At 63.1% G+C, this 48,061-nt stretch carries 39 protein-coding genes, 3 tRNA genes, 2 rRNA genes and 1 pseudogene (2 of these 45 running past the window's edge); 23 read left to right on the forward strand and 22 right to left on the reverse strand.

Annotated features, from left to right (window positions below; genetic code table 11):
• Window positions 1–316: the 5' portion of a DNA topoisomerase (ATP-hydrolyzing) subunit B gene (gene gyrB, locus ACUXVA_RS07660; protein ID WP_265080843.1), read on the reverse strand. It extends 2,126 nt beyond the left edge of the window; only the first 316 of its 2,442 coding nucleotides appear in the window; it begins with the start codon at window positions 314–316; its stop codon lies beyond the left edge, outside the window.
• Between the two features lie 318 nt (window positions 317–634).
• Between gyrB and ACUXVA_RS07665 the strand changes: the two genes are divergently transcribed.
• Window positions 635–970, forward strand: coding sequence for a hypothetical protein (locus ACUXVA_RS07665; RefSeq protein ID WP_445491522.1), 336 nt, complete (start codon window positions 635–637; stop codon window positions 968–970).
• Between the two features lie 146 nt (window positions 971–1,116).
• Window positions 1,117–1,539: a hypothetical protein gene (locus ACUXVA_RS07670; RefSeq protein ID WP_265080841.1), complete on the forward strand. Its 423-nt coding sequence runs from the start codon at window positions 1,117–1,119 to the stop codon at window positions 1,537–1,539.
• Between the two features lie 226 nt (window positions 1,540–1,765).
• Here the strand turns inward: ACUXVA_RS07670 and ACUXVA_RS07675 are convergent, their stop codons facing one another.
• The 4 genes from ACUXVA_RS07675 to dnaA form a co-directional block, all read right to left on the reverse strand.
• Complete coding sequence (locus tag ACUXVA_RS07675; RefSeq protein WP_265080840.1) at window positions 1,766–4,375, reverse strand: hybrid sensor histidine kinase/response regulator; 2,610 nt, start codon at window positions 4,373–4,375, stop codon at window positions 1,766–1,768.
• A 378-nt stretch (window positions 4,376–4,753) separates the two neighbouring features.
• Window positions 4,754–5,896 carry a DNA replication/repair protein RecF gene (gene recF / locus ACUXVA_RS07680; RefSeq protein ID WP_265080839.1) on the reverse strand — a complete coding sequence of 381 codons (1,143 nt, stop codon included), beginning with the start codon at window positions 5,894–5,896 and terminating at the stop codon, window positions 4,754–4,756.
• Window positions 5,897–6,143: 247 nt separating this feature from the next.
• A complete protein-coding gene (dnaN, locus tag ACUXVA_RS07685) occupies window positions 6,144–7,262 on the reverse strand; it encodes a DNA polymerase III subunit beta (protein WP_265080838.1) in 1,119 nt (372 codons plus the stop codon).
• Window positions 7,263–7,626: 364 nt separating this feature from the next.
• Window positions 7,627–9,054 (reverse strand): chromosomal replication initiator protein DnaA, encoded by a 1,428-nt coding sequence (gene dnaA / locus ACUXVA_RS07690; RefSeq protein WP_265080837.1) that lies wholly within the window; start codon window positions 9,052–9,054, stop codon window positions 7,627–7,629.
• Window positions 9,055–9,751: 697 nt separating this feature from the next.
• Between dnaA and ACUXVA_RS07695 the strand changes: the two genes are divergently transcribed.
• Window positions 9,752–9,994 carry a hypothetical protein gene (locus ACUXVA_RS07695; protein ID WP_265080836.1) on the forward strand — a complete coding sequence of 81 codons (243 nt, stop codon included), beginning with the start codon at window positions 9,752–9,754 and terminating at the stop codon, window positions 9,992–9,994.
• A gap of 300 nt (window positions 9,995–10,294) precedes the next feature.
• Here ACUXVA_RS07695 and rpsT read toward each other — a convergent pair whose 3' ends face one another.
• Complete coding sequence (rpsT, locus tag ACUXVA_RS07700; protein ID WP_265080835.1) at window positions 10,295–10,564, reverse strand: 30S ribosomal protein S20; 270 nt, start codon at window positions 10,562–10,564, stop codon at window positions 10,295–10,297.
• A gap of 398 nt (window positions 10,565–10,962) precedes the next feature.
• On the opposite strand from rpsT, the gene ACUXVA_RS07705 reads away from it, so the two are divergent.
• From ACUXVA_RS07705 to ACUXVA_RS07720, 4 genes are all read left to right on the forward strand, one after another.
• Window positions 10,963–11,280 carry a hypothetical protein gene (locus tag ACUXVA_RS07705; RefSeq protein WP_445491527.1) on the forward strand — a complete coding sequence of 106 codons (318 nt, stop codon included), beginning with the start codon at window positions 10,963–10,965 and terminating at the stop codon, window positions 11,278–11,280.
• 212 nt (window positions 11,281–11,492) lie between these two features.
• Window positions 11,493–12,149 carry a peptide-methionine (S)-S-oxide reductase MsrA gene (msrA, locus tag ACUXVA_RS07710; protein ID WP_265080833.1) on the forward strand — a complete coding sequence of 219 codons (657 nt, stop codon included), beginning with the start codon at window positions 11,493–11,495 and terminating at the stop codon, window positions 12,147–12,149.
• Window positions 12,150–12,321: 172 nt separating this feature from the next.
• Window positions 12,322–13,026 (forward strand): polysaccharide biosynthesis/export family protein, encoded by a 705-nt coding sequence (locus ACUXVA_RS07715; protein ID WP_265083884.1) that lies wholly within the window; start codon window positions 12,322–12,324, stop codon window positions 13,024–13,026.
• A gap of 363 nt (window positions 13,027–13,389) precedes the next feature.
• Window positions 13,390–14,388 (forward strand): Bug family tripartite tricarboxylate transporter substrate binding protein, encoded by a 999-nt coding sequence (locus ACUXVA_RS07720; protein ID WP_265080832.1) that lies wholly within the window; start codon window positions 13,390–13,392, stop codon window positions 14,386–14,388.
• A gap of 210 nt (window positions 14,389–14,598) precedes the next feature.
• Here ACUXVA_RS07720 and ACUXVA_RS07725 read toward each other — a convergent pair whose 3' ends face one another.
• Together ACUXVA_RS07725 and ACUXVA_RS07730 are read right to left on the reverse strand one after the other, a co-directional pair.
• A complete protein-coding gene (locus tag ACUXVA_RS07725; RefSeq protein WP_265080831.1) occupies window positions 14,599–15,273 on the reverse strand; it encodes a dienelactone hydrolase family protein in 675 nt (224 codons plus the stop codon).
• Window positions 15,274–15,344: 71 nt separating this feature from the next.
• Window positions 15,345–15,683, reverse strand: a complete 339-nt coding sequence (locus ACUXVA_RS07730; RefSeq protein WP_265080830.1) for a hypothetical protein — start codon at window positions 15,681–15,683, stop codon at window positions 15,345–15,347.
• A gap of 1,001 nt (window positions 15,684–16,684) precedes the next feature.
• Here ACUXVA_RS07730 and ACUXVA_RS07735 point away from each other — a divergent pair.
• Window positions 16,685–17,788, forward strand: coding sequence for an HD-GYP domain-containing protein (locus ACUXVA_RS07735; RefSeq protein WP_265080829.1), 1,104 nt, complete (start codon window positions 16,685–16,687; stop codon window positions 17,786–17,788).
• A 184-nt stretch (window positions 17,789–17,972) separates the two neighbouring features.
• Here ACUXVA_RS07735 and ACUXVA_RS07740 read toward each other — a convergent pair whose 3' ends face one another.
• Window positions 17,973–19,559, reverse strand: a complete 1,587-nt coding sequence (locus ACUXVA_RS07740; RefSeq protein WP_265080828.1) for an AMP-binding protein — start codon at window positions 19,557–19,559, stop codon at window positions 17,973–17,975.
• A gap of 324 nt (window positions 19,560–19,883) precedes the next feature.
• Here ACUXVA_RS07740 and ACUXVA_RS07745 point away from each other — a divergent pair, with 324 nt between their 5' ends.
• Window positions 19,884–20,858, forward strand: a complete 975-nt coding sequence (locus tag ACUXVA_RS07745; protein WP_265080827.1) for a Bug family tripartite tricarboxylate transporter substrate binding protein — start codon at window positions 19,884–19,886, stop codon at window positions 20,856–20,858.
• Between the two features lie 63 nt (window positions 20,859–20,921).
• Here the strand turns inward: ACUXVA_RS07745 and ACUXVA_RS07750 are convergent, their stop codons facing one another.
• From ACUXVA_RS07750 to ACUXVA_RS07790, 9 genes and pseudogenes are all read right to left on the reverse strand, one after another.
• Window positions 20,922–21,311 carry a RidA family protein gene (locus ACUXVA_RS07750; protein WP_265080826.1) on the reverse strand — a complete coding sequence of 130 codons (390 nt, stop codon included), beginning with the start codon at window positions 21,309–21,311 and terminating at the stop codon, window positions 20,922–20,924.
• A gap of 19 nt (window positions 21,312–21,330) precedes the next feature.
• Entirely contained in the window at window positions 21,331–23,673 is a 2,343-nt protein-coding gene (locus tag ACUXVA_RS07755; protein WP_445491536.1) for an acetamidase/formamidase family protein, read from the reverse strand.
• A gap of 126 nt (window positions 23,674–23,799) precedes the next feature.
• Window positions 23,800–25,041 carry an acetamidase/formamidase family protein gene (locus ACUXVA_RS07760; protein ID WP_265080824.1) on the reverse strand — a complete coding sequence of 414 codons (1,242 nt, stop codon included), beginning with the start codon at window positions 25,039–25,041 and terminating at the stop codon, window positions 23,800–23,802.
• Window positions 25,042–25,093: 52 nt separating this feature from the next.
• Window positions 25,094–26,698: an amino acid ABC transporter permease/ATP-binding protein gene (locus ACUXVA_RS07765; RefSeq protein WP_445491538.1), complete on the reverse strand. Its 1,605-nt coding sequence runs from the start codon at window positions 26,696–26,698 to the stop codon at window positions 25,094–25,096.
• Window positions 26,699–26,839: 141 nt separating this feature from the next.
• Window positions 26,840–27,739, reverse strand: coding sequence for an ABC transporter substrate-binding protein (locus tag ACUXVA_RS07770; protein WP_413776415.1), 900 nt, complete (start codon window positions 27,737–27,739; stop codon window positions 26,840–26,842).
• Between the two features lie 219 nt (window positions 27,740–27,958).
• A complete protein-coding gene (locus tag ACUXVA_RS07775; protein WP_265080822.1) occupies window positions 27,959–28,642 on the reverse strand; it encodes a spermidine synthase in 684 nt (227 codons plus the stop codon).
• A 339-nt stretch (window positions 28,643–28,981) separates the two neighbouring features.
• Window positions 28,982–29,605 (reverse strand): hypothetical protein, encoded by a 624-nt coding sequence (locus ACUXVA_RS07780; protein WP_265080821.1) that lies wholly within the window; start codon window positions 29,603–29,605, stop codon window positions 28,982–28,984.
• A gap of 137 nt (window positions 29,606–29,742) precedes the next feature.
• Window positions 29,743–30,378: pseudogene (gene istA, locus ACUXVA_RS07785) on the reverse strand (IS21 family transposase); the annotation flags it as partial.
• A 162-nt stretch (window positions 30,379–30,540) separates the two neighbouring features.
• Window positions 30,541–31,338: a carbohydrate porin gene (locus tag ACUXVA_RS07790; RefSeq protein ID WP_445491541.1), complete on the reverse strand. Its 798-nt coding sequence runs from the start codon at window positions 31,336–31,338 to the stop codon at window positions 30,541–30,543.
• Here ACUXVA_RS07790 and ACUXVA_RS07795 point away from each other — a divergent pair.
• Together ACUXVA_RS07795 and ACUXVA_RS07800 are read left to right on the forward strand one after the other, a co-directional pair.
• Entirely contained in the window at window positions 31,327–31,677 is a 351-nt protein-coding gene (locus ACUXVA_RS07795; RefSeq protein ID WP_445490022.1) for a transposase, read from the forward strand. The two genes, ACUXVA_RS07790 and ACUXVA_RS07795, sit on opposite strands and share 12 nt — an antisense overlap.
• Complete coding sequence (locus ACUXVA_RS07800; RefSeq protein WP_445493231.1) at window positions 31,650–32,474, forward strand: IS3 family transposase; 825 nt, start codon at window positions 31,650–31,652, stop codon at window positions 32,472–32,474. Before ACUXVA_RS07795 ends, ACUXVA_RS07800 begins: the two co-directional genes overlap by 28 nt.
• Here the strand turns inward: ACUXVA_RS07800 and ACUXVA_RS07805 are convergent.
• Both ACUXVA_RS07805 and ACUXVA_RS07810 read right to left on the reverse strand, forming a co-directional pair.
• Window positions 32,458–33,291 carry a carbohydrate porin gene (locus tag ACUXVA_RS07805; protein ID WP_445491543.1) on the reverse strand — a complete coding sequence of 278 codons (834 nt, stop codon included), beginning with the start codon at window positions 33,289–33,291 and terminating at the stop codon, window positions 32,458–32,460. The genes ACUXVA_RS07800 and ACUXVA_RS07805 overlap by 17 nt on opposite strands.
• Before the next feature lie 558 nt (window positions 33,292–33,849).
• Window positions 33,850–33,926, reverse strand: a tRNA-Arg gene (locus ACUXVA_RS07810).
• 334 nt (window positions 33,927–34,260) lie between these two features.
• Here ACUXVA_RS07810 and ACUXVA_RS07815 point away from each other — a divergent pair.
• On the forward strand, window positions 34,261–34,413 hold the full coding sequence (locus tag ACUXVA_RS07815; protein ID WP_265080817.1) for a hypothetical protein: 153 nt from the start codon (window positions 34,261–34,263) through the stop codon (window positions 34,411–34,413).
• A 98-nt stretch (window positions 34,414–34,511) separates the two neighbouring features.
• Here ACUXVA_RS07815 and ACUXVA_RS07820 read toward each other — a convergent pair whose 3' ends face one another.
• Complete coding sequence (locus tag ACUXVA_RS07820) at window positions 34,512–34,967, reverse strand: deoxycytidylate deaminase (protein ID WP_265080816.1); 456 nt, start codon at window positions 34,965–34,967, stop codon at window positions 34,512–34,514.
• A 215-nt stretch (window positions 34,968–35,182) separates the two neighbouring features.
• On the opposite strand from ACUXVA_RS07820, the gene ACUXVA_RS07825 reads away from it, so the two are divergent.
• Genes ACUXVA_RS07825 through ACUXVA_RS07855 form a run of 7 tightly spaced genes read left to right on the forward strand, consistent with a single transcriptional unit; the run spans window position 35,183 to window position 42,094 of the window.
• Complete coding sequence (locus ACUXVA_RS07825; RefSeq protein WP_265080815.1) at window positions 35,183–36,208, forward strand: ABC transporter substrate-binding protein; 1,026 nt, start codon at window positions 35,183–35,185, stop codon at window positions 36,206–36,208.
• 13 nt (window positions 36,209–36,221) lie between these two features.
• Complete coding sequence (locus tag ACUXVA_RS07830; protein ID WP_413776414.1) at window positions 36,222–36,995, forward strand: ABC transporter ATP-binding protein; 774 nt, start codon at window positions 36,222–36,224, stop codon at window positions 36,993–36,995.
• Complete coding sequence (locus tag ACUXVA_RS07835; protein WP_265080814.1) at window positions 36,992–37,840, forward strand: ABC transporter permease; 849 nt, start codon at window positions 36,992–36,994, stop codon at window positions 37,838–37,840. The genes ACUXVA_RS07830 and ACUXVA_RS07835 overlap by 4 nt, the downstream gene beginning before the upstream one ends.
• Before the next feature lie 13 nt (window positions 37,841–37,853).
• Window positions 37,854–39,206: an FAD-dependent oxidoreductase gene (locus tag ACUXVA_RS07840; protein WP_265080813.1), complete on the forward strand. Its 1,353-nt coding sequence runs from the start codon at window positions 37,854–37,856 to the stop codon at window positions 39,204–39,206.
• Window positions 39,207–39,220: 14 nt separating this feature from the next.
• Entirely contained in the window at window positions 39,221–40,366 is a 1,146-nt protein-coding gene (locus ACUXVA_RS07845) for a CaiB/BaiF CoA transferase family protein (RefSeq protein WP_265083881.1), read from the forward strand.
• Window positions 40,366–41,142, forward strand: a complete 777-nt coding sequence (locus ACUXVA_RS07850; protein ID WP_265080812.1) for an enoyl-CoA hydratase-related protein — start codon at window positions 40,366–40,368, stop codon at window positions 41,140–41,142. The genes ACUXVA_RS07845 and ACUXVA_RS07850 overlap by 1 nt, the downstream gene beginning before the upstream one ends.
• 46 nt (window positions 41,143–41,188) lie before the next feature.
• On the forward strand, window positions 41,189–42,094 hold the full coding sequence (locus ACUXVA_RS07855; RefSeq protein ID WP_445491548.1) for a LysR family transcriptional regulator: 906 nt from the start codon (window positions 41,189–41,191) through the stop codon (window positions 42,092–42,094).
• 170 nt (window positions 42,095–42,264) lie between these two features.
• Here ACUXVA_RS07855 and ACUXVA_RS07860 read toward each other — a convergent pair whose 3' ends face one another.
• Entirely contained in the window at window positions 42,265–43,302 is a 1,038-nt protein-coding gene (locus ACUXVA_RS07860) for a polysaccharide deacetylase family protein (protein WP_265080810.1), read from the reverse strand.
• A gap of 1,197 nt (window positions 43,303–44,499) precedes the next feature.
• On the opposite strand from ACUXVA_RS07860, the gene ACUXVA_RS07865 reads away from it, so the two are divergent.
• The 4 genes from ACUXVA_RS07865 to ACUXVA_RS07880 all read left to right on the forward strand — a co-directional run.
• Window positions 44,500–45,986 (forward strand): 16S ribosomal RNA (locus tag ACUXVA_RS07865).
• A 197-nt stretch (window positions 45,987–46,183) separates the two neighbouring features.
• Window positions 46,184–46,260 (forward strand) — tRNA-Ile (locus tag ACUXVA_RS07870).
• 75 nt (window positions 46,261–46,335) lie between these two features.
• Window positions 46,336–46,411 (forward strand) — tRNA-Ala (locus ACUXVA_RS07875).
• A 494-nt stretch (window positions 46,412–46,905) separates the two neighbouring features.
• Window positions 46,906–48,061: ribosomal RNA gene (locus tag ACUXVA_RS07880) — 23S ribosomal RNA — on the forward strand; it runs 1,664 nt beyond the window's last position.
• Together the 16S and 23S rRNA genes with 2 tRNA genes alongside form the textbook arrangement of a ribosomal RNA operon.

Consider the following 48,061-nt stretch of genomic DNA (forward strand, 5'->3'; position numbering starts at 1 on the left):
CGGCCGAGATGCCTTCGCCCTTGTGGATGTCGACGGGAATGCCGCGGCCGTCGTCGCGCACCGTCACCGAGCCGTCGGCATTGAGCACGACTTCCACCGCGGTGGCATGACCCGCCAGCGCCTCGTCGATGGCGTTATCGACGACCTCGTAGACCATGTGATGCAGGCCGGAACCGTCGTCGGTGTCGCCGATATACATGCCGGGCCGTTTGCGCACGGCGTCCAAGCCCTTCAGTACCCGGATCGATTCCGCACCATATTCGATCGGGGCGACGATCTCGGGATTGTCGGCCGGGAGCCGGGCAGGTTCAGTCATGAGAGGCCTTCGAGGATGTATCGAATCAGCGCGGAAAACCGGCTGCTGAATAGGTTATTTGTGCCATGAATCAAGCCATGCGCCTAGCGCAAAGTCGGCCCGCACAAGCTCTTGATTAGATGGGCGTTTTTGACGGTTTTTCAAGGCGTGAAAAGGCCGATTCGGGCGCCGCGGCAAAGCGCGCTCGAAAGCCGTTCCCGCGGCATCCTCGCCGCTCCTTGATGGTGCGAGAGCCGTCTGGATTGAGAAACAGAACGTTCAGCGTTCAGGGATAGTTTGCAGGAGGCAAGATACAGGACAGCCAGGGACACGGACCCGATGGAACATATCGTTCAGCCGACAGGCGTGGCGCTGTATGTGCTGAATCCGATCTTGTTGTCGATCCTGACCTATGCCGTCGGCTTCACCTTTGTCTCGGCCGTCCTTAAAGTACCAAAGCTTCGCAGGGCTTTGATTGTCAGCAGCCTTGCGGTGTTGGCGGCCGTCGTTGTCGATACGGGTTCACCTATCGCAGGGTTCACTACGCCCAGCAGCTGGCCATTGGCCCTCGTTTTACCGGGCGAATTGCGCCGCCGTCGTCGTTGGTTCTGGTTAACTTTCCGTGCGAGCAATTCTGCCTTGATGGGCTGGAAAGCGGCGCTATTCGTGAAGTGATTGGTGTTCGTACGCGGGACTTTCTGGCGGACGCCAATCTCAAGCCGCCATATCCAGCGGTTCGTTACACGGTGACTCGCGCTGCGCCAGGCATTTGTCCGCCCGGTCCCGACAGGAGAGCTGTCACGGAGTGGTGGACGCCGGGCTTGTTCGCCCTGCGGGACAAGGGGCTGTGCCCGGTCGTGGAGCCGGCGGCAGTACCTCGGATTGGCGTCTTCATCGTGCGGGAGTCGATACGCCGCTTGGTGAAAGAGCCGGCAGTTGATTTCCAGCCGGTCTTTCTGACGACTAGTTTTCCTGGACCCGTTAGCTACTACAACGCAACCGAGGTGCAGGTCCGGTCAGAAACCGGCGTCGAAGTGCTAGGACGCGTCGCCGGCTATGAGGCGCCGGGATATCTTGGCTTTCCGCTCATGGTTGGCTGCTTCGAGCGGCCGGACAATATCATTTTCATCATTCCGCCCGGCGAGCCGGGATGTGGCCTCTGGCGCCGTACCGTGCAGGGCAAAACCAGCGGCGATCTTCTCGACTATGGATGGATCTATTCTCAAATTTTCCAACCAGACTAGCCTCGTGACGTGATCCGTCGCGGCCGCGACGTCAAAATCTCACCGGCGCTGCCGAGATCGGCGAAGGCCGCGGGATCGGCGCCGGTCGGGATCGAGATGTGCGACCACCTCATCGAGCAGCAGCAAAGGTGTAATGCCGGTCATTTCGGCGACAAGGTGGCGTGGGTCAGGATCAGCCCGATCAAGAGTGCCGTGGCAAAGCCCGCCTGCAAGCCCCGCGCGGCGCTCAGGACGCCGCGTCGAGGGCGTCGCCCGCCCTGCGCAGGGCCTGCTCCAGCCGATCGAGCAGCGGGCGGAGGACGTCGGGTGCGATGTCGGGCGCCTGTTGCTCGATTGTGCGGGCGATCTGCGCAATTTCGGTCAGGCCGAAGGTCGAGGCGGCGCCCTTCAGCGAATGGGCTTCCATCTCCAGCAGTTCGGGATCGGGGTCATCGACCAGGCAGCGAAACAGTCCGATCCGGCGATCGGCGTCGCGGAAGAAGATCGTCAGCGTCTCCATCAGGCCGTGCTCGCCGATCTCCTCGCCAATCTGCGCCAGCAGGGTGTGATCGACGACGGCAACGTCGGGGGCGGGTGCCAGCGGCGTCGCGCGCACCACCGGCGTCCGGCGCAATGCCCGCAGCACCGCGGCAATCAGTGCCGGCTTGCGCAGCGGCTTGGCGAGAAAATCGGTCATGCCGGCGTCGCGGCACATCTTCATGTCGTCGGCGTAGGCATTGGCGGTCAGCGCGATGATCGGCAGCGTGGCGTATTTGCCGCCGCGGGCACGGATCGCCCGGGTCGCGGCGAGGCCGTCCATGTTCGGCATCCGCACGTCCATGAAGACCATGTCGAAGTCGGTATCGTCGAGCGCGACGGTGGCCTGGATGCCGTCCGCGGCGATGGTGGTTTCCGCCGCGAATTCCTGCAGCATCTTCCTCACCACCATCTGATTGGTGAGATTGTCCTCGGCGATCAGGACGCGCAGCGGATGGCCGAGCATGGCCAGCCGGGTCTGCAGATCGTCGGCTTCGAGGCGATCGTGGCGCTGGTCGGAGACGGTGGCATTGCTCCACGGCAGCGGCAGGCTGAACCGGAACGTGGCGCCTTCGCCGTAGACGGAACTGACGTCGATCTCGCCACCCATCTGTTCGACGATGCGCCGGCTGATCGCCAGGCCGAGGCCGGTGCCGCCGAACCGCCGGTTGATGGAGACGTCCGCCTGCGCGTAGTCGGTGAACAGCCGGTCGATACGGTCGGGCGCAATTCCCGGACCGGTATCGCTGACAAGCCACTCCACCTGTGCCTGTGTGTCGTCGCGCGACGTGCAGGTGACCGTGATCGCGATGCTGCCCTGCTCGGTGAACTTGACGGCATTGGACACCAGGTTGAGCAGCACCTGGCGGATCCGGCCGGCGTCGCCGCATAGCGCGGGCGGGAGATCGGCGTCGATGGTGGTGCGCAGATCGAGGCCCTTGGCCTTGGCGCTGGGCGAGACAATCGAACTCACGGCATCGAGCAGCGCCACAGGGTCAAAATCGGCGGGATCGAGCTCGAGCTGGCCGGCTTCGAGCTTCGAGAGATCGAGAATGTCGTTGAGGATATGCAGCAGGTTGTCGCCGGATTCGCGGATGGTGGCGACGGCGTGGCGCTGATCGGGATCCAGGTTGGTTTCCATCAGCGCGCTGGCCAGGCCGAGCACGCCGTTCATCGGTGTGCGGATCTCGTGGCTCATCATCGCCAGAAAGCGGGATTTGGCCTGGCTTTCCGCCTCGGCCTGCTTGGCGCGCCAGCGCTCGGTGACGTCGCGGCCGACGCCGCGATAGCCGACGAACACGCCGTCGTGGTCGTGCGCCGGCTTTGCCGTCAGCGACCATAGTCGCGGCTCTCCACCGGCCACCACGTGCAGCACGATATCGTGCATCGGCTCACCCCTGGCCATGTGCGTCGTGACGGTGGCGATCGTCGACTTGTCGCCGACGCAAAGCATGGTCAGCGCTTCTGCGAGGCTTGCGCCATGCAGCAGGTTCGGCGGCATCTGCGCGGCTTGTGCGAAGCGCTCCGGCACATGGATCAGCCGGCCATCGGCGTCGGTCTGCCACAGCCAGTCGCTGGCATTCTCCTGGAATTCCTGCAGCAACAGCGAAATGATCTCGGTCTGGCGTTCGAGCTGCAACTGGGCGCGCAGGTTCTGCAGGAACAAATCGCCCTGCGAGGCCAGATTGCGCGACAGGAACGCGCCGTAGAACAGCAGGAATAGCGCAGTGACCAGGTCGGCCTCGCGGTCGGCGATCACCAGCGATCCCGCCGAGGCCAGCACCATGGTCCACAGATAGACCAGCCCGGCCTTCGGCACCGTCGAGAGCGCGAAGGCCCCGCCGGAGATCATTCCGGTCATCAGGCAGGCGATCACCAGCTGATGGGGCGGGGCCGCCGTCGGATAGAGCATCAGCGGCAGCAGCCCCCAGGTCATGCTGAGCATGAAGGCCTGTATCACCATGTTGCGGGCGGCTCGCGCGGACGCCTCCTTGGGCGGCTTGCGGCGGGTGCGGTGCCAGGAGCGCACCGCCAGCGCCGCAGCGAGCAGGATCACCGCCGCCCAGATCGTCAGGAAAACCTGCGACGCCGAGGTCCAGAACACCACCAGGACCAGTGCCGCGTTGAGCACGTTGATGGTCATGGTCATGGGCACCAGGCGCGCGACGCTGTTGACCTGGGCGGCGCGGATTCGGCGCATCTCCTTTTCTGAGATGGCACCGGCATCGGTCAGGTTTGCCGCAGAGCGGCCCTGCGGGACGGGTGTTTTGCCATGGGTTGCCGACGGTTCGGCGGTCGACGTGTTGCTTGTCTGAGTCATCTCGCAACGACCCTCTGGACAGGCGCCGGGTTGACTGCGACTTCGCCCGCCATGATTGCCAACGCCTTGTCGCATTGCACCGGTGCCGACAATTTACACATCACATCGAGACTCATTGAGGCGCGCTGGCGAGATTCCACGGCGGGGCTCGCGATAAATCGAGGGATGCCATCCAACCGTTCCGGTCTTGTCGCCGGAGGCATCGATGATGTGGTCGCGCAGCGATGGCCGCGCCTGATCCTACTTCCGGCGAGCATGGAATGGCCCGTCTCAGCATCATGTTAAATTTGGCTCCCGTAAAAACACGGAGACCGCACCACCTCGTGGGCGGGCGAAGATCGAGGGCCGGGTGAGAGTCTCACCTTCGATGAGGTGAGGCTACGGGGATGGACGCTTGCTGACCCGGCCGTCCGCGACATCGAACAGTTCGCCGGATGTGCCGATATCGGCGAAGGCGGCGGGATCGGCACCGGTCATCCAGACCTGGGCGCCGAGTTTTGTGAGTTCGCCGAACAGCGCGCGGCGGCGGTCGGGATCGAGATGCGCCACGACTTCGTCGAGCAGCAGCAGCGGGGTCATGCCGGTCATCTCGGCGACCAGCGTGGCATGGGTCAGGATCAGCCCGATCAGCAGCGCCTTCTGCTCGCCGGTGGAGGCGTCGCGCGCCGGCATGTTTTTCGGCGCGTAGATGACCTGCAGATCGGTGAGATGCGGGCCGTCGAGCGTGCGGCCGGCCGCCGCATCACGTTGCCGTCCGTCGCGAAGAATCTGCCGGTAGCGATCCTCCACCGCGGTGGCCGGCTCGCTGACCAGCGCGTTCTCCATCCAGCCGTCGAGCATGATCATCGCCGACGGAAACACCGAGGTCTCGAAGCGCGCGCGCAGCATGGCCGCGAGCCGCGTCACCGTCTGGCCGCGCATGGCGGCGACGGCCACCGCCAGCTCCGCGGTCTCGCGCTCGATGGCGTCGAGCCAGTGGCTGTTGGTGTTGCGTTCTTCCAGCAACCGGTTGCGCGACCGCAGGCTGCGCTCCAGCGCCGACACCCGGCCGGAATGATCCTTGTCGATGGCCAGCACCAGCCGGTCGAAGAACCGCCGTCGTTCCGACGCCGCGCCCATGAACAGCTGGTCCATCGCCGGCGTCAGCCACACCATGCGCAGATGGTCGCCGAATGCTGTGGCCGAACTGACCGGCTCGCGGTCGATGCGGCAGCGCCGGCTGGTCGAGCTGCCCTCGCTGGGCGGATCGATGCCGGTGCCCAGCGTTGCGAGGCCGACCTCGCCTTCGACCTCCGCCGAGACAGCCCAGGAGCCGTCGCCCTGGACGTCGGCGACGTCCTCGAGGGTGGCGCGGCGCAAGCCGCGGCCGGGCGACAGAAACGAGATCGCTTCGAGGCAATTGGTCTTGCCGGCGCCATTGGGGCCGACCAGCACCACCATGTCGCCACGGATCTGCAGCGCCGCCGACCGATAATTGCGGAAGTGGGTCAGCGTCAGGCGATGGATGCGGGAGACGGTCATGGGCAATGAGACATATAGGTCCACGACAGCTGCCGCGCTTGTCCCCTCTCCCCCGGGCGCAGCGAAGCTGCGGCTGGCGGGAGAGGGTGGCTCGAACGCGCGGAGCGTGTTCGAGACGGGAGAGGGGGCTCTTCGGAGTTCGCGGCCCTCCCTCTCCCGCCTTCGCTTCGCTCAGGCACCCTCTCCCGCGGCGCAAAGCTTCGCTTTGCTGGGGGAGAGGGGAAGGAAGAAAGCAAAATCAGAGCGATCACACCCGCATGGGCATCAGCACGTAGAGCGCGCCTTTGGAATCCTTGTCCTGCACCAGGGTCGGCGAGCCGGGATCGGCGAGGCGCAGCACCGCCACGTCGCCTTCGATCTGGGCGGCGATGTCGAGCAGGTAGCGCGAGTTGAAGCCGATATCGAGGGCGTCGGAGGCGTACTCGACCTCGAGTTCTTCGGTGGCGCTGCCCGAATCCGGATTGGTCACCGACAGCACCAGCTTGCCGGCGGACAGCGCCAGCTTCACCGCGCGGCCGCGCTCGCTGGAAATGGTCGAGACGCGGTCCACCGCGGCCTCGAAATCCTTCTTGTCGACGATCAGTTCCTTGTCGTTGTTCTGCGGGATCACGCGGCCATAGTCCGGAAACGTGCCGTCGATCAGCTTCGAGGTCAGCACCACATTGCCGAGCGTGAAGCGGATCTTGCCCTGCGACAGTTCGATGCCGACTTCGGCCTCGGCGTCCTCGATCAGGCGCTGCACTTCGCCGACGGTCTTGCGCGGCACGATTACGCCGGGCATGCCGGCAGCACCGGCCGGCAGCGGCAGGTCGACCTGTGCGAGGCGGTGGCCGTCGGTGGCTACGGCGCGCAGAGTGGCCGCGGCGGCGGTGCCGGCGGCGTGCAGATAGATGCCGTTGAGATAATAGCGCGTCTCCTCGGTGGAGATGGCGAACTGGGTGCGGTCGATCAGCCGCTTCACGCCGGCGGCGGGCAGGCTGAAGGAATGCGTCATCTCGCCAGCGGCGAGGTCGGGGAAATCGTTCTCCGGCAGCGTCTGCAACGTGAAGCGCGAGCGGCCGGCGCGGATTGCCATCACGGAGCGGTCGCCGTCGGCTTCCAGCACGATCTGCGAGCCGTCGGGCAGCTTGCGCACGATGTCGTAGAACATGTGCGCCGGCACCGTGGTGGAGCCGGCGGTTCCGACCTCGGCGGCCAGGGTCTCTGTGACTTCGAGGTCGAGGTCAGTGGCCTTCAGCGACAGTTTGGCGTTCTCGGCGCGGATCAGCACGTTGCCGAGAATCGGGATCGTGTTGCGGCGCTCGACCACGCGATGCACGTGGCTCAGCGATTTCAGCAATTGCGCGCGTTCGACGGTGACCTTCATAGCAAACTCGCCCGATCCAGTTCGACATCGTGGGATGGAAGCCGGGCAGCCCGAACAGGCGCCGCGGTGATTGACGCCCGCAAGCTGGCTCAAACGGATTTTGCGCAAACCCGCGGGGGTCCGCAAGGTGGCGTGATTGCAGGCGAAGTGCAAGGGGAGAGGCGGTCGCACTCCCCACGTTTTGGGGAGTAAAGAACGATACATGCGCCGGCGTTGATGGCTCCCCTCCCCCCTCGTGGGGGAGGGTGGCGCGTAGCGCGTAGCGCTGGGAGAGGGGGCCACACGCGACGGCGCTCTTGGCTCCCCCCTCTCCCTGACCCTCCCCCACGAGGGGGGGAGGGGACACTACGGCCTGCGTTTCAGATTATTCCTGCAACTGCCGCTTCAGCGATTCCACCTCGTCCTGCAAAGCGACGTCCTTGCCGACCAGCGCCTCGATTTTTCGCACGGCATGCAGCACGGTCGTGTGGTCGCGGCCGCCGAACCTGCGGCCGATTTCCGGCAGCGAGCGCAGCGTCAGGGTCTTGGCCAGATACATCGCCACCTGGCGCGGGCGCACCACATTGGCGGTGCGGCGCGACGACAGCAGGTCGGAACGGCTGACATTGTACTGGCGGGCGACGACGCGCTGGATGTCCTCGATCTTGATGCGCTTTGGCTCCTGCGGCCGGACCAGATCGCGGACCTCGCGCTCGGCCATTTCCAGCGTCACCGGCGTGGCGTTGAGCTTGCTGTGGGCGAGCAGCCGGTTGACCGCGCCTTCGAGGTCGCGGCCGTTATGAGTGATGGTGCGCGCGAGATAGTCCAGCACCGGCGCCGGCACGTCGAAGGTGGCGTGGTGGGCGCGGGCTGCTGCGACGCGCGACTTCAGGATGCCGAGGCGCAGGTCTTCGCCAAGCGAGCCCATTTCGACCACCAGGCCGCCGGCAAGGCGGGAGCGCACCCGCTCGTCGAGGCTTTCGAGATCCGACGGCGGACGGTCGGCGGCGATCACCACCTGGCGGCCGGCGTCGATCAGCGCGTTGAGCGTGTGGCAGAACTCCGCCTGGGTGGTCTTGCCCTGCAGGAACTGCAGGTCGTCGATCACCAGCACGTCGATGCCGCGCAGCGCTTCCTTGAAGGCCAGCGCGGTCTGCGTCTTCAGCGCAGCGACGAAGCCGTACATGAACTTCTCGGCGGTCAGATACAGCACCTTGCGCTCGGTGCCGGAATTGCCGGCCCAGGTCACCGCCTGCAGCAGATGGGTTTTGCCGAGACCGACGCCGGCATGGATGTAGAGCGGATTGAACATCACGCTGTCGCCGCGGCGGCCTTCCGCGACCTGGCGGGCGGCGGCATGGGCCAGCGTGTTGGAGCGGCCGATCACGAAGCTGCCGAAGGTCAGGCGCGGATCGAGCGGCGAGCCGCCGAGCGCTTCATGGCTGGCCGACACCGGCGCGATCGCGGTGTTGCGCAGTTCCGGAGCGCGGCCGTCGCGGCCCTCGCTGCGGCGCGGCTCGATCGGCGCGGGAGCTTCTTTCGCCGGCGTTGCCACGCGCATTGCCGTGCGCACGGTGACGTCGACACGATGCACCTGCGGCATCTCCGCCTGCCAGCAGCTCAGCACGCGCTCGGCATAATGCGCCTGGATCCAGCTCTTGAGAAACCGCGTCGGCACCGACAGGTGCACGCTTTCGTCGTGCACGCTTTCAAGATCCATCCGCGCGAACCAGCTGGAGTAGACGTCCTCTCCAACGCTCGAGCGCAGCCGACCTTTGACCCGAGACCAGCGATCCTGTTCGATATTTGACATTGTTTGACGACTTTTCCGGTGAGTTGGTATTCGGCACTCGCTGCCGCTGTATGTCCGCGCGGTTGCATGCGCGGCGCGACCTCGGGCGAGACCTCGTCTTCGGGCACAGGCCAGCCGGTCGGCGGAACGCCGCGGGCCGGTCAGTACTGGTGAAAATGAGGCTTTCGCGAGGTCAGCGCGTACTCGAGCGTCCGTCGGGGGCGCGTGCGGTAGGCCGCGCAATGGCGCTGGCGTTGCAGCTGACGTTGCGATTGTCGGCCGCAGCCGATGGCACGTCTTGAAAGGCCGTCGTAGTCCCGTTGCGCATAAAGCCTCCCCCACTCGCTGCGGTCGCACGCAGCAAGCTGTCATTCCAAATCTGTAACAAGGTCAGTCCGCGGCGTCTAAGTGTCAGACGTTAGATGCCGCATCACTTCTATCTTGCCCGCTCTTCAACCCTCTGTTCCTTCACCTTCCGCTGCGGCGAGCCACGTTATCCTGCACGCATTCTCTTTTGTGAGGCGTTCCCATTTGGGAGCCGACAGAGAAATTTCGACACAAAACATCCGTCCCCATATTGCTATGAGTGGCAACCCGACCGAAGCTTGGAAAGCGTCGCTAACCTGCACACCGCCGCTGATCTGCATGTCCGCCCTGGTTCCTCAATCGCGCTGATCTGAAGAACCGTGGGCGCCGCGAACGAGCTAAGAAATACACGATGGCTTATTTCTCGCAACGGATTGATTCTCGTGTGGCGGCAGGAAATCGGCCGCGCATTCCGCAAAATCGCCGGAGGCCGTTGGGGTGTCGAAGCAAGGTTTTGAATCCACGCACTGAATCGAAATGTGAAGGCTCTGTTGCAAGCCGGACGTTCGACAAAAATAAATTCACAAATCGTTTACGTTTGAAGGTAGCCATGGCGCGTTTTCCAACTGCTCTTCCTCGCTATGCCGATAAGTGACTACGCGCGCGCGTTTTTTTCTGTGCGTTGAGTCAGGGTAACCCTCGACAGCGGATTCCGAATCGCGCTGCAGCGCTGTTGCTTTTTTGAAAGCGAGCGCGGGTGGCCATCCGCGACGTTGTCCTCCGTAATTCTACGGTTGTTCCGCGAGTCGCGCACGCGACATTGCTTGACGCGCATTTCACCGCCGACGATTTGGTGTGCGTCATTGAAAACGATGGACACATCACGCGCGCCGACGGCGCATAAAAAAAGCCCGGCTGAGCCGGGCTTTTGCAACGTCGAAATTTCGTGGCCGTTTTACTTTGCGGCGAGCTTGGCGATCTGGTGCACGAGGCGCGACACCTTGCGGCTCGCCAGGTTCTTGTGAACGATGTTGCGCTGCGCAGCCTTCATCAATTCCGGCTCCGCCTTCTTCATCGCCTGCAGCGCCGCTTCGCGGTCGCCGAGCTTGATGGCTTCCTCGACGGTGCGGATCGAACCGCGCATCTGGGTGCGGCGCGACTTGTTGATGATGGTGCGGCGGGCAATCTTGCGCGTCGCCTTCTTGGCGGAGGTCGTATTGGCCATTCTCTCGATCCTTCAGCAGCGACCCGCACGCGGGTGCCGGGCTGATTGACGTCCGCCGTTCAAATGGGCCGACGCTGATGTTGTTTCCGGGGTGTTCCTGAAAATGCTATCCTCGGAGCTAACCAGCTCACGGGGCACGCCGCTCAAAGAACAGCGGCGGCAGGATTTCACCCGCCGCCATTGGCGCTCCTTATAGAGGGCGGGGTTTTGGGCGTCAACGCTTTCCGGGGGGCAAGGCTGTCGTTCCCCGACGCGCCAATTGGCGCGTCCGGGGGCGCGGGCGCAAGCCGGCCTCCGGGCGCCCCGGAACGACCTTCATTTGCCTCTAAGCCGCTGGCGAGGTTGAATTTCTCTTGCCTTGCGGCTAATGCCGGGCGGTATTGACGAGAGGGTGATGCATGATCCGGGGGTTTTTCCGTCTGGTGGGGCTGCTGCTGCTGGCCGGCGGGTTCTTTTTCCTGGTCTATGACGGTGCCCGCTCGATTGCCGACCAGGCGCTGCGGCTGACCCGGCTGGGCGAGTTCTGGAACGACATCCACCAGGCCAGCCAGGCCGCCTTTCGCACCATGGTGGAGGGAGTCTCGCCATGGTTGTGGAACGGCGTGGTGAAAATCATCCTGAACCAGCCGGCCTGGGCGGTCATGGGGGTGTTGGGTATCCTGCTGTTGCTGCTGTTCCGGCCGCGCAAGCCGCTGATCGGCTATTCGCGCAACTGAGCGATCGTCGCACTGGCTCTGCCTGTCATGCCGGCGCCGTGCCGTAACAGACCTGCCGTTTCCCGCGTAAATACCTATATTGCCAATTGAGCTCAGGGCGTCGCCGGCGGGAGTGATCCGGTCCTCCGGCTAGGCGCTGTTGTCCGTCAGATGCGCGCGTTGGTCCAGCGAACCGGATGCCACTTCGCTGGCAAGCGCGCAGGGAGATGATCATGCTGTTCATGCGCAAGACCACCGCATTGCCCACCGCCGCCGAGGCGCTGCCCGGCCGCGCCACGCCGATGGCCACCGCGAAGACGCACTTCGTCAACGGCCGTCCGATCCAGCCGCCCTATCCGGAAGGCCTGGAGCAGGCCGTGTTCGGGCTCGGCTGTTTCTGGGGCGCCGAACGCAAGTTCTGGGAACTCGGCGACGGCATCTACACCACGGCGGTCGGCTATGCCGGCGGCCACACGCCGAACCCGACCTATGAAGAGGCCTGCTCGGGCCGCACCGGCCACACCGAAGCGGTGCTGGTGGTGTTCGATCCCCGCAAGATCTCTTACGAGCAGTTGCTGAAGACGTTCTGGGAGAGCCACAACCCGACCCAGGGCATGCGCCAGGGCAACGACGTCGGCACCCAGTATCGCTCGGCGATCTACACCTTCAGCGATGCGCAGCGCCAGGCCGTCGACGCGTCGAAGGCGGCCTATCAGAAGGCGTTGTCGGCCAAGGGTCTCGGCACCATCACCACCGAGATCGCGCCGGCCGGCGAGTTCTATTTCGCCGAAGACTATCATCAGCAATATCTGGCGAAGAACCCCGCCGGCTATTGCGGCCTCGGCGGCACCGGGGTGTCGTGCCCGATCGGGGCCGGCGTCAGCGCCTGAGATCGCGCGCAGCGTCTGCCATCTCCAGCCCGCCCGCGGACGCCTCCGCGGGCGGGCTTTTGCTGTCCGCGCACGACCAAACGGTTTTTTAACCATAATCATTCACAACCGAAGCTGTCTCGCAGTGAGGGATGTTGTGGTGTTTTGTGTGCGCGCGTTTCGATTGACCATGATGGCCGCGCTTGCTGCGCTGGCGCTGTCGGGCTGCATGGGCCGATCCGGGCCGGTGGCCTCGGTCCAGCCGCAGAGCGATCTCGACGCCTTGGCTTATGGCACGCCGGCCGCCGCACCGCGGGCCGGTTCCGGCGGCGCCATCGCCGCGCTGCGCTCCGGCTTTGCTTCAACCAATCGCCCGCCGCTTGAGGCCTATGCCGCCGCGCCGGCACGCTATAGCGCGCCCGCGGTCTCCAGCTTTGACGCCAGCTACAAGCTCGACACCGGCGACCGGCTGCGCGTCGTGGTCTACGGCCAGGAGGGTCTGACCAACACCTATGCCATCGACGCCAGCGGCGTCATCGCCATGCCGCTGATCGGCCCGGTGAAGGCACGCGGCAGGACCGCCGCCGGCCTCGCCACCGAGATCTCCGGGCGGCTGCGCAACGGCTTCATCCGCGAACCCTCGGTGGCGGTGGAAATCGAGGCCTACCGGCCGTTCTTTATCCTCGGCGAGGTCGCGGCTCCCGGTCAGTATCCCTACGTGCCCAACATGACGGTGGAGAGCGCGGTGGCCATCGCCGGCGGCTTTTCGCCGCGCGCCAGGCGCGACGAGGTGACGCTCACCCACGCCACCATCGACGGCGCGCTGCGCAGCGTGGTGCCGCTCGGCACCCTGCTCGATCCCGGCGATACCGTGCTGGTCGGCGAACGCTGGTTCTGATCGCGCGTCGCCGCGTCACACGCCGCTGTCATCGCCCGCGAAAGCGGGCGATCCAGTAAACGCAGGCCATGCGGTACTATCACTCACGCCAGTGATTACTGGGTCGCCCGGTCCTGGCGCGCGATTGCGCGCCCGGCCGGGCGATGACAGATGAGAGTGTGGCGCCGGGGATGCCTCTATCCGAACGGCTTCACCGGATGTGTCGCAGGGAATGCCGGACTGCGCCAGATCAGCGCATCCGCATCGCGCCACGCCGCACGCCGTATCAAGAATCGATCCCACGCGATAAGCAGGGAACAAGCGAGGTCAACTCGCGGCGATGTGGCGCGATAGCGTCACACCAAAATTCAGAGGGAGAAGACGATGAGGACCAATCCGTCGAGTCGGGTCGTGCGTGGGGTTGCCGTGGCGGTCGCCATGGTCTGGGGCACGCTGGCGACCGCGTCGGCACAGACGACGGCGGGGTCGTATCCCGAGCGGCGAATCACCTTCGTCGTGCCCTATGCTCCCGGCGGCGCCACCGATGTTGCCGCGCGGTTGCTGGCTAACAAGCTGTCGGATGCCTGGAAGCAGCCCGTCACCGTCGAGAACAAGTCCGGCGCCGGCGGGGTTATCGGCAATGACTATGCCGCCAAGGCGCCGGCCGACGGCTACACCGTGCTGGTTGCCATCACCCAGATCATTCAGGCGCCCAGCCTGGTGTCGAACCTGCCCTACGATGTGTTCAAGGACCTTGCGCCGGTCACGCAAGTGGCGCTGTCGCCGATCGTGCTTGTGGTGCCGGCAGCGCAGCCGATGAAGTCGGTGAAGGATCTGGTCGATCTGGCCAAGGCCAGTCCCGGCAAGCACCCCTACGGGTCCTTCGGCAATGCGACGACGTCGCATCTGTACGGCGAACTGCTGAAGAAGACCGCGGGCATCGAGATGACCCATGTACCCTATCGCGGCGCGTCGCCCTTGCTCAACGATCTGCTCGGCAATCAGGTTACCGCGGCCTTCATCGACTTCACCACCGGCGGCCCGCAGCTGGAGGCCGGCACGATCAGGGCGCTGGCGGTCGGCGGCGAGACGCGCAAACCCAAGCTGCCCAATGTGGCGACGCTTGCCGAACTCGGTCATCCCGGCTTCGAGGCCGAAGGCTGGGTCGGCGTGTTCGTGCCCGCGGCGACGCCGAAGGACATCGTCAACAAGCTGTCCGCCGAACTCGGCCGCATCATCAGGTCGCCGGAAGGCGTGGCCGGATTGCAGGCGGTCAATCTCATCGCGGTCGGGGACTCCGCCGAGTCGTTCCAGAAGACCCTGCGCCGCGATTTCGATCGCTGGGCAGCGGTGGCAAAGACCGCCGGCGTCAAGGGCGAGTAGACAAGGTACCGTGCGGGTCGGCGAACGCATTCTACGCTCACGAAGCACGCACCTGCTTCACCTCTCCCCGCTTGCGGGGAGAGGTCGGATTGCGAGCGCAGCGAGTAATCCGGGTGAGGGGGAGTTAATGAGACGCTCCGGCTGCCCCTCACCCGAAACTTTCGCTTCGCTCAGGTCTCGACCTCTCCCCGCAGGCGGGGAGAGGTGAAGTCACTTCACCAGATGCTTGGCAAAAAACGCCAGGCTGCGCTGCTTCGCGAGTTCGGCGCTGGGCTTGTCGTAGCTGGAGCGTTCGTCGCAGCCGAAGCCGTGCTGCGCGCCGTCATAGACGAAGACTTCTACCTCCGGCCGCTTGGCGCGGATGGTCTCGACGTCCGCCAGCGGAATGCCGTGGTCCTTCTCGCCGAAATGCAGTTGCGTCGGCACGGTCGGTCTGTCGTCGGCGAAGCGCACGATGGCCCCGCCGTAATAGCCGATTGCGGCACTGAGGCCGGTCAGTTTGGTGGCCGCCGCATAGGCCACGCTGCCGCCGAGGCAGAAGCCGATGATGCCCACAGGGCCGACATCCTTCACCGAATCGATGGCCGCCTGGGTGTCCAGCATGAACGCGGCCCAGTCCGGGTTGGCGACGAATTTTCGCGCGATGGCGACTTCCACGGGCGAATAGCCGGAGGTGAAATTGCGCTCGACCCGGTCGAAGATCGCCGGCGCCACGGCCACATAGCCTTGCATGGCGAAGCGATCGCACACCGTGCGGATGTGATGATTGACGCCAAAAATCTCCTGGATCACCACCACCGCGCCCTTCGGCGTCCCGGCCGGCGTGGTGCGATAGGCGCCGAGTTCGAACTTGTCGGCAGCGGTCAGCGCAATGTCTTGTCCCACGGATCATCCATCGGTTGTTGCAAGTGAGGTCTGTTTGCAGGTCGCATCTCGACCGGCAAGACACAAGCGCGCTATTGCGCCAGCCAGTCGCTGCCCCAGTCGCCCTTCCAGCCGGTGAGGCGTCCCTGGCGGAACTGGAGATAGAGGCGGTTGCGGCGTTCGAAGAAGCCGCTGCCGCCATAGGCGCGAATCGCCAGCAGGGTCTCGTCGCCCCGCCGGCCGCGCACATAAGCCAGCGGCGTATCCAGCGCGCGCGCTGCATCAGTCGGCGCCATGCCGAACTGCAGCGGCGTGTTGTTGGACAGCGAGGCGATGAACGGCGCATGCCGCACGATCTGCTGTGCCTGCAAAGCTTGCGGAGCCGCCGCGACGGCCGCCAACAGCAGCGCAGCGCCAATCAGTCGCCTCATGCGAAGTGCCTTTCAGAATTGTGCGGTCATCGGCCGACGCATCGTGCGGCCGTGCCGTGGTGACTGGCATGATAGTCGATCGGCCGTGGCTGACAACATGCGGGCGCCGGGGCTGCGTGCCGTCCGCGCGAGCCCTGTTCCCCGGACGCGATGCACTACGCCGCTTTTGCGGCGTGGTGCTTCGCAGATCAGGGGCCCCGCTTTGCTGAAATCAACGGGATCCCGGATCTGCGCAGCAGCGTTCGCGATGCTGCGCATCGCTGCCACGCCGCAGCGCGTCCGGGAAACGAGAGCGGCGTGTGAACACGATGCAAATTTCTTCATTATCACCATAGACTATTATCCTATCTCAGACTTATAGTCTCATCGTCCTGCTCAACGAGGGGCGCTGTCATGAGGCGTCTTGAGAATGGAGCAGGATGCGGTGTCCCGCGCGCGTGCCTCGCAAGCACGTCCCGGGAGGCTGGGGTCACCGTCCGGGCCCTACTACGGGGGCTCTGCCTTGAGTGGCTGGACGCGGATGGCGAAAGGCGGGCGAAATCCCGCCGGAGTGGCTCCCACAGGGAGTTCACGTGCCAGCCCGGAAGCACGGTCCCCTTGCCATAAACCCCGCGGTGGCGCGCCCGCAGGCGCCGCGACCTGCTTCGCCGTTGCGACGGCGGCGCGGATCGCGCCCCAACCACCACAACCGCGCCTGCCGGCGCGCCGCTCCCCTCATGTCTGGAGGGGAGGACTGCTCGCACCTCGGACGCCATCGGCGCCGCGAGAACGAGAGCACCTGGCTGTTTGACATTCGAATCGGATTTCTCTGCACGCACGCGGCTCTGCCGCGGCTCGGCCCGTCGAACTTTAGTCAAACGCGACTCATTCCAGTCACGTGCGACTCGCCATGACCGGCAACCGGCAAGCGAAACGCAATTTTTAGCAATGCCGCTTAACGTTCGGGAACCTGTTTCCGGGTAGGTATTCCGTTCAGGCTTGTCGCGATCGGTCGAGGACATATGACAGTTTCAGGAACGCAAAGCGCGGCTCGTCGCCGATTGCTTCTGGCATCGGACCGCAGCGATCGCAGCGCCGAACTGGCTGACCTGTTGCAGAGGGTCGGTGACGTCGAGACGATTTCGACCTCGGAAATCCCCGATGCACCGGCCGCACATCTGTCCGGCATCGTCGTCGATATCAATCTGCGCTCGGCGGAAAGCGTGCAGCGCATCCGCAACAAGCTGCAGGGCAAGGCCTATCAGCAGGTGCCGCGGCTGTTCGTGCTGGCCGATGCCCTGCATCACGGGTCGATGCAGGCCTGGGCACTGGGCGCGACCGACACCATCGCGCGGCCTTTCGATGCGCGCGGCGTGTTGCAGCGCGTACGCGCCGCCTTTCCGGATCCGCATGACCAGGATGCCAACGCGACCGCGAGCGGCAAGGCGCTAAGCCGCGGCGTCGAGGCCGCCCATGCGGTGATGGTGCAGATCTTCGAGAAACTGCCGGCCGGCATCCCGCTGACCTTCAGCGACGTGATGAAGGCGGAAAACCAGATCATGCGGGCGATCAAACGCTCGTCGCTGCGCCAGTGGCTGGCGGCGGTCGGGCGCCATCATACCCACACCTATCGCCACTGCCTGTTCGTCACCGGCTTCGCCGTCGCCTTCGCGCAGCATCTCGGCATGCGCGAGGAAGATCAGCGCCGGCTGACCCGCGCCGCACTGATCCACGACGTCGGCAAGGCCTTCATCCCTGTGGCCATTCTCGACAAGCCGGGTGCGTTGACCGCCGAGGAAATGGCCGAGATGCGCAAGCATCCGCGGCTCGGTTTCGACGCGCTGCTGGAGCAGGGCAGTTTCCCGCGCGAGATGCTCGACGTGGTTCTGCACCATCATGAGCAACTCGACGGATCGGGCTATCCCGATGCGCTGCGCGGCGACCAGATCAGCGACATCGTGCGGCTGATGACCATCGTCGACATCTATTCCGCGCTGATCGAGAACCGGCCGTATCGTTTGCCGTTCACCCACATCAAGGCCTTCGCCATGATGGAACAGATGGGCGACAAGCTCGACCAGCAACTGCTGCAGGTGTTCCGTCCGGTGGCGCTGGGGTCGTATTAGCAACGATTGTATCCCGGACGCGGTGCGGCATGGCGATGCGCAGCATCGCATGCTGCTCCGCAGATCCGGGATCCCGGTTTCCAGAACAGCTGGACCCCGGATCAGCAGCGCACTACGGCGCAAGAGCGCCGCGCTGCGCAGCATCCGGGGAACGACGAATGCGCGCCCGCGCCGGGGCCTCGTTTCACACCAGCAGTTTTCGCAACTCCGCCTTGGCCACTTTCTCCAGCGTCGAACGCGGCATCTCGTCGACGAAGCGGATTTCGCGCGGCACCTTGAAGTCGGCCAGCGCGTTGCGGCAGGCGGCCATGACATGGTCGTGCAGGGTCGGCGGCATGTTGCCCACGCCGGCATGCGGGATGATGAAGACCACCGGAACCTCGTCGAGCATCGCATGCTTCATGCCGACCACGGCGGCTTCGCGCACGCCGGGCACAGCGATGACGACCTGCTCGATCTCCGAAGCCGCGACATTCTCGCCACCGACCTTCAGCATGTCCTTGGCGCGGTCGCCGAACCTGATGAAACCGCGGTCGAGCAGCGTGACGCGGTCGCCGGTGATGAAGTAGCCGTGGGCGTCGAAACTCCCTTGCGTGGCCGCCTCGTTGTGCAGGTATTCCTTGAACAGCGACAGGCCGGGCACGCCGAGAATCGACAGGTTGCCGGTATCGCCAACGGGCGTCGGCGCGCCATCGTCGTCGGTGACGCGGATGCTGTATTCGGTGGCCGCGCGGCCGATGGCCATCGGCGTGTTGGGCTGGTCGACCTCGCCGATGATGCCGTGGGTGATGGTTTCGGTCATGCCCCACCAGCCGATGATCTTGATGCCGAAGGTGGCGAAGGCCGGCGGTTCGCAGAACGCGGTGCCCCACAGCCGGAACGTATGCTGCTTCGGGATCTCATGTTCGAGCAGTGCCTTCATGCAGAAGCCGATGGTCGAATTCCAGGTGCAGCGATGCTCGGCCGCGACAGACCAGAACCGGCGCGCGGAGAAACGCGGCTGGATCACGCAACTGGCGCCGACCCACAAACTCGCAAGCACCGAATAGGCCAGCGCATTGGTGTGGAACAGCGGCAGGAAGGCGAGGTGCACGTCGGCGGCGTGCAGGTCCTGATGCGCGGCATTGACCTTGGCGCCCCACAGCGCATTGGCATGGGTCCACAGCACGGCCTTCGGTCGCGATGTGGTGCCTGAGGTGTACTGCACGCTGCATGAGGCGAACGGATCGGTCGGCCGCTGCGGCCGGTCGACGGCATCCGCGAACAGCGCTTCGAAGCGGTCGGCCTGCGCCACGGGATGGCCCGTCGCGGGCGCGGCACCGGCATCGTGCGAGATGACCGCGATCCAGCGCAGGTTCCTGCAGTTGGCGGCGACCAGTTCGGCATAGGACGGCTGGGTAATGGCAGCGACCGCGCCGCAATGGCCGGCGAAGTATTCAAGCTCCGCCGGCGCCGAGCGGGTGTTGGTGGTGACGACGATGGCGCCGAGTTCGGCGCAGGCGAACCAGGTCAGCATCGCCTCGATGCAGTTGTCGAGATGCACGAGAATGAAGTCGCCGGGCTGGATGCCGCGCCGGACAAGTCCCGCAGCGAGCGCGCCGACGCGGTCGTGGAATTCGCCATAGGTCCAGTGCCGCGCCGGCGCATCGAACGGCGCCCAGATCAGAAACGGATGATCGCGGCGGGTCTCGGCGACCATCTTCAACAGCCACGGCACATCCATGCCTGCGAACGGACCGACCACGCCTGGCACTGTCGCTGGATTCACCATTATTCCTCCCGGTGGAAGACCGCATCGAGATCCGCTGTTGCGCGGCGACGGCTTCCGTTTGTTGTTGCTATGCTTGTGCCATCGGATGGGGGCAGGAGCAATCGGCGCCGCGATCCGACGCTGGCGGTGCGTGCGGTGGCCGGCTGGTTTCGCAGGACGAAATTTTGCCCGGGTTGCCGTCGAGGTTCCGGCAAGCAGACAGCGGTGCGCATCGAGGTCGCACTGGTCGATAGTTGCATTGTTTGCTACGCTACCATGCTGTCAATTCAGGGTATGTCAATACACACTGACCGCGCATCAAGCTGCGGCAGCCGGGAGAGAATTATGGTTTCACTTCGCGCGGCGATCGGTCTGATCGCGCTGGGCTTTTCTGCTTGCACCTCGATCGGCAGCGCTTTCGCGCTGGACTACCCGACGCGGCCGGTTAGGTTCGTCGTGGGCTATCCTGCCGGCGGCGCCACCGATATTCTGGCGCGGCTGATCGGCCAGAAGCTCTCCGAGCGGACCGGCCAGCAGTTCGTTGTCGAGAACAAGCCCGGTGCCGGCAACAACATCGGTACCGAATCGGTCGTCAATGCGGAGCCCGATGGCTACACCATCCTGCTGGTCAACCCGGCGAACTACATCAACGCCAGCCTGTACGGCAAACTGAGCTTCAACTTCCTGCGCGACATCGCGCCTGTGGCGGCGTTTCATCGCACTGCCAATGTGATGACCGTCGCCAAGGACGTCACGGCGAAAAATGTCGCCGAGTTCATTGCCGAGGTCAAAGCCAACCCCGGCAAGATCAACATGGCCTCGTCCGGCAATGGCACGTCCGTGCATCTCTCGGGCGAGATGTTCATGATGATGTCGGGCGCCAAGATGCAGCATATTCCCTATCGCGGCGCCGCGCCGGCGATCACCGACATGCTCGGCGGTCAGGTACAGGTGATCTTCGACAACATGCCCTCGATCATCCAGCACATCCGCGCCGGCAGCCTGCGCGCGCTGGCGGTGACGACCGCCGAGCGCTCCGCGCTTTTGCCGGACGTGCCGACCGTCGCCGAGACCGTGCCGGGCTATGAGGCCAGCGCATTGTTCGGTGTGGGCGCGCCGAAGAAGACTCCGCCGGAGATCATCGCCAAGCTCAATGCCGACGTGAATGCGGTGCTGGCCGATCCCGCGGTCAAGGCGAAGCTGATCGATCTCGGCGGTGAACCGCTGATCGGGCCGCCGGAAGCCTTCGGAAAGATGGTCGCCGCTGAGACCGAGAAGTGGGAAAAGGTCGTCAAGGCGGCAAACCTGAAGGTCGAGTAGCGGGAAGATGCCCGGTGCCGCTAGTGCGACGCCGGGCCCTTCCAGCGATCGATCCGGCGCGCGCTATCCAGGCGGGCGCCTGCAGACCAGATCGATTTCGATCAGCGCATCATAGGCCAGTCCGGTCACGCCGACGCAGGTGCGCGCCGGCAGTCGACCCTCGGCAAAATAGCCGCGATAGGTGTCGTTCATCGCCGCATAGTCCTGCTTGAACCGCGTGAGATAGATCCGGCTCATCACCACGTGCTCGAAGCCGAGCCCGACGCCGGCCAGCACCAGCTTGAGATTTGCCATGACGGCGCGGGTCTGCGCCTCGATCGTCTCCGGAAGCTGGCCCGGCGCGTCGGGCGTATCCGGCATCTGTCCGGTGACGAAAACAAAGCCGTCGGTCTCCACGGCATGGCTGAAAGGCGCGACCGGCGTCGGTCCGCCTGCGATCATGTGAAACTTCAATGAAAATATCCTTGGCAGGCTAGGTTTGCGGGACGTCTTCGAACAGACGCTTGCTGAGTATGGCGTGAACGCCCCAGTTGCCGTCCACGACCTGGGTGACGCCGAAGTCCACGGCCGCGGACATCAGCGCGATGGCTTCGTCCTCGCTGAGGCCTTTGATGTTCATGAGGAAGCGGCGCATCTTCCGGAACGCATCCTTCATGGCGAGATCCAGCGAGGAGTTGGCATAGACCTCGCTCTGCCCGTTGGCGCCGAATTCCGCCAGGTAGTTCGGGTGGCTGAAGCCGGTCAGCACCCAGTCCGTTTCGGTTTCGATCAGCGGATAGGTGAGGTCGGCGAACGCGCGTCCGGCGAGATCGGCCTTCTTGTGCAGGATCGGCTGGAAGGTTCCGGTCATCGAACATTCGATGGCTGTGCCAGCCAGTTCGCCGTCGCCCTGGGTGGCGTGGGGATCGCCGACCGACAGCAACGCGCCCGGCACCGAGACCGGCAGGTAGACGGTCGATCCCTTGCCGAGCCGCCAGTTGTCGAGGTTGCCGCCGAAGTAGGACGGCGGCACCGAATCGACGAGGTCGGTTTCGCGCGGTGCCACCGCGATCACGCCGAAATGCGGCCGCAGCGGAATTCTGATGCCGTCGAGCACATTGTGTCGCCGCTTTACCGATGCGGGGCCGACCAGCACGCCCGGATAGTCATAGGTGCTGTGCAGCACGCCGAACGGATCGGTCTGCGGCGCCCACCGGTAGGAATAGAGCGCCCGCGCATGCGCGGCGCCGTCATCGCAGAAGATCTCATAGATGGTCACCACCTCGCGCGGCGGCGATTCGGCCAGAAACTCGTTGTAGTGGTAGCCCCACCACGCGGCGACGCTGCTGCCGAAGACCCGGCCCTTGAACGCGTCGCTGCGGCTCGGTCGCGGCACGATGTCGAGAATGCGCACCTCGAGCACGTCGCCGGGCTGCGCATCGCGGACGTGGACCGGACCGGTGCAGATATGGACGCCGAAGCCTTCGCCGGCGCCGCGTCCATAGACCGATGCGTCCATCGGGCCGGCGCCACGGCGGTCGACGTTCTTTCCCTCCTTGGTCCAGCGGAACACGCTTTCCGCGCCGGGATCGCCGACGATCATGCGCTCCGGGTCGTCGGAGGCGTGCTGCGTCAGCGTTTCGATGGTGATGGTATCGCCGGAATTGACCTCCGCCTGCGGCGGCAGGGCGCGGCTGAAATAGCCCCAATGCACCCGCGCGGCTTCGACCGCGAGATGATGATGGCTGTGATCGCTGACAGCATCGCTCTGTCCGCAATTTGAATCGGAGGGTGCGGTCGTCGTGCGGGCAGGCGGCAGCGGATGATGGCTGCGCAACTGCGCCAGCGCATCCTGCGGCCAGCCGCGTTGCCCTGCCGTGACGGCGGAGGCAGCGCCGCGTTCGCTTTCCTGCTGGCGAAACTCGCGCGGCGACAGTCCGAAGCGATGGCGGAAGGTGCGGCTGAAATGCGCGGAGTCGTTGAAGCCGCTGCGGTAGGCGATCTCCGAGATCGAATGATGCGCCTCCGCCGGATTCGACAGGTCGGCCCAGGTCCGCTGCAGGCGTCGTTCGCGCAGGTAATGCGTAAAGCCGCCGGTACCCTCGAACAGCTTCTGCAGGTAGCGCTCGGAAATGCCCTCGGCCTGGGCCACGCGAGCCGGCGCAAGATCGGGGTCGCCCAGCCGCCGCTCGATGGTCTGGCAGATCCGGTGCAGGATCGCGCCCTGCGTCGCGGTGCCGGCGGATATCGCGGGCACGCCGAGCTGGCGCATGAAGGTCGGCAGCAGGTCCGCGAGGCTTTGCGCGACTGCGGCCCATTCGATGTCGGTGAGCGTCTCCAGCGTGCCCGCCGCCGACTCGAGCGTGCGCGAGAAGATGTCGGTAAAGCCGCCGGGCGGCATGATGCGCACGTCGGCAAGCCCGGACTGTCCGATCTTGCGGCCGTGAAAGGCCTCCGAGGTTACCGACAGGACGATCGCCCGCATGTCGCGCGGAAACGCGACGCTCCAGTCGCCGTTGCGCGGCAACAGCAGCAATTGCCGGGCGGAAATGATCTGGTGCCCGGCGGGGGTGCGCAGCGTGACGCCATCTTCGGACGGCAGCAGCACGATCGGCATGTCGTCGGCGAGATCCCGCAACGGCGACACGGCCTGCGATCCCGCGGACAATTTCGCCAGCGCCACGCCGTCGCTGCGCCGTCGCGACGCCGTGGCGTATCCGCTGGGAACCGTGGTGGTCGGTGAGGGCTGAAGGCCGACAGCGCGCAACACGTCGCGCCAGGCTTCCGGACGGTCGCCTTCGGAATAGGATTCGCTGGTGAACGGGCGAAAGCTCATGGATCGACCCCAATCGGACCAATCCAAGCAACTGCTGTGCCAAAAATTGGGCATTGTAGGCATCATGTGGTCAAAGCCCAAGGCCGCCACGTCCGATGGGCATCATGTCGCGTCGGCTTCACCGGATCAGTCGCACCTGAAAATGTTCTTGCGGATCGTGCCGTGCACGCCCCAGTTGGCATCGACCACCTGTGTCACGCCGAAGTCGGCGCCCACCGACAGCAGCGAGATGGCTTCGTCCTCGCTCAGATGGTGAACCGTCATCAGGAAGCGGCGTAGCTTGCGGAAGGCATCGCGCATGGCGCGGTCGAGGCTGGAATGGTTGGCGATCTCGGTCTGCGCATCGGGTCCCAGCTCGGCGAGATAGTTGGGATAGGTGAAGCCATAGACCGACCACACGTTGTCGGTCTCCAGCATCGGATGCGTCAGCCCTTCCAGTACGGTGCCGCCGAGGTCCGCCTGCTTGTGCAGGATGAATTCGAAGTCGCCGGTCAGCGAGGTCTCGATGGCGGTGCCGCCGAGTTCGCTGTCGCCCTGGGCGGCGTGGGGATCGCCCACCGAGAAGAACGCGCCGGGCACCGCGACGGGATAGAACATCTTGGCGCCCTTGCCGACGCGCCAGTCGTCGATATTGCCGCCGGTATAGCTCGGCGGAATCGAACTGACGAAATCGGACTCGGACGGCGCGAGGCCCATGGTGCCGAAATGCAGCCGGGCGGGAACGCGGACGTTCTGCATGATGTTGTCGCGTTTCCTGATGGTCGAGTGGTCGACGCGCACGCCCGGATAATCGATGGTCGGATGCACGATGCCGTCGGGATCGGTCTGCGGCGTCCAGACGTAGTTGTAGACCGCCTTGGCGAACGGTTCGCCGGAGGTGTCGAGTTCGAAGATGGTGATGACTTCGCGCGGCTTCGGCTCCTCGATCAGGTCGTGATAGTGAAAACCCCAATTTGCCGAGGCATTTGAGCCGAAGCATTTGCCGGCATGACAGGCCTTGCAGGCGGGCCGCGGCCGGACATCGAGAATGCGCACTTCCAGCACGTCGCCGGGCTCCGCGCCTTCGATGACGACGGGGCCGGTCAGCAGGTGCACGCCGACGCCTTCGCCGGAGCCGCGGATGAACGGACCTTCGGTCGGGCCGGCGCCGCGGCGGACGATGGCCTTGTGCTCCCGGGTCCACTTGAACACGCTTTCGGCGCCGGGATCGTCGGCGATCATGCGCTCGTAGTCGTCGTTGGCGTGATGGGTCAGCGTCTCGATGGTGGCGCGGTCGCCCGACTTCAGCGTGAGGGCGGGTGCAACCGCCTTGCTGAAATAGCCCCAGTGGACGTTGGCCGGCGATACGGGAAGCAGATGATGTTTCATGCGAAGGCCTCGACTGGCGTTGGCGTATTCAGGCGTGATGGGAGCACCGGCGTCATGGCAGTGGCGCAGGCGGCTTGTCCGCCTCCATCACGCGGAGGAAGCGCTGGGTGATCGGATTGCGCGGACGGGTTAGCACCTCATGCGCCTGCCCTTCCTCGATGATCGAGCCGCCGCTGAGGAACACCACGCGGTCAGCCACTTCGTCGGCAAAGCGCAGCCGATGGGTTGAAATGATCATGGTCAGCCCGTCCTCGACCGCGAGCCGGCGAATCACTTCCAGCACCTCGTTGACCAGTTCCGGGTCGAGCGCCGAGGTCGGTTCGTCGAGCAGCAGCACCTTCGGGTTCGGGGCCAAAGCCCGCGCGATGGCGACGCGCTGTTGCTGCCCGCCGGACAGATGTCGCGGCAACGCATCGGCGCGATGGCTGAGGCCGACGCGTTCAAGCAGTTCGCGGGCCCGGCGCTCGGCGTCCGGCCGCGACATGCCGTGAACCCAGCGCAACGGGCCGGCGACGTTCTCCAGCGCGGTGAGATGGCTGAACAGGTTGAACTGCTGGAACACCATGCCGACGCCGACGCTGGCGCGCTCTTCGGCGATGGCGCGCGGCGACAGCGCCTTGCCGTCGCCGCTGAATCCCATGCGGCGGCCGCCAATTCTCACAATGCCGGCGTCCCAGCCTTCGAGATGGTTGATACAGCGCAGCAGGGTGCTCTTGCCCGATCCGCTTGGACCCAGCAAAGCCACGACCTCGCCGGTCCGCACCGTCAGGCTGACGCCGGCCAGCACCGGCGCGGTATAGGCCTTGTAGAGATCGGTGACCTCGACCAGCACGTCATTGCCGGCCAGCGAGGCCGAGCGCGAGGTGCGATCGGCGCGCGTTGGCCTGGCGTCCATCACGGTCGCTGCGGATTCTGCGGCTTCATCTGCCGGCGAGGTTGCCGCAGCTGCTGGCACCAGCGGCGCGCGATACCACGGCAGGAACTGCATCAGCTCCGTTGGCTTCTTCGTGCGGTCGAGATCGAACTTCCACTCCAGAAGCAGCTGGATCACGGCGATCGCCGCGGTCAGCAGCAGATAGATCAGGCCGGAGGCGAAGAAGATCGAGAAGAAATCGAAGGTCGAGGACGCCAGCTGCGTCGAACGCAGCGTCAGCTCCTGCACCGCGATCACCGAAGCGAGCGACGAATTCTTCAGCGCGCTGACGGCCTCGTTGCCGAAACCGGGGATCATGGAGCGGATCGCCTGCGGAGCGATGATCCGACGCATCAGGATGCCCGGCGTCATGCCCAGTGCCTGTCCGGCCGTCACCTGGCCGCGGTCCACACCGAGCACGCCGGCGCGCAACATCTCGGCAATGAACGGCGCCTCGTTGCAGGCCAGTGCCAGACCGGCAGCAAGAATGGCAGGAAGCTTGATGCCGATCTGCGGCAACGCGTTATACGCGAACACCATCTGCAGAATCAGCGGCGTGCCGCGAAAGATCACGGCGTAGACCCTGGCGAAGGATGCCAGCAGCCTGAAGCTGCTGAACTGCATCCCCGCGAGGATCACGCCGAGCACCAGCCCGCCGGCCAGACCCAGGGCGGTGACCTGGAGAGTCACCTGGATGCCCTGCATCATGTACGGCATGCTGAGATAGTGAAGGAACAGCTCCATGGCGTCCGGCAGTCCTTAGATGAGCAGTCGATCGTAGGGTGGGCAAAGCGAAGTGTGCCCACCGTCGGCGTTCAGCGAAGGCGGTGGGCACGGCGCAGAAGCGCCTTTGCCCACCCTGCGGCTCCTTCGGTCAGCCGCCCTTTACTTGACGATCAACAGGCCGGGCTCCATCAGGTTGTTGGGATCGAGATTCCACTTCTTCAACAGGGCCGCCTGGTCTCCCGACTTGTAGATCTCCATCATGGCGGCGTGCACGGCGTCGCGGAACTTGGGCTTGTCCTTCGGCACGGCAATGCCGACCTGGTAGGGGATGGTGACGGCGACGGCCTTCTCGAGCTTGTCCGGATAGGCCTTCACGGCGTTGTCGACGGTGTTGACGTCGTTGATGTAGGTGTCGGCGCGACCGGCCAGGATCGCCTGGATGCAGTTGGCATTGTTGTCATAGAGCTGGATGGTCGGTTCGGCCTTGCCTTCCTTCTTGCATTCCGGGGCCAGCGCCTGAATCAGCGGCACTTCAACGTAGCCGGTATTTTCCGCCGCGGCCGTGCCGCACAGCGAGGTGTTGATGCCGGTGATTTTCTTCGGATTGCCCTTCGCCACCAGCACGCCGTCGAACACCTTGGAATAGGTGATGAAGTCGCCGGCCTTGGCGCGTTCCTCGGTGGCGTAGATGTCGGAGATCACGATGTCGGCCTGGCCGCTCTGCAATGTGGTCAACAGCGCCGCGAAAGTCACCGCCTTGTAAGTCAGTTTGAAGCCCAGGCACTCGCCGATCTGCTCGCCGAGATCGATGTCGAAGCCGATATACTTGTTGGGATCCTTCGGATCGATCGACTCGTAGCCCGGCGTATGCGGGTTGATGGCATTGACAAGGGTCTTGCCCTTCCAGTCCGGGTATTTGCTCTGCAACGCGGCGCAGGCGGCGGGTACGGCCGCACTTGCCGAGATCGGAACGCAGGCGCCTGCGATCAGCACGGCACCGAGCGCCATGGCCGCGATGCGCGGCCGCATTGTCACTCCGGTGGAAACACGCTTTTGCATTGGTTTCTCCTTCGAGGTTGCCATGGCAGCGCCATGGATCAATTCCGAAGGAAGCCTAGGGTCAGTGGCCCGCCATGCGCTTGTCTCAGGCCGCACGAATAGTTGGATCGCGCGGCGTCACGGATTGGGCACTGCCGCACCTATTTTAGGCATGGAAAATATTCGCCGGAGCGCAGCAATCGCATCGGGTCTTGCCGGCGGCTGCGTCCTGCAGGACCGTCAGGACGTCACCGGCCGCGTCGCGATCCAGATCACGTGCCGCGCGCCGCCGCGTTTTCCGGTAGCGCGGATGTTGATTTCCTCCGCTTGAAATCCCACCGTCTTCAATCGCTCGGTGAATTTGGCGTTGGGGCCGGACGACCACACGGCCAGCACGCCGCCGGGGCTAAGCGCCGCAAAGGCCGCGCGCAGGCCGGACAGATTGTACAGCGCGTCATTGCTTTGCCGCGTCAGTCCCTCTGGACCGTTGTCGACATCGAGCAGGATGGCGTCGAACGCTGAGCGCGCCGCGGCGATCGCTTGCGTCACGTCGGCCTCGCGCAGTTCGACGCGCGGATCGGTCAGGCAGTCGCCGAACAGCTCCGACATGGGTCCGCGTGCCCAGGCGATGATCGCCGGCACCAGCTCCACGACGGTGATGCGCGCCTGCGGGCCGCAAACGGCCAAAGCGGCGCGCAGCGTAAAGCCCATGCCGAGGCCGCCGATCAGGATGCGCGGTGCCGCCAGCGCCTTGATGCGGAAGCAGGCCAAGGTCGCCAGCGCTTCCTCGGAGCCGCTGAGCCGGCTGCTCATCAGCTCGTTCTGGCCGAGCTTGATGGTGAGCTCGGTGCCGCGCCGCATCAGCCGCAGCTCTTCGCCGCCGCCGGGCACGTCGGCCGTATCGATCAGAATCCAGGGCAGCACGTTCGATCTTTCAGCGGATTTCGGGGAGGGCGGACCATGCCGCCTGACGCGCGCGATGGCAATGGTTGCTGGCCACCCGCCATCAGCAATTCAAGACTGCCGTCATGGCGAGATGCACATAGCGGAAAAATCCACGCACGTCGCGCGCTGTCCGCATCAGCGTTCCGCATCCCATTGATGCCCGCATCAGGGCAACGTCGCCTTCGCGTGGATTTTTGGATTCCTAGATCAGGACGGCTACGCGCCAGCACGGCTTGCAGCTCGCTGTAGCGTGCTCGATGAATGTCGGGCGCCACATTAGCTTGGACCCGAACTATTGTTATCATTGGTGTTTTTCCCTCAATGTGAAGGGATAAATTGGACTGCGTGCCAGATAAAATTGGACTGGAAGGGGTGAACAGCCACATAAGTCTGGACTGGCTCATAAATGAGAAACGGGCACACGCCACATTCGGGCGCGAGGCTTTGTGGAACCCCACTGAGGGCTAAGCCAGCCGCAACACGTGCCGTTTTGGCATGCGTCACATAGGCGGGCATCTCGATCATATTTGGCGTTACGGCCTTCGCCGCCCTTACCGCTTCGCGTGCAGTGAGCTTGTCAGCTACCTGCCGTGCGGCCTTTTCTTGCTCTTGGTCGCGTGCGCGCTTCTGCTTATCTCGTTCTGCGATGAGAATTGTTATGTTCGGCATGCCGAGTGGCTTGCGGAACATGCAGTCGTGGCAGTTCCGGTCGTAAAAATCGATTGCCGTATCAGCCAGATCAAAAGCGGCCATACCGCCAGCTGGTGCGTGAGGACACTCGATAAGATGGTGCCCTATAGGTAGGCCGGTCTGCTGTTCAACGAGGCCGACGCCGCCGTGCTTGACGATTTTGGCATGGGCGCACCAGTTGTGAATGAGCTTCATGGTCCTGAGATTATTTTCTCCGGACTCCATTGCCTCCTTGATTCGGTCGCGCTTCATGGGCTCCCCACCGACAATCCAAAGACACCGATTCCAAGTAGCAAGGTAATCTAATTTCGCAGTTCCGATTAGCCATCCTCTGACGCGTTTATTCAAACTGGCCTACAGCGCGCCGCTGATAGCCTCGGTTGTTAGAGGCGCGCTTTGCCGACGAAGATCGTCTCGACTGCAGTCTTCATGTTGTCGTAGATGCCGCGCCCGCAAGTACCCTTGAACAGCGCAAACGCCCGGTCGTGGGCGTCGAACACCATCTCCTGCGTCTCGCGCGGGTAGCACCGCACAAACAGCATGCGGCTGTGGCACAGCCGGACGTGGGCGGCCTTCACCATCACCGTCACGCCATTGAGCAGAACCACCTCGTGGCTCCAGTCGAACTGATAGGCTTCTCCCGGCGCAAAGCTCAGCGGGACGTAGGCCGCAGCCGTCGATTGTCCACGGTCCGTACTCCATCGTCTGGCGTAACGCCGCACGGCATCGTAGCCACCGTCGTAACCGCGGCCGCGCAGCTCTTCGAAGATCCGGATCAGCGTCAGTTGCTCGCGAGCGGCCTTGGTCGCATTGGCCGCCAGCACCCTGTCGAGCTCTGCTGCCCATCGTCCCAGCTTCGGACGCGGCTGAACCGCACGCTCATACTCGAACGATGTCTCGCCCGACCTCAGCACCTTCCGCACCGTGTTCCGAGATACCTTCAGGTCCCGGGCGATCTCCTTGATCGTCTTGCCCTTGATGAAATGCTCGCGCCGTATCCGGGCAATCGTCTCCACGATCAGCATCTCCGACCACCTGCTTTGTTAAGAAGCAGGCAGCGCAACAGACCAACATTAGGGGGTCAATTTTGGACGCCGATCCCCCGGCTTAGGGGGTCAATATTGCAAGCCGAATGACATTCGGGGAAATGAACGGCGGCGACGTGTCGTACATTGATCGATTGGCTGTTAAAACTTAATGGTCGTCCGCATCCCGAACACTAAGGCATCCGGAACTGGCGATGTGCTGGCAGGATTGAGCGGGCTCGGAACATTGCCTCCAGGATGCATGATGTACTGGATGTTGGGCTGAAAAAACCAGTTGTCGGCGACCTCCCACTGATAGGTCCATTCCAGAGCGGCCTCGAAGTTGCGCACCGGCATCTGCGTTCCCGCGATGCCAGCAAGGTCTCGGTCGAAGGCCGCTGACTGCGGGGAGATGCGGCCGTAGGCGAACGCAATACCCATCGTGTCGTCCGGGCGAGATGCAATCGGGCCTTTGAAGGTCACTCCGCCATCCAAATAGAGATCAATGACGTTCTGTGCGCCGGGAGCCCACGTCCCTCGCAAAAAAACACTCAAGCTTTGATCGCTTCCACTCGCGGATCGCCACAACATCTGATCGACAACGCCATAAACCGCGTAGTTTCCGCGATGCTGCAGCGGAAGACCTCCAGATACGGCCAGCAATGAGCTTTGCGTGTCGAAACGCTGATCGGCGAACAAGCCCGTATGGATCATTGCGCCGATCTTGATGGCGCCAGGTAGATCCGTGGCAGATGATTGTCCGCGCAACGCCGCCCTGCGGGAGCCCTCCTGATTCGGATTTTCCCGCATTCCGTTGGCGTGCTCTTGACCATACAGGTAGGTCAATTCCGCGATAAAGAGGGGCGGATCGTGGAGTGGGCCCTCCAAGGTGGACAGATTGGCTTTCAGTAATTGACCGGACGGCCGGCCTTTCAGAGGATGAAGGCCATGAGAAAGCACCGAACCCACAGCGTCGAGTTTAAACGTCAGGTGTCGCAGGAGTATCTGGGCGGCGAGACGCTGCACGGCCTCGCGAAGCGGCATAATGTCTCCCGTAACTTGATCCGCATCTGGATCGAAAAGTATCAGGCAGGCGCGCTCGACGAGGACGTCGCTTCAGCCGGTCTGCTCGAGACCTATGAAGCGCGCATTGCTGCACTTGAGCGCCTGGTCGGCAAGCAGGCTCTCGAGTTGGAGTTTCTAAAGGGGGCTCTTCGGCCACGACCTCGGCTGAAAAGCGAGACTACGTCCGCAATTGTAGACCCCGCGGCATCAGCGTTGCCCAGGGATGCAGGCTGATGGGAATGGCCCGTTCTACTTTCTATGACGAACCGATCCGTGCGGCCGATGACACAACCATCGTCGCGGCGATGGCTGCAATCTGCGACGAGTTCGAGCACTATGGCTGGCGTCGGGTCCAAGCTGCCCTCAGGCAGCAAGGCATGGTCGTCAATCACAAGAAGGTCCGCCGTCTCATGCGCGAGCATGACCTCCAACCCAGAATGCGCCGCCGCTTCACGACAACGACGGATAGCGACCACGACCAGCCGATCTTTCCCAACCTTGCCAAAACCGTGGCGCTTGACGGCCCCGACCAACTTTGGGTCGCCGATATCACCTACGTCACCATCGTTGGTGGCTTCGTTTATGTCGCTGTCATTCTGGATGCCTGGTCCCGGCGGGTCGTGGGTCATGCCATCAGCCGCTCCATCGACGCGCGATTGACGCTCGCCGCCTTGTCAGTCGCGATCGAGAAGCGAAAGCCGCCGCCTGGCTGCGTCCATCATTCTGATCGCGGATCCCAATACGCTGCTAAGATCTACCGCGACTACCTTGCCGAGCACTACATCAAAGGATCCATGGGTCGGCGAGGAAATCCGTACGACAATGCCAAGGCCGAAAGCTTCATGAAGACGCTCAAGGTTGAGGGTGTCTATCCAATGGCTTTCGAGACCTACGCCGATGTTTCCGAGAATCTTCCAAAATTCATTGATTACGTCTACAATACCCGAAGGCTACACTCCGCTCTCGGCTATATCAGCCCCGCGCAATTTGAGAAGCAACACGCCCGGCAGACGGTCAATCCAGTGGCCTGAACCTGTCCGCCCCGAGGGGCCCACTCCATCGTTCACACGCAATGCAACACCAAACGGATCGCGCTGCACTGGATTTCCGATTCCCGGCCTGAGCTGGATCGCCGTTGAAGATCGCAGCCTTGAAGGCGAGCTCTTTGGTTGGCGAGAACTGGATGCGTGCCCCCGGCGTGGCTTCCGGATACGCGGGGCCGCCGCTCGGAAGGTTCTGGGCAGTGCTGGCCGGCCACCCGAATGTGGCGTTGACGAATAGATTGGCATTCTGACTGACCAGAAACTCTTGCGCAGCCGTGAACTGACCGACGCGCAGGTTGATCAGGCTTCCGATCTTTTGTTCGACCCAGAGGTTGAACAACCGCGTCGAGGGAGGGGCTTCGATCCCGCTTGTAGTCATGAGATTATTGAGATTGCGGGTGCTGAATTGCGTTCCGTGAATTTGATGGAAACTGGCGTGAAAGGTCCCTCCCATCCAGCCCACCAGCTTTTCGAGGTCTGCATCTATAATGACGCCGAAGCGGCCGTCATAACCTGACCCCCGCAGCACCCCGCCCACAGGGTTTCCAAAAGGGTCACTGTAGTAGGAAAACGTGAACTGCAGTCCTGCTTGCTCCAATCGGGAGCGAAGGCCTCCCGGATTGGTCAGTTGACGCAGGGCTCCGAGCAGCGAGGACTCCATAAACACGGGCGTGGACGCCGCTGTTCCGGGCCTTGATGAGTCATTTTGCGCCAACGCAGCACCACTAGCAAATGCAGCAACGGTGGCGACAATCGCGCGCCTCGCAATGGAAGCGATGCGCTCCGAACAGGCCATCTGAACCATCTCGGTGTCTCCATAAACCACTCGCGAGAGGACATCGAACTCATTGGAGCCTGGGATCCGGAAAACGACTACACGTAGAAGCTGCGGTGTCCTTCATCATGCTCCAGGGACAAGTTTCTTGGGCGCCTTCCACAGCCGTCTTCTCCGCATCGTTATATCCAACAAAAGCAGGATCCGCCGCCGATTCGGCTCCGGGGGAGACGAATCGGCGCTTTCCAAGTTGGATGGAGGGTGCAGAAGCCCATCCGACACGCCTGCCGTCGTCGCCATAGTCGGCGGGGGAGCGCTTGTGCTGCCTTGGAGGGGACATCTTGGGCGCAAATCCGGGTGATGATCCCGCCGATCCACAATTGCGAACGAAATAAAGCGTCAAGCGCGGTCGACCTCACCGGCGCGTCCGCGTTGCCAATGCTGGGGCAGCCGGGTGAAATTGCAGTGTAGGCGCAACCTAGCGAGACCAGCAGGCAGGCTGCCCAGAGGAAACAGTCCAAACTTATGTGGCGCTGAGTCCAGCCTCACTGGCGCGAGTCCAAACTTATGCGGCGCCCAACAATGAATTGGCGCACCCGACACGATTCGAACGTGTGACCTTTGCCTTCGGAGGGCAACGCTCTATCCAGCTGAGCTACGGGTGCATGCTGTTCATTTAGCCGATTGTCCGGGCGTCGGCAACGCCCGGCTTGGCCAGTTTGGATCAAAATGGCTGCGTTGGGGCGCGATGTTCTTGTGAAGCGGCGGTCAGGGCCTCGCCTCCTGTCGGGGTGTCATTGTGCATGTCTCGGCTCGGCATTGCTGTGGCGGGCTTCTGAAACAAAGGCTCACGTTTGTCCCCTGGTTGGTCATCGGGGGCTCAGGCCGACCACCATGCAGGCCTTGGCCGGCGTTTTCGACGCGCAATTCCGGCTTGGCGATTGAACAATCGGCGCGCCAGCTCCGACTCATCGATATTCGATGCTTTTGGAGGTTGCTATGATCATTGTTCCGAAGCCCGCGATCGATCTCGCCAATGCCGAGAAGAAACAGTCGGCGTTTCTCGACCTCCGCATCATCTGCGCCGCGGGCCTCTTCGTCGCCATCCTCTTGCTGACCTACGGTATCGACCTCAGCCCCGGACTTTTCTGAACCGGCCCTGACGTTAACGCAGCGGTGTGCGCGTCCCGGTGCTGAAGAATGGCTGACGCTTTCCGCGACGCGGTGAGAAACGCGAATTTGCTCCTTGCCTACGGTTTGTCCAGCAGGACCAGTTCGACGCCGCCTTCCTCAAGAATGACGCGCGAGCGCAGAAACGATTCGCCCCAAACCGCATCTTCCAGCGCCGGTTCGGGAGATACCAGCCGCGCAATGCCGGTTTGAACGATCGCCCGTGCGCAGTCGATGCACGGAAAGAAGGTGCTGGCGATAGTTGCGCCCTGCAGCGGTCGGCCTTGCCGCGCAGCGGCAAAGATCGCGTTGCGTTCGGCATGCTCCATCCAGACGAAACGCCCGTCGCCCTCATGACGCCAGGCGAGATCGGCGACGTCTTTGGGGAAGGTGTTGCAGGCCGCAATTGGCTCGCCGTCGTCGCAGGTCAGGATGATGGCGCCGACCTGTCGAATGCGGTTCGGACTTTGCCTGGCTGCGGCTGTGGCCAGGCCGAGCAGCGCGTAGATGTCCAGACCGGTCTCAGTTGATTGCATGGTCACAGTCCCTCTGGGGAAATACCTCCCCAACCAAGGCCACGATCGCGAGGCCGCTGCAACAGAGATGATCAACTGCGCAAATAATGGAGCTGTGCGAAAAATTAGCACGAATATCGCGAAATATAGCGCTGGCGCGCACGGGGAATTGCGTGGTTAATTTTCTGAAGTTGGCTTAACCGGCGGCGCAGCCCGCAAGTCGAGGGGTCCACAGCATGTCGTCCTTCAACCGTCGCGATGTCATCAAGGGTGCTCTGACCGCCACAACGGCGCTGGGCCTCGGGCCGATCCTCAGCGTGGAAAGCTTCTCCCAGACAAAATCGGTGCTCAATCTGCAACTGGGCTGGCTGTCGTCGGGCAACCAGCTCGGCGAGGTCTGCGCCAAGGCGCTGGGCTATTACGAGGCCGAAGGCATCGAGCTCAAGCTGCAGCCGGGCGGGCCGAACATCGACGGCGTCGCCGTCGTGGCCGCCGGCCGTTATGAGGCCGGCCAGGTTTCCTCGAGCCCGTCGCTGATGCTGGCGGTGTCGCAGGATATTCCGATCAAGTGCTTCGCCAGCGGCGCGCAGATCCACCCCTACACGTTCTTTTCGCTGAATAAGAATCCCGTGCGCGAGCCCAAGGATCTGATCGGGAAGAAGGTCGGCATCCAGTCGACCGGCGTGATCCTGCTGCGGGCGCTGCTGGCCAAGAACAAGATCGCGGAAAAGGATGTCACCATCATCCCGATCGGCGCCGACATGACGCCGCTGCTCACCGGCCAGGTCGATGTGGTCACCGGCTGGCTGACCAACACCACGGCCCTGAAGGTGATCGGCGACCAGCGCGTCGACATGCGGCTGTGGGACACCGGCGTCAGGCTCTATGCGCTGCCTTATTACGCCACTGTCGACACCCTGACGAAAAAGCCGGAGATGCTGGCCAAGTTTCTGCGGGCGACGTCGAAGGGGTGGGCATTCGCGCGCAGCGAGCCGGACAAGGCGGTGGATTTCCTGGTCAAGGAATTCCCCAACCTGGACCGTGCCGACGAGATCGAAGCCGCGAAAGTCATGCTGCAATACGCCTTCTCCGACACCACCAAGACCGGGGGATGGGGCGCCATGGATCCAGCGGTATGGCAGGAGCAGATCGCGCTCTATGCCGAGCTCGGCCAGTTCACCAAACGGGTGCCGAAGCTCGATGAGGTGATGACTCTCGACATTCTGAAGATGACTGCCGACAGCCGCGCCAAGCTCGGTTGACAGGGATATGCCCATGACCGCCCCCGCCATCGACTGCCGCGGCGTCTCGGTCCGTTTCATGACCGAGCGCCGCACCGTCACGGCACTGGAGGACGTGTCGTTCTCGGTGCAGCCCGGTGGCTTTACCAGCCTGCTCGGCCCATCGGGCTGCGGCAAGTCCACGCTGCTGCGGGTGGTTGCGGATCTGATCGCTCCGTCGGAGGGGCAAACGTCGGTGCTCGGATCGACGCCGGAAGACGCCCGCCGCGCGCGCGCCTTCGGCTTCGTGTTTCAGGATGCGGCGCTGTTGCCGTGGCGCACGGCTCTGCAGAATGTGGAGCTGCCGCTCGAGGTCGGTGGACGCCGCGCGCTGGCGCCGGGTGCGGCGACGCCGCGCGAGTTGATGGCACTGGTCGGGCTCGCCGGCTGGGAAAACAGTTTTCCGCATGAATTGTCCGGCGGCATGCGCCAGCGCGTATCCATTGCGCGCGCGCTGCTCGGCGGCCCGAAGCTGCTGCTGATGGACGAGCCCTTTGGTGCACTCGATGAAATCACCCGCGACCGGCTCAACGCCGAACTGCGGCGCATCTGGGCGGAGACGGGTACGACCATCCTGTTCGTGACCCACTCGGTCTACGAGGCGGTATTCCTCGCCGAGCACGTGCTGGTGCTGTCGGCCAATCCCGGCCGCGTCGCCGCATGGGAACAGATCGACCTGCCGCGCGACCGCGATCTCAGCATTCGCGACACCGCCGAATTCGTGACCATCGCCGCGCGGCTGCGCGCCCATCTGGGGAGTGTGCATTGACCGCTATCTCCAGCAACGACACCCTGCTGACGTCGCGCGAGGTCAGCATCAAGGCCGCGGAGGATATCTACCGCACACAGCAGCGCCGCGCCCGGATGCGCCGCCGGCTGCTGCCGGTCGCGGGAATCCTGGCGCTGATCGGCGCCTGGGCGGCCGTTGTTTACATCCTCAAGGTGCCGACCTTCGTGGCGCCGTCGCCGCAACTCGTCGCCGCGACGCTGGTCAGCAAGTTCAGCATCCTGATGGCCAACCTGTGGCCGACCGCCGTCGAGGCGCTGTCCGGCTTCCTGCTCGGCAACCTCTCGGCGATCATCATCGCCACGGTGTTCGTGCACAAGAAGTCCATGGAGCAGGCGTTCTTCCCGGTGGTGGTGCTGGTCAACTCCATCCCCGTCGTCGCCAAGGCGCCGATCCTCGTGCTGCTGCTCGGTAACGGCATGGAGCCGAAGATCGCCATCGCCGCGCTGGTCTGCTTCTTCCCCACGCTGGTAAACATGGTGCGCGGGCTGGAATCGGTGAATCCGCAGTCGCTCGAACTGATGAAGGTGCTCTCGGCCTCGAAGACCGAGATCTTCTTCAAGCTGCGTCTCTTGAACTCGGTGCCTTACCTGTTCTCGGCGCTGAAGATCGCCGCCTCGACGGCGGTGATCGGCGCCATCGTCGGCGAATGGATCGGCTCGACCACGGGCATCGGCGCGCTGATCATCCAGTCCACCTACAACTTCGACAGTGCGATGCTCTACGCCACCGTGATCGTCGGCTCGGCATTCTCGGTGACGTTTTTCCTGACCATCACGCTGATCGAGCGCCTCGTGATCCGCTGGCAGCCGATCGCGCCCACCTGAACGGAGAAATGCCATGTCGCATTCCGAATTCATCCCTGAATCCGCGGGATCCGTGCCGGTTGTCACCCGATCCGACGTGGTCGTGGTCGGCGGCGGTCCTGCGGGTTTCGCTGCGGCCATCGCGGCGCGGCGCGAAGGCTGTTCGGTCACGCTGATCGAGCGCTATCCCTATCTCGGCGGTCTCGCCTCGGGCGGCATGGTGCTGGTGCTCGACGACATGAACAACGGCCAGGAAGTCACCGTCACCGGCGTGTGCATGGAGATGATCGAACGCATGGCCCGAATCGGCGCCTGCGTCTATCCGCCGCCGGAAGATCGCCGTCAGGACTGGGAGGTCTACAAGCGCTGGGCGCATTGGGGCCTGTTCGATTTCCGCTCCAATGGCAAGCCGGCCGGCATTGTCATGGCCGCGGCATTCGATCCGGACGCCTGGAAGCGCACGTCCAACGACCTGATCGCCGAGGTTGGCGTCGACGTCCGGCTGCATTCGTGGTTTTCGAAGGCGATCGTGCGCGACGGCCGCATCACCGGCGTGATCTGCGACACCAAGGCCGGCCGCCAGGCGATCATGGGCGATGTCATCATCGACACCTCGGGCGATCTCGATGTCGCCGCAGCTGCCGGCGCGAAGTTCACTGACGGCGCCTACATGATCACCACGGTGTTCCGTCTCGGCGGGGTCGATACGGAACCGGCCGAGCGCTTCCGCTACGAAGATCCGGAAGCCTTTGCCAAGGTCGACAAATTGGCAAAACGCACCGTCGGCGGGTCGTGGGACCGTTGGTGGCTGAGCACGCCGCTACCGGGCGTCGTCTGGTGCAATTGCCCGCACATGACCGGCTACGACGCCATGAAGGTCGAGGACCAGACTCGCGCCGATTTCGAGGGCCGCAAGCGCATCTATGCGCTGGTCGATTTCGTCCGGGCCAACATGCCCGGCTTCGAGAAGTGTTTTGTGATTGACGTCGCGCCGCAACTCGGCGTGCGCCAGACCCGGCTGCTGGAAGGCGAATATGTCGTCACCAAGGACGATGTGAACAACCGTGTGCACTTTGCCGACACGGTGGCGCGCGGCCGCGATTACTACACGCCGTACCGTGCCATGCTGCCAAAGGAGGTCGAGGGCCTGCTGGTGGCCGGCCGGCATTACTCGGCGACGGAGTCGGCGCAAAAACTGTCGCGGGAAATTCCGCCGTGCATGTCCATGGGCCAGTCCGCCGGCGTCGCCGCCGCGCTGGCTCTGTCGTCGAACATTCCGCTGAAGCAGGTCGATCCCGCTGCGATCTGTGCCAGGGTCCGCGCCCAAGGCGGCGACCCCGGCGACATTCCCTCTGCCAATGCCCGCGTGATGGAGACTGCCGCGTGACCGACCACAGCAACATGCCGCTCGACGGCATCCGGGTGATCGACTTCACCCAGGTGATGATGGGGCCGGTGGCAACGCAGATGCTCGCCGATTACGGCGCCGACGTCATCAAGATTGAAAAGCCCGGCACCGGCGACCTGTCGCGGACCTCGTTCCCCGACGATCCGGCCGGCCTGCTCGGCCCGGTCTATTGCTCGCTGAACCGCAACAAGCGCTCCATCGTGCTCGACACCCGCAGCCCGCAGGGCAAGTCGGTGGTGCTCAAACTGATCGAGACCGCCGACGTGGTGGTCAACAATTTCCGCGCCGGCGTCATGGAACGCCTCGGTTTCGGTTACGAGGAGTTGTCGAAGATCAACCCCAAGCTGATCTATGCAGTCGGCACCGGCTTCGGCCTCACCGGTCCGTATTCTCACAAGGGCGGTCAGGATGTGCTGGCGCAGGCATTGTCCGGCACCATGCACCGCCGCTCCGATCCGCATCTGCCGCTGTCGATCTATCCGACCACCTTCGCTGACTATTCCGCCGGCATGCACATGGTGCAGGGGGTCCTGCTCGCGCTGCTGCAACGGGCCAAGACCGGCCGTGGCCAGCGCATCAGCGTCTCGCTGTACGATTCCATGCTGGCGGCGCAGACCCAAGAAGGCGCGTCGCAACTGATGCGCGGTCGCGAAGTGAACTGGGGCGCGATGCCGCTGTCCGGCGTATTCGAGACGAGCGACGGTGCCATCGCGCTGGTCGGCGCCTTCAAGGCGCAGCCGCTGCGCGACATCTGCACCGCATTGGAAATCGACGACCTGTCGCCGGATTCGCGCTTCGCCGCCCATGCGGTGCAGGTGGAGAACAAGCCGGCGCTGCACGATATCTTTCGCACGCGCTTTGCCAGCAATACCACTGCCTACTGGCTGGCGCGGCTGGAAGAGCAGGACCTGCTGTGCGCGCCGGTGCGCACCCTGACCGAAGCGCTGGCCGACGAGCAGACCGCGGTCAACGGCATGATCATGGAAGCCGATGGCGAGTTCGAGCGCGTCAGGGTGATCGGCTCGCCCATCCACATGGATGCCGCACCGGTGTCGATCCGCATTCCGCCCGCCCATCTCGGCCAGTACACGGATGCGGTGCTTGCAGAGCTGGGCATGGCCAGTCAGGCGGCCGAATAATGCCGGTCTATTTCGAGGTCACCGACCACGTCGCGCGGGTCACCATCGATCGGCCGGAGGTGCTGAACGCTGTCGATGCCGCCACCGAGCGCGAGCTCGAGGCGATCTGGCAATCCATTGAGGGCAATCGTGAGGTCCGCGCGGTGGTGCTCACCGGCGGCGGCGAGCGGGCCTTCTGCACTGGCGCCGACATGAAGAACAGCGGCAACGCGTCCGGCCTGGAATACTGGGCCGCTGGCCGCCCCAACGGCTTCGGCGGCATCGCGCTGCGCAAGACGCTTGACGTGCCGGTCATTGCGCGGGTCAACGGCCATGCTGCCGGCGGCGGTTTCGAGATGGTGCTCGGTTGCGACATCATCGTCGCGGCGGCGGAGGCGACCTTCAGCCTGCCGGAGGCGCGGGTTGGTCGCCTGCCGCTCGATGGCGGCATGACCCTGCTGCAGCGGCAGATTCCGTTTCGCGCCGCCATGGGCATCATGCTGACAGGACGGCGCGTGCCCGCACACGAGGCGCTGACCCTCGGCATCATCAATGAGGTGGTGCCGCGCGCAGCGCTGGATGACGCCGTCGACCGTTGGCTCCAGCATGTGTTGGCCTGTGCACCGCTATCGGTGCGCGCCATCAAGCAGGTGGTCCGCCTGACGCCGCATCTCAGCGCATCCGAGGCGCAGGCGACACGGCTGCCGGCGCTGGTCGAGGCGCTGGTCTCGGAAGATTCACGGGAGGGCGTGCAGGCTTTCGTTGAAAAGCGCAAGCCGAACTGGAAGGGTCGTTGAGGCGGCGGACAGCCGGGTTGTTCGCGCCGCAGGGACGTGACGACCGATGCTCCACGCTGCCGCATTGTACTATTTTCGCGAAGTCGCCCGGGTCGGCTCGATCCGCAAGGCGGCGGCAATCCTGAATGTCGCGGCCAGCGCGCTCAACCGGCAGATCATCAATCTCGAGAACCGGCTGGGGACGCCGCTGTTCGACCGGCTGCCCGGCGGCATGCGGCTGACCGTCGCCGGCGAATTGCTGCTGCGCCACGTGGTCGACACGCTGCATGATTTCGACCGCGTGCGCGTCACCATCGACGACCTGAAGGCGGCGCGCTCCGGCCACGTGGCGCTCGCGGCGCTGGACTCCCTGCTGGTGGATTTCCTGCCGCGCGCCATCGATCGCTTCCGCGTCGATTTTCCGGCGGTCACCTATTCGGTGATGGCGGCGCAGCCACCCGAAGTGCCGACCATGGTGGCGGCGGGGGACATCGACATGGGCTTCACCTTCGTCGGTCAAATCCCCCATTCGGTGCGCTTCATGGCCGAGATCTCGGCGCCGATCGGCGTGGTGATGCGGGCCGACCATCCTCTGGCCAACAAGCTTGCGGTGGATTTCGACGAAGTCAGCCGCTACCCGATGCTGGCGCAGTCCGGTCCGCTGCCCAGGGGCGCCGACATGGATGCTGCCTTTGCGACGTTCAAAAGCCAGCTCAAGCCGACCATCCTGTCCAACTCGATCCAGATGCTGAAGCTGGCCGTGATGCTGAACATGGGCGTGTCGCTGTTCACCCGGCTGGGCTTTCTGCATGAGATCGAGCAGGGCGATATCGCCTGGCGGCCGCTGAATTCACCGGGCATCAACACGCTGCGGATCGGATTGATGGTGTCGGCGCAACGAGAACTAAGCCCGCCCGCCGAACAGTTTGCCCGGCGGCTGGTGGAAGATCTGCACAAGTTCGCGGCGGTGTAACGACAGAGGACCTGTGTCCCGGACGCGGTGCAGTACGCCTCCGCAGGAGGCGTACTGCACCGCAGATCCGGGACCGTACCGGGGCGCCGGAGTCTGTGGCGATCCCGGATCTGCAGTGCACTCCGCCGCCAAAAGGCGGCGCAATGCACTGCGTCCGGGATACGTACCGGTTAATCCACGTTCTGCATGATGCTGGCGATCGGCTTGGCGTTGCTGCTGGTCTTTTGCGGCTGCGCGGCGGTCACCATCGCGTCGTATTGCGGCAGCGTGGTCAGCATCTCCTTGGGCTTGATGAACACCACCTTGTAGCCGCCGGCCTTGAGCTGGGCGAGAATCTCGGGCAGCGCGGCGGCGCTCCACTTGTGCAGGTCGTGCATCAGGATGATGCCCTTGCCGGCCTTCTTCAGCTTGGTCATCACCGAGGTCACCAGGACATCCGGCTTGTGGATGCGGAAATCCTCGGAATCGATGTCGATGGAGAACGCGGTGACGTTGCGTTCGGCGAGATAGGCCTTCAGGTCCGCCGTCTGGCGCAATTGCGGAAAGCGGAAGAACGGCGCGATCGGCGTTCCGGCCATCATCGACACGGCGCTGATGCCCTTCTCGATCTCGTCACGGGCTTCCTGCGGGGTTTTGCTCGCCAGGTTCTGGTGCGACCAGGTGTGGGAGCCGACGCTGTGGCCCGCCGCGATCACCTGCTTCAGGATATCGGGGTGCCATGTCGAGTGCTTGCCGATCGGGAAGAACACGGCCTGAACGCACTGGGCGCTCAAGGCGGCTAGCACGGCAGGCGTACTCACCGGCCACGGCCCGTCATCGAAGGTCAGCACCACTTCACCGGGCTGCAGGAAGTCGTATTCGCGGTATTGCGACATGCCGAGGCCGGGGCCGCCGGTCGTATCCAGCTGGATGGTGCGCGAGACGCCGAGCGCGTTCGGATTGTTGCAGACCGGCTTTGCAGCCGCGGTGCGCTTCTCAGCCGCTGGCGGCGTGGTCGCGACGGGCTGCACGGCCGGTGCCGCTGCAGGTTCCGCGCCGGGCTTCGGCCATCGCGCCTCGATCGCGCCGGTGGTCAGTTCCGTCCTGGCACCGGTGGCATTCGCCTCGGTCTGCGCCGGGGTGTGGCCCATATAGTGCCGGGCGGCGACGGCGACCGAGCCCACGGCCGCCAGGCAGCCGGCGGCAACAAGAATTGTCTGTTTACGCATGTTCACTCCGGAGTCCCGCGTCTCAAGCCCTCCACAACATCCGGCGAAATAGTTAATCGGCGGTGTTTTATGAAAAATTGAAATGATTGAGGCGCGTGGGGGAGAGCCTGGTATCCTCTGCAGTTTCCCGGGCCAAATCGCTCAAGTTTGCCTCTGCGCCGGGCTCGCGCATCGCGCGGATCAGTTCGATCGGGTACCTGCGATGCCTTGCCGCAGGTATTATTTGCGTGCTGCCCGAACCGCCGACGGTATCGGGCGGGGGCGTCCCAACATGACTTTTGCGCAGAGCGAACCATGTATTGCAGCGCACGAGCCACCCAGGTGGGAACGAAGCGAGGCTCGCCAGGTTGTTATGGCGAGACCTCGGGGTGCCGCTCTCTGGCGGCAAGCATGGCGCGCATTTTGACGAACCATCCATGGGTCGGCGTGTGCGCAAATTGCCCGCGCCGTTGTCTGCGGAGCCTTGTTTTCAAGGGCTTTTGAGCAGGCGGCATCTTTCTTGTGATTCGTCATTCAATTTTGTGACGATTCGACGTTGACAGCTTCGATGGCGGGCGCCTATAACCCGGCCACTGAGCGCGGCGGCGCCGGGGCCTACGGGTCCAGGCGCATCGTAGTGTTTCACAAGCTCCTCAACGCGAAGAGTGAATCAACAGCCGACAGGTTTCGGTTGGGATTTGGCGTCGTGTTGAGGTGTCGGTTTCGTCACGAAGCCGACGGCCTCCTTTGATGGGTGATTTGCGGGAATTTCGAAAGAATGACCTTCAAATTATTCTGAAAAAGAGGGTTGCTTCCTTCCTCCGGGAGGTCTAAAGGTTCGCTCCCTTCGGGGCGCTGGTGTTCTTCGGAACACAGCCTGATGACCTTCACTTTGGAAGATATCAGTACGAATTTTCTCTCTTAGGGGAGGGCGATGTTTTGCGACATCGGGTTGTTTGACAAGTTTAGATGAAGAAAGAGAAACGTGGACGGCGGAGTCCTTGCGGGTCTCGATCTCTAGTCATTCGGCGCAAGCTGGTGATTTTGGATTGAGGCCGGACGAAAGACTTCGGCGGTACACGTTTTGATACAAAGGTTACACCATCGTTGTTTGCGCTGTGAAGCGCGGACGGCAGGTTGGTCGGGCTTCGGTTTGATTGACCAAGTATGGTGGGACCTCGTCAATACGATGTGATCAGCCGGTTCAAAGTTCAAGTCCAACTTGAGAGTTTGATCCTGGCTCAGAGCGAACGCTGGCGGCAGGCTTAACACATGCAAGTCGAACGGGCATAGCAATATGTCAGTGGCAGACGGGTGAGTAACGCGTGGGAACATACCTCTTGGTTCGGAACAACACAGGGAAACTTGTGCTAATACCGGATAAGCCCTTACGGGGAAAGATTTATCGCCGAGAGATTGGCCCGCGTCTGATTAGCTAGTTGGTGTGGTAAAAGCGCACCAAGGCGACGATCAGTAGCTGGTCTGAGAGGATGATCAGCCACATTGGGACTGAGACACGGCCCAAACTCCTACGGGAGGCAGCAGTGGGGAATATTGGACAATGGGCGCAAGCCTGATCCAGCCATGCCGCGTGAGTGATGAAGGCCCTAGGGTTGTAAAGCTCTTTTGTGCGGGAAGATAATGACGGTACCGCAAGAATAAGCCCCGGCTAACTTCGTGCCAGCAGCCGCGGTAATACGAAGGGGGCTAGCGTTGCTCGGAATCACTGGGCGTAAAGGGTGCGTAGGCGGGTTTCTAAGTCAGAGGTGAAATCCTGGAGCTCAACTCCAGAACTGCCTTTGATACTGGAAGTCTTGAGTATGGGAGAGGTGAGTGGAACTGCGAGTGTAGAGGTGAAATTCGTAGATATTCGCAAGAACACCAGTGGCGAAGGCGGCTCACTGGCCCATTACTGACGCTGAGGCACGAAAGCGTGGGGAGCAAACAGGATTAGATACCCTGGTAGTCCACGCCGTAAACGATGAATGCCAGCCGTTAGTGGGTTTACTCACTAGTGGCGCAGCTAACGCTTTAAGCATTCCGCCTGGGGAGTACGGTCGCAAGATTAAAACTCAAAGGAATTGACGGGGGCCCGCACAAGCGGTGGAGCATGTGGTTTAATTCGACGCAACGCGCAGAACCTTACCAGCCCTTGACATGTCCAGGACCGGTCGCAGAGATGTGACCTTCTCTTCGGAGCCTGGAGCACAGGTGCTGCATGGCTGTCGTCAGCTCGTGTCGTGAGATGTTGGGTTAAGTCCCGCAACGAGCGCAACCCCCGTCCTTAGTTGCTACCATTTAGTTGAGCACTCTAGGGAGACTGCCGGTGATAAGCCGCGAGGAAGGTGGGGATGACGTCAAGTCCTCATGGCCCTTACGGGCTGGGCTACACACGTGCTACAATGGCGGTGACAATGGGACGCTAAGGGGCAACCCCTCGCAAATCTCAAAAAGCCGTCTCAGTTCGGATTGGGCTCTGCAACTCGAGCCCATGAAGTTGGAATCGCTAGTAATCGTGGATCAGCATGCCACGGTGAATACGTTCCCGGGCCTTGTACACACCGCCCGTCACACCATGGGAGTTGGTTCTACCTGAAGGCAGTGCGCTAACCGCAAGGGGGCAGCCGACCACGGTAGGGTCAGCGACTGGGGTGAAGTCGTAACAAGGTAGCCGTAGGGGAACCTGCGGCTGGATCACCTCCTTTCTAAGGATGGATCTTCAGTGCTTGCACTATCGATCCTCTTTTGAAACATCAGTGGCCAACGGTTTTCGGATCGTTAGGCTGCATTGGCGGGACACCGCCGTCTTCGTTTCTCTTTCTTCGCGGACGAACACACGCTGGGGCGTGCTTGTGACGTTCCTGGTGCAAGCCGGGATACGCTGGGCAGCCCTTTGTAGTTAGGGCTTGTAGCTCAGTTGGTTAGAGCGCGCGCTTGATAAGCGTGAGGTCGGAAGTTCAAGTCTTCCCAGGCCCACCAGCCTTTGCTTGCGCAAGCGAGCTGGCGAAGACGAACGATCGACCAATCACTGTTCAAGCCGAGTTCTTCTGGAACGGGGGCATAGCTCAGCTGGGAGAGCGCGTGCTTTGCAAGCATGAGGTCGTCGGTTCGATCCCGTCTGCCTCCACCAGAAACTTTTCTGATGGATGGCGATGAGATCTTTCTGACCATTCAACTTTCTTCATCCAGTGTGTTCACAGCATGCGCCATCGGGCAGCAGCTGTTTGAAAGTCCGCGGAACATCGTTTCGCATGACGTGTCCTTCGGGATGCGGCGTGCGTGATTTCTGACATCGTAAAGAGGAGATCGATCCGAATAGAGGATCTGCAGAGCAATCTGCGGTACCATCTATGTAATCTCCAAGATTGTTTTCACGAACGCTTTGCTTGCATCGCTTCCGTGACAAACATCTTTTCCAACGAAGCTTGACCGCCTCGTTGTCGGTTCGATCTTACGAAGCAAGCTGGTCTTTCTAATCATATCCGCTGCTTGAAGTGCGCCTGGGCTTGACCGCCTGGCGTGCGGTTTTGCGTTTTCGACCCTGTGTCTCTGACACTCGGGTTGTTACGCAAGCAGCAAGCAGTTCCCATTCTGCCGAGTGGGGTGGATATAGATAATGAGAGCAATCAAGTGCCTTAAGGGTGTTCGGTGGATGCCTTGGCGATGAGAGGCGATGAAGGACGTGCTACGCTGCGATAAGCCGTGGGGAGCTGCGAAGAAGCTTTGATCCACGGATTTCCGAATGGGGAAACCCACCTTCGATAGCCGGAACTCTAAATGCATCATGCCGCAAGGTGTGGTGGATTTGGATTTCCGGTTATCAGTTGAAGGTATGGAGCTCCTGAATTCATAGGGGGTTCTAAGCGAACTCGGGGAACTGAAACATCTAAGTACCCGAAGGAAAGGACATCAACAGAGACTCCGTTAGTAGTGGCGAGCGAACGCGGACCAGGCCAGTGGTATATCAAAGACAACCGGAAGCAGTCAGGAAAGCTGTACCTCAGAGGGTGATAGTCCCGTACGGGTAATGCAATGATATATCCTAGAGTAAGGCGGGACACGTGTAATCCTGTCTGAACGTGGGGGGACCACCCTCCAAGCCTAAGTACTCCTCATCGACCGATAGTGAACTAGTACCGTGAGGGAAAGGTGAAAAGCACCCCGACGAGGGGAGTGAAATAGACCTGAAACCGGACACCTACAAACAGATGGAGCCCAAGATACGTTCTGGGTGACATCGTACCTTTTGTATTATGGGCCAGCGACTTAATTTAACGAGCAAGCTTAAGCCGATAGGTGTATGCGCAGCGAAAGCGAGTCTGAATAGGGCGTTAAGTTCGTTGTATTAGACCCGAAACCTAGTGATCTAGCCATGGGCAGGTTGAAGGTGAGGTAACACTCACTGGAGGACCGAACGGGTGTCTGTTGAAAAAGACTCCGATGACCTGTGGTTAGGGGTGAAAGGCCAATCAAACTGGGAAATAGCTGGTTCTCCGCGAAAGATATTTAGGTATCGCCTCGCGTGAATACTTCGGGGGGTAGAGCACTGGATGGGCTAGGGGGACTTACCGTCTTACCAACCCCAACCAAACTCCGAATACCCGAAAGTAATGCGCGGGAGTCACACGGCGGGTGCTAACGTCCGTCGTGGAGAGGGAAACAACCCGGACCTACAGCTAAGGCCCCTAATTCGTGGCTAAGTGGGAAAGGATGTGGGAATCCCAAAACAACCAGGAGGTTGGCTTAGAAGCAGCCATCCTTTAAAGAAAGCGTAACAGCT

The organism is Rhodopseudomonas sp. RCAM05734 (assembly GCF_052658035.1).

Bases quoted from the DNA above. Each gene is read 5' to 3' on its own strand.
- ACUXVA_RS07745 (WP_265080827.1), top strand. From the start codon at position 19,884: ATGGTTTCACTTCGCGCGGCGATCGGTCTGATCGCGCTGGGCTTTTCT.
- ACUXVA_RS07780 (WP_265080821.1), bottom strand. From the start codon at position 29,605: ATGAAGCGCGACCGAATCAAGGAGGCAATGGAGTCCGGAGAAAATAAT.
- ACUXVA_RS07665 (WP_445491522.1), top strand. From the start codon at position 635: ATGGAACATATCGTTCAGCCGACAGGCGTGGCGCTGTATGTGCTGAAT.
- ACUXVA_RS07695 (WP_265080836.1), top strand. From the start codon at position 9,752: ATGGCTTATTTCTCGCAACGGATTGATTCTCGTGTGGCGGCAGGAAAT.
- ACUXVA_RS07825 (WP_265080815.1), top strand. From the start codon at position 35,183: ATGTCGTCCTTCAACCGTCGCGATGTCATCAAGGGTGCTCTGACCGCC.
- msrA (WP_265080833.1), top strand. From the start codon at position 11,493: ATGCTGTTCATGCGCAAGACCACCGCATTGCCCACCGCCGCCGAGGCG.
- ACUXVA_RS07770 (WP_413776415.1), bottom strand. From the start codon at position 27,739: ATGCAAAAGCGTGTTTCCACCGGAGTGACAATGCGGCCGCGCATCGCG.
- ACUXVA_RS07805 (WP_445491543.1), bottom strand. From the start codon at position 33,291: ATGGTTCAGATGGCCTGTTCGGAGCGCATCGCTTCCATTGCGAGGCGC.
- dnaA (WP_265080837.1), bottom strand. From the start codon at position 9,054: ATGTCAAATATCGAACAGGATCGCTGGTCTCGGGTCAAAGGTCGGCTG.
- ACUXVA_RS07675 (WP_265080840.1), bottom strand. From the start codon at position 4,375: ATGACTCAGACAAGCAACACGTCGACCGCCGAACCGTCGGCAACCCAT.
- ACUXVA_RS07760 (WP_265080824.1), bottom strand. From the start codon at position 25,041: ATGAAACATCATCTGCTTCCCGTATCGCCGGCCAACGTCCACTGGGGC.
- ACUXVA_RS07720 (WP_265080832.1), top strand. From the start codon at position 13,390: ATGAGGACCAATCCGTCGAGTCGGGTCGTGCGTGGGGTTGCCGTGGCG.
- ACUXVA_RS07755 (WP_445491536.1), bottom strand. From the start codon at position 23,673: ATGAGCTTTCGCCCGTTCACCAGCGAATCCTATTCCGAAGGCGACCGT.
- ACUXVA_RS07860 (WP_265080810.1), bottom strand. From the start codon at position 43,302: ATGCGTAAACAGACAATTCTTGTTGCCGCCGGCTGCCTGGCGGCCGTG.
- ACUXVA_RS07735 (WP_265080829.1), top strand. From the start codon at position 16,685: ATGACAGTTTCAGGAACGCAAAGCGCGGCTCGTCGCCGATTGCTTCTG.
- ACUXVA_RS07855 (WP_445491548.1), top strand. From the start codon at position 41,189: ATGCTCCACGCTGCCGCATTGTACTATTTTCGCGAAGTCGCCCGGGTC.
- ACUXVA_RS07795 (WP_445490022.1), top strand. From the start codon at position 31,327: ATGAGAAAGCACCGAACCCACAGCGTCGAGTTTAAACGTCAGGTGTCG.
- ACUXVA_RS07730 (WP_265080830.1), bottom strand. From the start codon at position 15,683: ATGAGGCGACTGATTGGCGCTGCGCTGCTGTTGGCGGCCGTCGCGGCG.
- recF (WP_265080839.1), bottom strand. From the start codon at position 5,896: ATGACCGTCTCCCGCATCCATCGCCTGACGCTGACCCACTTCCGCAAT.
- ACUXVA_RS07850 (WP_265080812.1), top strand. From the start codon at position 40,366: ATGCCGGTCTATTTCGAGGTCACCGACCACGTCGCGCGGGTCACCATC.
- ACUXVA_RS07715 (WP_265083884.1), top strand. From the start codon at position 12,322: ATGGCCGCGCTTGCTGCGCTGGCGCTGTCGGGCTGCATGGGCCGATCC.
- ACUXVA_RS07765 (WP_445491538.1), bottom strand. From the start codon at position 26,698: ATGGAGCTGTTCCTTCACTATCTCAGCATGCCGTACATGATGCAGGGC.
- ACUXVA_RS07830 (WP_413776414.1), top strand. From the start codon at position 36,222: ATGACCGCCCCCGCCATCGACTGCCGCGGCGTCTCGGTCCGTTTCATG.
- ACUXVA_RS07845 (WP_265083881.1), top strand. From the start codon at position 39,221: ATGCCGCTCGACGGCATCCGGGTGATCGACTTCACCCAGGTGATGATG.
- ACUXVA_RS07740 (WP_265080828.1), bottom strand. From the start codon at position 19,559: ATGGTGAATCCAGCGACAGTGCCAGGCGTGGTCGGTCCGTTCGCAGGC.
- ACUXVA_RS07820 (WP_265080816.1), bottom strand. From the start codon at position 34,967: ATGCAATCAACTGAGACCGGTCTGGACATCTACGCGCTGCTCGGCCTG.
- rpsT (WP_265080835.1), bottom strand. From the start codon at position 10,564: ATGGCCAATACGACCTCCGCCAAGAAGGCGACGCGCAAGATTGCCCGC.
- ACUXVA_RS07815 (WP_265080817.1), top strand. From the start codon at position 34,261: ATGATCATTGTTCCGAAGCCCGCGATCGATCTCGCCAATGCCGAGAAG.
- ACUXVA_RS07840 (WP_265080813.1), top strand. From the start codon at position 37,854: ATGTCGCATTCCGAATTCATCCCTGAATCCGCGGGATCCGTGCCGGTT.
- ACUXVA_RS07705 (WP_445491527.1), top strand. From the start codon at position 10,963: ATGATCCGGGGGTTTTTCCGTCTGGTGGGGCTGCTGCTGCTGGCCGGC.
- dnaN (WP_265080838.1), bottom strand. From the start codon at position 7,262: ATGAAGGTCACCGTCGAACGCGCGCAATTGCTGAAATCGCTGAGCCAC.